At 75.9% G+C, this 40,485-nt stretch carries 26 protein-coding genes (1 of these 26 running past the window's edge); 14 read left to right on the top strand and 12 right to left on the bottom strand.

The window, feature by feature from the left end; genetic code table 11:
- Positions 1–99 precede the first annotated feature (99 nt).
- Together ACIBEA_RS01065 and ACIBEA_RS01060 are read right to left on the bottom strand one after the other, a co-directional pair.
- Complete coding sequence (locus ACIBEA_RS01065; protein WP_399256547.1) at positions 100–1,389, bottom strand: hypothetical protein; 1,290 nt, start codon at positions 1,387–1,389, stop codon at positions 100–102.
- 119 nt (positions 1,390–1,508) lie between these two features.
- Complete coding sequence (locus tag ACIBEA_RS01060; protein ID WP_399256545.1) at positions 1,509–2,402, bottom strand: LysR family transcriptional regulator; 894 nt, start codon at positions 2,400–2,402, stop codon at positions 1,509–1,511.
- A gap of 641 nt (positions 2,403–3,043) precedes the next feature.
- On the opposite strand from ACIBEA_RS01060, the gene ACIBEA_RS01055 reads away from it, so the two are divergent.
- Genes ACIBEA_RS01055 through ACIBEA_RS01015 form a run of 9 tightly spaced genes read left to right on the top strand, consistent with a single transcriptional unit; the run spans position 3,044 to position 22,785 of the window.
- Entirely contained in the window at positions 3,044–10,000 is a 6,957-nt protein-coding gene (locus ACIBEA_RS01055) for an SDR family NAD(P)-dependent oxidoreductase (RefSeq protein ID WP_399256543.1), read from the top strand.
- Positions 9,993–14,717: a beta-ketoacyl synthase N-terminal-like domain-containing protein gene (locus tag ACIBEA_RS01050; protein ID WP_399256541.1), complete on the top strand. Its 4,725-nt coding sequence runs from the start codon at positions 9,993–9,995 to the stop codon at positions 14,715–14,717. Before ACIBEA_RS01055 ends, ACIBEA_RS01050 begins: the two co-directional genes overlap by 8 nt.
- The gene (locus ACIBEA_RS01045; RefSeq protein WP_399256539.1) at positions 14,707–15,102 is read left to right on the top strand and encodes an acyl carrier protein; all 396 of its coding nucleotides are present in this window, start codon (positions 14,707–14,709) and stop codon (positions 15,100–15,102) included. The genes ACIBEA_RS01050 and ACIBEA_RS01045 overlap by 11 nt, the downstream gene beginning before the upstream one ends.
- A gap of 7 nt (positions 15,103–15,109) precedes the next feature.
- Positions 15,110–15,928 (top strand): alpha/beta fold hydrolase, encoded by an 819-nt coding sequence (locus ACIBEA_RS01040; RefSeq protein ID WP_399256537.1) that lies wholly within the window; start codon positions 15,110–15,112, stop codon positions 15,926–15,928.
- Positions 15,925–17,190: a glycosyltransferase gene (locus tag ACIBEA_RS01035; protein ID WP_399256535.1), complete on the top strand. Its 1,266-nt coding sequence runs from the start codon at positions 15,925–15,927 to the stop codon at positions 17,188–17,190. Before ACIBEA_RS01040 ends, ACIBEA_RS01035 begins: the two co-directional genes overlap by 4 nt.
- Complete coding sequence (locus ACIBEA_RS01030; RefSeq protein ID WP_399256533.1) at positions 17,187–19,175, top strand: class I SAM-dependent methyltransferase; 1,989 nt, start codon at positions 17,187–17,189, stop codon at positions 19,173–19,175. The genes ACIBEA_RS01035 and ACIBEA_RS01030 overlap by 4 nt, the downstream gene beginning before the upstream one ends.
- Positions 19,172–20,092, top strand: a complete 921-nt coding sequence (locus tag ACIBEA_RS01025) for a galactokinase (RefSeq protein WP_399256531.1) — start codon at positions 19,172–19,174, stop codon at positions 20,090–20,092. The genes ACIBEA_RS01030 and ACIBEA_RS01025 overlap by 4 nt, the downstream gene beginning before the upstream one ends.
- Before the next feature lie 50 nt (positions 20,093–20,142).
- Positions 20,143–21,426 carry an alkaline phosphatase family protein gene (locus ACIBEA_RS01020; RefSeq protein WP_399256530.1) on the top strand — a complete coding sequence of 428 codons (1,284 nt, stop codon included), beginning with the start codon at positions 20,143–20,145 and terminating at the stop codon, positions 21,424–21,426.
- A gap of 9 nt (positions 21,427–21,435) precedes the next feature.
- Positions 21,436–22,785, top strand: coding sequence for an MFS transporter (locus ACIBEA_RS01015; RefSeq protein ID WP_399256528.1), 1,350 nt, complete (start codon positions 21,436–21,438; stop codon positions 22,783–22,785).
- Here the strand turns inward: ACIBEA_RS01015 and ACIBEA_RS01010 are convergent.
- Positions 22,770–23,549: a hypothetical protein gene (locus tag ACIBEA_RS01010; protein ID WP_399256526.1), complete on the bottom strand. Its 780-nt coding sequence runs from the start codon at positions 23,547–23,549 to the stop codon at positions 22,770–22,772. The two genes, ACIBEA_RS01015 and ACIBEA_RS01010, sit on opposite strands and share 16 nt — an antisense overlap.
- 119 nt (positions 23,550–23,668) lie before the next feature.
- Here ACIBEA_RS01010 and ACIBEA_RS01005 point away from each other — a divergent pair, with 119 nt between their 5' ends.
- The 3 genes from ACIBEA_RS01005 to ACIBEA_RS00995 all read left to right on the top strand — a co-directional run bounded on the left by ACIBEA_RS01005 (position 23,669) and on the right by ACIBEA_RS00995 (position 25,777).
- Entirely contained in the window at positions 23,669–24,112 is a 444-nt protein-coding gene (locus ACIBEA_RS01005) for a MarR family winged helix-turn-helix transcriptional regulator (protein ID WP_399256524.1), read from the top strand.
- A gap of 73 nt (positions 24,113–24,185) precedes the next feature.
- Positions 24,186–24,761, top strand: a complete 576-nt coding sequence (locus tag ACIBEA_RS01000) for a hydrolase (protein WP_399256522.1) — start codon at positions 24,186–24,188, stop codon at positions 24,759–24,761.
- Between the two features lie 65 nt (positions 24,762–24,826).
- Entirely contained in the window at positions 24,827–25,777 is a 951-nt protein-coding gene (locus ACIBEA_RS00995; RefSeq protein ID WP_399256520.1) for an SDR family oxidoreductase, read from the top strand.
- A 10-nt stretch (positions 25,778–25,787) separates the two neighbouring features.
- Here ACIBEA_RS00995 and ACIBEA_RS00990 read toward each other — a convergent pair whose 3' ends face one another.
- Together ACIBEA_RS00990 and ACIBEA_RS00985 are read right to left on the bottom strand one after the other, a co-directional pair.
- Entirely contained in the window at positions 25,788–26,840 is a 1,053-nt protein-coding gene (locus ACIBEA_RS00990) for an enoyl-CoA hydratase/isomerase family protein (protein ID WP_399256518.1), read from the bottom strand.
- Positions 26,841–26,967: 127 nt separating this feature from the next.
- On the bottom strand, positions 26,968–27,321 hold the full coding sequence (locus ACIBEA_RS00985; protein WP_399256516.1) for a hypothetical protein: 354 nt from the start codon (positions 27,319–27,321) through the stop codon (positions 26,968–26,970).
- A 339-nt stretch (positions 27,322–27,660) separates the two neighbouring features.
- On the opposite strand from ACIBEA_RS00985, the gene ACIBEA_RS00980 reads away from it, so the two are divergent.
- Entirely contained in the window at positions 27,661–29,214 is a 1,554-nt protein-coding gene (locus ACIBEA_RS00980; protein ID WP_399256514.1) for an alpha/beta fold hydrolase, read from the top strand.
- A gap of 247 nt (positions 29,215–29,461) precedes the next feature.
- On the opposite strand, the gene ACIBEA_RS00975 is transcribed toward ACIBEA_RS00980, so the two are convergent.
- The 3 genes from ACIBEA_RS00975 to ACIBEA_RS00965 form a co-directional block, all read right to left on the bottom strand.
- Positions 29,462–29,584 (bottom strand): ALQxL family class IV lanthipeptide, encoded by a 123-nt coding sequence (locus ACIBEA_RS00975; RefSeq protein WP_385782027.1) that lies wholly within the window; start codon positions 29,582–29,584, stop codon positions 29,462–29,464.
- Between the two features lie 73 nt (positions 29,585–29,657).
- On the bottom strand, positions 29,658–32,549 hold the full coding sequence (gene lanL, locus ACIBEA_RS00970) for a class IV lanthionine synthetase LanL (protein WP_399256512.1): 2,892 nt from the start codon (positions 32,547–32,549) through the stop codon (positions 29,658–29,660).
- Between the two features lie 51 nt (positions 32,550–32,600).
- Positions 32,601–32,792: a hypothetical protein gene (locus ACIBEA_RS00965; RefSeq protein WP_399256510.1), complete on the bottom strand. Its 192-nt coding sequence runs from the start codon at positions 32,790–32,792 to the stop codon at positions 32,601–32,603.
- A 226-nt stretch (positions 32,793–33,018) separates the two neighbouring features.
- On the opposite strand from ACIBEA_RS00965, the gene ACIBEA_RS00960 reads away from it, so the two are divergent.
- Positions 33,019–34,050, top strand: a complete 1,032-nt coding sequence (locus ACIBEA_RS00960) for a hypothetical protein (protein ID WP_399256509.1) — start codon at positions 33,019–33,021, stop codon at positions 34,048–34,050.
- A 39-nt stretch (positions 34,051–34,089) separates the two neighbouring features.
- On the opposite strand, the gene ACIBEA_RS00955 is transcribed toward ACIBEA_RS00960, so the two are convergent.
- The 4 genes from ACIBEA_RS00955 to ACIBEA_RS00940 all read right to left on the bottom strand — a co-directional run.
- A complete protein-coding gene (locus ACIBEA_RS00955) occupies positions 34,090–34,992 on the bottom strand; it encodes a hypothetical protein (protein WP_399256507.1) in 903 nt (300 codons plus the stop codon).
- Between the two features lie 119 nt (positions 34,993–35,111).
- Complete coding sequence (locus tag ACIBEA_RS00950) at positions 35,112–36,071, bottom strand: GNAT family N-acetyltransferase (protein ID WP_399256505.1); 960 nt, start codon at positions 36,069–36,071, stop codon at positions 35,112–35,114.
- A 136-nt stretch (positions 36,072–36,207) separates the two neighbouring features.
- On the bottom strand, positions 36,208–37,614 hold the full coding sequence (locus ACIBEA_RS00945; RefSeq protein ID WP_399256503.1) for an MFS transporter: 1,407 nt from the start codon (positions 37,612–37,614) through the stop codon (positions 36,208–36,210).
- Positions 37,615–37,948: 334 nt separating this feature from the next.
- Positions 37,949–40,485: the 3' end of an amino acid adenylation domain-containing protein gene (locus ACIBEA_RS00940; RefSeq protein ID WP_399256501.1), read on the bottom strand. The gene runs 8,002 nt beyond the window's last position; the window shows 2,537 of its 10,539 coding nt (coding positions 8,003–10,539); its start codon lies off the right edge, out of view — the gene reads right to left on this strand; the stop codon is at positions 37,949–37,951.

Genomic DNA, 40,485 nt, shown 5'->3' with positions numbered 1-40,485 from the left:
GCGGGCCGCCCCCCCACCCCCAACCCCCCCGCCCGGCCTGCGCCCCGCCCCCCGCCCCGCGCCGCCGGGCGCCCCCGGCCCCCGCGGCCGCGTTCCGCCTCAGAACCAGTTGACGGTGAGGGGGAAGGTGGTGGTGGCGCTGGTGGGGGTGGTGTCGGTGGCGGTGACGGTGATCCGGGTGGTTCCGCTGCTCCAGGGTTTGCCGGTGATGCGGCCGGTGGTGGTGTCGAGGGTGAGGCCGAAGGGCAGGGCGGTGGCGCTCCAGCGGATCGGGGTGCGGCCGCCGGTGGCGGTCAGTTGGAGGGTGCAGGTCTGGTTGAACTTGCAGCTCTGCGGGCCGGGGTCGGTGACCTTGAGGTCACCCGAGGTCGGGGTGGGGGTCGGCGTGGGCGTGGGAGTCGGTGTCGGCGTGGGCGTGGGCGTGGGCGTCGGCGTCGGCGTCGGCGTCGGCGTCGGCGTCGGCGTGGTGCCGCAGCCCGGGGCGGCTTCGGGCGGCAGCGGGACGCGCCAGATCTGGGGGTCGTTCTCCGAACCCACGAGCAGGGTCGAGCAGTCGGCGTAGGTCACGGTCTCGCCCTGCGACTGCGCGGGGAGCGGGACGTCTGCGAGCTTGGCCCCCGAGGAGGCGTCGTACACGGAGGCGGTGTTGGCCCCCAACGGCCCGCCGCTGCGCACTGCGTAGGACGCGCCGGAGGGTGAGAACGCGCCATCCGTGGCGAACACGGGGCCGGGCCGTACCGGGCTGAGGGTGTTCACCTGACCGGGCCGGGGCGGCAGGGGCGCCTTGTACAACTGGCCGGCGGCTCCGATGAGTTTGCTGGCGATGTACAGCTGCCCGGTGAGCGGGTCGGCCAGCAGGGACTCCGCGTCGTGCCTGCCGTCGGAGTAGGCGAAGCGGTAACTGACCGGCGTCACCTCGGCGTTCACGAGCTGGTCCGGCTCGGGGAAGCTGTGGACGGTGATCTCCGCCCGGCCGGAGAAGTTGTCCCCGATGTCACCGACGAGGAGCACGGGGGCGCCCGTCGCGTCCTTGCCGAGGGCCAGGGCCTCCCAGTCGGTGTTGGGCACGCCGGAGATGGTCAAGGTGGCCTTGAGCTGCCCGGTGGCCGTGGAACAGTCGACGGCGAAGACCTGATTGGTGTTCCCGCTGTCGTTGACGGCGTAGAGGATGCCGGGGTGCTTGCGGCTGGCGGCGAGGCCGCTCAGTTCGGTGAGTCCGCCCGGCAGGACGCACTTCTTCTCGGGCGCGGACGCAGGCGCCACGGCGGGGGCGGCGGCGGACGGGGCGGGACGGTCGGCGCCGGCCGCCCAGGCCACCGTGGGCAGGACCGTCGCGAGGGCCGCCGTCGCCAGCGCGGCCGCCCAGGGGGATGTGAGGAGTCGAGGCATGCGCTCAATGTGACGGCCCGTCATCCAGCGGACCAGGGCGGTCCGCCCACTGTTTGAGCATGGTTCGATGCCGATCGGGCATGGCCCGCCCGGTGCGCCCGGGCACGCGGCGCCCGGTGTCAGCGGGCCGGCTCCCGCACCGGCGCCTTGTGTCGCGCGTGCGCGATGAACGCCCGGGCCGCCCGGCTGAGCGGCCTCCGTGCGTGCGCGATGCCGACGGGCCGCAGCAACGGCGGCGTGAAGGACCGGACCTCGGCCCGGTGCCCGAAGGCCCGTGCCACCACGTCCCGGTACCAGATCAGGGAGCCGCGCCCGTCCGTCACGCCGGTCACCCAGGCCAGCCGCTCGTCCACCTCCAGGCAGGGCACGGGACGGACGCCGAGGCAGCTGAACATGGCCTCCATCTCGGTGCGCCGCCCCGTCCCCGGCGACGGCAGGACCATGTCCAGCCCGTCGAGCGCCCGGAACGGCAGCGGATCGGGGAGCCGGGAGCCCGGCGGGGAGATCAGGACCACCTCGCGCTCCTGGATGTGGTGGGTCGTCAGCTCCTTGTCCACCGGCAGGTCGACCAGGGCCAGCTCGGCCCGCCCTTCGAGGATTTCCCGGGTCAACACCTCGCGGCTGTCGTACTGCTGGAGCCGCACGTCGATGCCCGGGTGCCGTTCGGTGAAGGCGGGGACCAGGTCGGCGGCCAGGTCCAGGGCCAGCGTGGGGGTGGCGACGACCACGAGGGTGGCCCGGGCGCCGCCGGTGGTGGCGGCGCCGATGTCGTCGATCGCCTCGACGGCGTCGAGCACGGTCCGGGCGAGCCGCACGACCCGGGCCCCCTCGGGGGTGAGGTCCACCCCCCGCCCCCGGCGGGCGAGCAGCTCCACCCCCAGGTCCCGTTCCATCGCCTGGACGGCCCGGGAGAGCGCGGACTGGGCGACGAAGACCGAGGCCGCGGCGCTGGTGATGGAACGGCAGTCCGCGACGGCGACCAAGTAGCGAAGCTGCGCGAGTGTGGGGGTCATGACCGGACGGTAACCGCGCGATGACCCAGGTGTAAGGGGCTGCGGGGTGAACAACTTCCCGCCCGCGCAGGGCTGTCATACCCGGTCGGCGACAAGACGTACCGCCGCGGCATGACTCGCACCGGGCCGAGCGGCCGACCCGCGCACGGCACGGCCCCGCCGCCGCGGACGAACGTGCAGGCCAGCCCGCTGACAGCGGTCGGATACGGGTCCCCCGGCGGGCTCCGGCGGGGCGGTCCGGAAATCGACGGGTGCGAAAGCCCGTCCTCCGCATGCCCGTTGACAGTGCAGGGCGCCGACCGCACGATGCATCGCGGCGTCAGGGAATTTGACCACCGTTCAAGCCCGCCGGTCCCGTGGCGGGTCGCCCGCAACCGCGCACGTCCGAAGCACGGACGCTCGAACCACGGACGCTCCAACCGCGTACGCCCGAACCGTGGACGGCACGGCCCGCCCCGCGCCCCGCCACCCCCGTGTCCCCGTCCGTGCGTCTTGGCCGTGCGTGTCGGCCGTGCGTCCCGGCCGTGCGTCCCGGCCGCCCGATGCCGAACGCACTGCCGCGCCGCGTCACGCCAGCCTCACCACGCACCGCGACATGTCACACAGCACTGATTCTGTCCCCCACCGGAAGAGGAACGCCCGTGACCCCCCAGGCCGCTCCGTCCGCCGCCACCCGTGACCTGGTGGTCGCGCTCAGCCCCTTCGAGGAGCCCAACCAGCGGATCGTGACCGCCGCCGAGCGGGCCGGGGCGCTCGGCCTCCTCGACCTCGGCCGGGATCCCGCCGCGGCCCTGCGCGCCTTCACCGAGCTGGCCCGCCTGCTGGGTCGCCCGTACGGGGTCCGGGTGCCCCACGGCTGCCCCCTCGGCCCCGCCGACCTGCCCGCCGAGGTGGACACCGTGCTGCTGGCGGACCCGCAGGCGGCGCCGGGCGACTGGGCCGGGGCCGGGCGGCGGGTCTGGGCGGAGGTCACCGGACACGGGGAGGCCGTGGCCGCGGTCGCCGCGGGGGCGGTGGCGCTCGTGGCCAGGGGGCACGAGTCGGGCGGCCGGGCCGGCGGCTCCACCACCTTCGTGCTGCTCCAGCACCTGCTCGGCGATCCGGCGATCGCGGTGCCCGTGCTGGCCTGCGGCGGGATCGGCCCGCACACCGCGGCCGCCGCCGTCGCGGGCGGGGCCGCCGGGGTGGTGCTCGACGCACAACTCGCCCTGACCACCGAGGGCGAGGCCGCACTGCCCGCCGAAGTCTGCGACGCGTTGCGGGGGATGGACGCCTCGCAGACCAGGCTCGCCGACGGCCACCGGGTCTACGCGCGACCCGACCTGCCGCTGCCCGAGGGGCCTCCCGCGCTCCTGCTCGGGGCCCGCGGCCTCGCGCGTCAGCTGCTGCCCGTCGGCCAGGACGGAGCCTTCGCCGCCCGGCTCGCGGCGCGCCACCGCACCACGGGCGGGGTGCTCCAGGCCGTCCGGGCCACCGTCCTGGAGCGGCCGGCGACGGCGGCGCGCTGCGCACCCCTGCGCCCGCGCCCCGACGGCCTCCACCTCCCCGTCGCCCAGGGGCCGATGACCCGGGTCAGCGATCAGGCGGCCTTCGCCGAGGCCGTGGCGGACGGGGGCGGGGTGCCGTACCTGGCGCTCGCGGTGATGGCGGGCGCGGACGTGCGCCGCCTGCTGGCCGAGACCGCCGATCGGCTGGACGGTCGCCCCTGGGGGGTCGGGCTGCTCGGCTTCGCCCCGCCCGAGCTGCGCCGGGAGCAACTGGCCGCGGTGGCCGACGTACGCCCCCCGTACGCGATCGTCGCCGGCGGCAGTCCGGCGCAGGCCGCTCCGCTGGAGGCGGCGGGGATCTCCACCCACCTGCACGTGCCCTCGCCCGCGCTGCTGGAGCGCTACCTCGCCGAGGGCGCCCGGCGCTTCGTCTTCGAGGGGCTGGAGTGCGGCGGGCACGTGGGCCCGCGGGCCTCCTTCCCGCTGTGGGAGGAGCAGCTGGAGCTGCTGCTCGCGGACGGCGAACCGGGCTCCCTGGACGTGCTGTTCGCGGGCGGGATCCATGACGCCCGGTCCGCGGCGATGGCGGCCGCCGCGGCGGCGCCGCTCGTGGAGCGCGGTGCCCGGTTCGGGGTGCTGATGGGCACGGCGTACCTGTTCACCGAGGAGGCCGTCGCGGCGGGCGCGGTCCTGCCCGGATTCCAGCGGGCCGCCCTGGAGTGCACGGACACCGTCCTGCTGCACACCGCGCCGGGACACGCCACGCGCTGCGCGCCCACCCCGTACGCCGGGGCCTTCGCGAGCACCCGGCGGCGACTGGAGCGGGAGGGCGCCGAGCCGCGCCGGGTGTGGGAGGAGCTGGAGCGGCTCAACCTCGGCCGGCTGCGGATCGCCAGCAAGGGTCTGGGGCGCCCGGTGGGCGGGGCGGCTCCGGAGCCGGTCGGCGAGGAACAGCAGTGGGCCGAGGGGCTGTTCATGCTCGGCCAGGCGGCGACCCTGCGCAGCGGCACCACGACGGTGGCCGCACTGCACCGCGAAGTGACCACGGGCGCATCGGAGTTGCTGGAGGAGCGGGCCCGGCAGTTCGCGCGGGCCGCGGAGCCGGGCGGGGACGGCGGGGCGGCCGATCCGCTGGACGTCGCGATCGTGGGAATGGCCTGCGCCTATCCGGGCGCACCCGACCTCGACGCCTACTGGGCCCAGGTCCTCGCCGGGACGGACGCGGTGACGGAGGTCCCGGCCGGGCGGTGGGACCCGGAGCTGTACTACGACGCGGACCCCGCCCGGGCCGGGGAGCGCACGCCGTCCCGCTGGGGCGGGTTCCTCCCGGCGCTGCCCTTCGACGCGCTCGCGCACGGCATCGCGCCCGCCTCCCTGTCCGGGATCGAGCCGGTGCAGCTGCTGGCCCTGGAGATCTCCGCGCGGGCCCTGGCGGACGCGGGTTACGGCGCGGGACGCGCCTTCGACCGGGCGCGCACCTCGGTGGTCTTCGGCGCGGAGGCCGGTACGGAGCTGGCGGGGGCCTACGGGCTGCGCGCCCTGCACCCCGCCTACCTGGGAGCGCTGCCGCCCGAGCTGGACGAGCAGCTGCCGCGGCTGACGGAGGACTCCTTCCCCGGCGTCCTCGCCAATGTGATCGCGGGGCGGGTCGCGAACCGGCTCGACCTCGGTGGCGCGAACTGCACGGTCGACGCCGCCTGTGCCTCCTCGCTCGCCGCCCTCGACCTCGCTTGCCGTCAACTGCGCGACAGGGACAGCGACATGGTGCTGTGCGGCGGTGCGGACGTGCACAACGGGATCAACGACTACCTGATGTTCGCCTCCGTGCGGGCGCTGTCCCCCGGCGGGCGCTGCCGGCCCTTCGACGCGGGCGCCGACGGGATCGCGCTCGGCGAGGGCGTCGGCGCGCTGGTGCTCAAACGGCTCGCGGACGCGGAGCGGGACGGTGACCGGGTGTACGCCGTGATCAAATCGGTGGGCGCGTCCAGCGACGGCCGCTCCCTCGGCCTGACCGCGCCCCGCCCGGAGGGGCAGCGCCGGGCCCTGGAGCGGGCGTACGCGCGGGCCGGCGTCACTCCGGCCGAGGTGGGGCTCGTGGAGGCGCACGGCACCGGCACGGTGGTGGGCGACAGTACCGAACTGACCGTGCTCGGCGAGGTGTTCACCGAGGCGGGAGCGCAGGCCGGCGGGTGCACGCTGGGATCGGTCAAATCGCAGATAGGGCACACCAAGTGCGCGGCGGGGCTGGCCGGGCTGATCAAGGCCGCCTGGGCGGTGCACACGGGCGTGCGGCCGCCGACCGCGCTCCTGGACACGCCGAACCCGGCCTGGCAGGGCGCGTCGAGCCCGTTCCGCTTCGACACCGAGGCCCGGCCGTGGCCGGTGCCGGTGGGGCGGCGGTTCGCGGGGGTCAGCGCCTTCGGCTTCGGGGGGACCAACTACCACGCGGTGCTGGCCGGTTACGCGGGGGCGCGGGAGCCGCGGCACGCGGTGGCGGCCTGGCCCGTGGAGCTGTTCTGCTTCCGGGGCACGGACCGCCGGGCCGCCGGGCGGGCGATGGCCCGGCTCGCCGCCCGGCTGGAGGAGAACGAGGGCGCCGGGCGGCCGTGGGCGCTGCGGGACCTGGCGGCGGAGGCGGGGCGCGGCTCCGGTCCGGTGCGGGTGGCCGTGCTCGCGAGCGGGCCGCGGGAGCTGGCGGACCGGCTGGAGCGGGCGCGCGCCTTCACCACGGGCGAGGGGGTGTACATCCGGCCGGAGGGGGCCGACCCCGGGCGGGTCGCCTTCCTCTTCCCGGGCCAGGGCAGTCAGCGGCCCGGCATGCTGGGCGACCTCTTCGTGGCGTTCCCGGCGCTGCGCGCTCTGCTGGACCGGGCTCCCACGGCGGTGGCGTCGGCGATGTTCCCGCCGACCGCCTTCACCGGGCCGGAGCGTACGGGCCTGCGGGACGCGGTGACCGACACCCGGATCGCGCAGCCCGCCCTCGGGCTGGCCGGGGCGGCGGCGCACCTGCTGCTCGCGGAGCTCGGCGTACGGCCCGACTGCGTGGCGGGCCACTCGTACGGCGAGCTGACCGCCCTGTGGGCGGCCGGCGCCTACGACATGGACGGCCTGCTGCGGCTCAGTGCGCGCCGGGCCGGGGCGATCCTCGACGCGGCCGGGGCGGATCCCGGGGCGATGGCCGCCGTGACGGGCGGACCCGAGGAGGTCCGGGGGATCGCGGAGCGGGCGGGCTGCGTGGTGGCCAACCACAACGCGCCCCGCCAGTGCGTGGTGTCGGGCCCGACGGACGCGGTGGCCACGGCGGTGCGGGAGCTGCGGGCCGCGGGGCTCTCGGCCCAACCGCTGCCGGTGGCCTGCGCCTTCCACAGCCCGGTGGTCGCCGGGGCCGCGGACGCCCTCGCCGCCGAACTGGCCGCCGTGGAGGTGCTCGACCCCGCCGTGCCGGTCTGGTCGAACGCCACCGCGCGCCCGTATCCGGCGGGGGCCGACGCCGTGCGGGAGGGGCTGTCCCGTCAAGTGGCCGCTCCGGTGCGGTTCGTGGAGCAGATCGAGGCGATGTACGCGGCGGGCGTGCGGACCTTCGTGGAGGCCGGGCCCGGGCGGGTGCTGAGCGCGCTGGTGGAGAAGATCCTCGGTTCCGAACGACCCTGCACGGTGGTCCCGTTGGAGGTGCCCGGCGAGCACGGCCTGGTCCGGCTGGTCACCGCGCTGGCGGAACTCGTCGCCGCGGGCGTGCCGGTGGCGCCGGACGCGCTGTGGCGGGGGCGGACCGCCGCCCTGCCGGAGCGGGCTCCGCGCCGGCCGGGCTGGCTGGTGGACGGCCACCTGGTCCGCACGGTCGACGGCGAACCGGTGGCGGGCGGCCTGCGGCCGGCGCGCCGGGTGACTGCTCCCGCGGCGGTCGAGGTGCCCGGGCCGGCGGGGAGCGACGCCGGCGCCCGGGAAGCGGCGGTACTGGCGTACCTGGACGGCACCCGGGAACTGGTCGCGGCCCAACGGGACGTCCTGCTCGGCTTCCTGGGTGCGAGTGCGAGTGCGGTGGTGGCCACGGGTGCGGTGGTCCCGGTGGCCCCGGTGGCCCCGGCCGCCACCACCGCATCGGATGCCGTGCCGGTGGCCGAGGCGGACCCGGCCGCCCCCACCGTCGTGACGGCCGCCGGGGTGATGGAGGTGGTCCTCGACATCGTCCACCGGCGGACCGGCTACCCGCTGGACATGCTGGACCCGGAGCTCGACCTGGAGGCGGACCTGTCCGTGGACTCCATCAAGCGCGTCGAGATCATCGGCGCCCTGGCCGACCGGATCGGACTCCCCCGCACCGCCGACGGCTCGGCGGAGTCCGCGGTGGAGGAGCTCGCCCGGATCAAGACCCTGCGCGGCATCGTGGAATGGATCACGACCCGCCGGGCCGCGGACCCCGACCGGGCACCGACCGGGGAGAGCGACCCCGCCCGGGGCACGCCGCGGGAGCCGGCGACACGGACGGAGGACCGGCCGCCGGAGCCCGTACGGGACCGGGTCCGCGTGCGACGGATGACGCCGGCCGTAGTGCCCGCCGAGCCGACCCGGCCCGCGGTCGACGACCTGACCGGACAGCGGTACGCCGTCGTCGGGGACGGCCAGGGCGTGGCCCTGGCACTGACCGCCCTCCTGCGCGCCCGCGGCGCGGAGGTCCACGGCCTGCCCGACCGCCCGGAGGCACCGGCCCCGGTGACCCCGACGGGTGCGCCGGACGGGCCGGACCGGCCGGATGGGGCGGATGGGGCGGGCGGTTCGGGCGGCTTCGACGGGGTGGTGGATCTCAGTGCGCTGCGGGGCGGGGCCGAGCCGGTGCTGCCCGGGAGGTTCGCGGCGATTCGGCGGGCGCTGATCGGCGGGGTGCCGCGGCTGCTGTTGGTCAGCGGGGGCGGGGGGAGCTTCGGGCACCGGGCGGGCGGCGGCGCCGATCCGACCGCCGGGGCGGGGCTGCACGGCTTCGCGCGCAGTGCGGCCCTGGAGTACCCGGGGGTGCTGCTGCGCGCGGTGGACGTCGACCCGAAGGACCGTCCCGACCGGCTCGCGGCCCGGCTGCTCGCCGAACTCGATTCGCCCGGCGGTCCGGTGTCCGTGGGGTACGGCACCGACGGGACCCGGGTGTGCCTGCGTGCGGTCCCGGCGGACCTCGACCCCGACCCCGATCCCGACCCCGACCTCACCCCCGATCCCGCCCGGCCGCCGCTGGGCCCGGACTGCGTGGTGCTGCTGACCGGCGGCGCCCGCGGGATCACGGCGCGCGCGGCCCTCGCGCTGGCCCGTACCACCGGCTGCCACGTCGAGCTGCTCGGGCGCAGCGCCGAACCGGGGCCCGAGGAGGCCGCGTTCGCCCAGGCGCACGACCGGGTCGCGCTCCGCGCGGCGCTGATCTCCGCGGGGCTGCGCAGGCCCGCCGAGATCGAGGCGGCCGCCTCGCGCATCCTCGCCGAGCGCGAGGTCCGCGCCACGCTGCGCGCCCTCGACGGGTCCGCCGCCTCGGTGCGCTACCACCGTGCGGACGTCACCGACGAGAGCGCGGTACGGGCCGTCGTGGCCGACGTACGCGCCCGGCACGGCCGGCTCGACGGCATCGTCCACGGCGCCGGCAGGCTGCGCGACGCGCTGCTGGCCGACAAGGAACCGGACGCCTTCGCCGAGGTGTTCACGACGAAGGTGGCCGGGGCCCGGCACCTGGCGGCCGCGGCCGCCGAGCACGGCCCGACCCCGCCCCCCTCGTTCCTCGTCCTGTTCGCCAGTGTCGCCGGCGCCTTCGGCAGCCGCGGCCAGTGCGACTACGCCGCCGCGAACGACGCCCTGGACGGCTTCGCCCACGCCTGGGCGGACACCTTCCCCGGCCGGGTGCTGGCGATCGACTGGGGGCCCTGGGCCGCCGAATCGGGCGGCATGGTCACGCCCGAGCTGGAGCGCGACTACGCCCGGCGCGGCATCCCGCTGATCGGCCCCGAGGAGGGGACGCGGGCCTTCCTCGCCGAGGTCGCGCGCCTCACGGGGCCCGCCGGGCGGGCGGACGCGGAGCGGGACGCGCAGGTGGTCCTGATGGCCGACGCGGAGCCGGGCGGGGTGGACGGCCGTGACTGAGCCGCGCCGCGGACCCCGCCCGACGGACGCCGCGATCGTCGGCATGGGCGCCGTCTTCCCCGGGTCCGCCGACCTGTCCGCCTACCGCCGCAACCTGTTCGCCGGTACGGACGCCATCGGCGACGTGCCCCCGGACCGCTGGGATCCGGAGGTCTACTACGACCCGTCGGGTGCCGAGGGGCCCGCGGTCGGCGACCGGTTCTACTGCCGCCGCGGCGGCTTCGTGGACGGGCTGGCGACCTTCGACCCGACCCGGTTCGGCATCATGCCCGCCACCGTCGAGGGCGCCGAGCCCGACCAGTTGCTCGCCCTGCACGCGACGGCCGAGGCGATCGCGGACGCGGGCGGGGACGACCGGCTGCCCGCCGACCGGTCCCGGATCGGGATGGTGCTCGGGCGCGGCGGCTTCATGGGGGTCGCCACCGCTCGGCTCGACCAACGCGTGCGCACCGCCCATCAGTTGGCGCAGACGCTGCGCGAGCTGGCGCCCGACCTCGGCGAGCGGCGGATCGCCGAGGTGCGCGCCGCCTTCCAGGACGCCCTGGGCCCGGAGCGCCCGGACGCCTCCATCGGGCTCGTCCCGAGCTTCACCGCGGCCCGGACGGCGAACCGGCTGGACTTCCGCGGACCCGCCTACACCCTGGACGCCGCCTGCGCCTCCTCGCTGCTGGCGGTGGACCAGGCCGTGGCGCTGCTGGCGGGCGGGCGGTGCGATCTGGTGGTCGCGGGCGCCGCCCACCACTGCCACATCGCCACGCTGTGGAGCGTGTTCACCCAGCTGCGCGCGCTCAGCCCGAGCGAACGGATCCGCCCCTTCGACCGCCGGGCCGACGGCACCCTGCTGTCGGAGGGCACCGGGGTGGTCCTGCTCAAGCGGCTCGCGGACGCGGAGCGGGACGGCGACCGGATCTACGCCGTGGTCCGCGGCACCGGGGTGGCCGGGGACGGCCGGGCCGCGAGCCTGATGAGCCCGCTGGTCGAGGGGCAGGTACGGGCGTTGGAGCGGGCCTGGCGGGAGGCCGGCCTGGACCCGCTGGCCGCCGACGCGCTCGGCCTGCTGGAGGCGCACGGCACCGGCACCCCGGTGGGGGACGCGGCGGAACTCGACACCCTGGCGCGGGTGTTCGGGCCTCCCGCGGCCGGGCTGCGGCCGGTCGGGCTCGGCTCGGTGAAGTCGATGCTCGGGCACACGATGCAGTCCTCGGGCATGGCGGGCCTGATCAAGGCGGCGCTCGCGGTGCACGAGGGAGTGCTGCCACCGACCCTGCACCTGGAGGAGCCGCACGAGGCCCTCGCGCGCACCCGGATGCGCCCGGTGACGGCGGCCGAGCCGTGGGAGCGGGGCACGGCGCCCCGGCGGGCGGGCGTGAACGCCTTCGGCTTCGGCGGGATCAACGCGCACGTGGTGCTGGAGGAGGCCCCGGGGGCGGGTGCCACCCGGCGCGCGGTTCCCGGGCGCCGGTTCCTGCCGCTCGGCACGAGACCCGGCGGAGGCGGCTCAGGGGGCACCTCGAACCCCGGCGCGCGGGAGGGCGTACTCCTGCTGGGCGCGAGCACCCCGGAGCGGCTGGCGGAACTCCTCGCGACGGCGACCCGCGACGGCGGGGCCCCGGACGGGGACCAAGGCGCGGGCGCGGGCCCGTACGCAGGCCCGTACGCGGGCGCGGGATCGGGCGCGGGATCGGGCACGGAGCAGGGGGGTCCGTACCGCCTCGCCGTGCTCGGACCGACCCCGCAGCGGCTCGCGCTGGCCGCGAAGGTGCTGGCGCGGGGTCGGGCCTGGCGCGGTCGCGGCGACGTGTGGTTCACCTCCGAGCCGCTGCTGGCCGGGTCCCGCGACGGCGCGCCCCGCGGCCGGGTGGCCTTCCTCTTCCCCGGCCTGGAACCGGAGTTCACGCCCGTCCTCGACGACGTGGCGGACCGGTTCGCGCTGGAGCGGCCCCGGCTCGGCCGGGGCGGCGAACTGATCGAACGGGCCCTCGATGCCATCGCCACCGGCCGCTTCTTCGCCCGCGTACTGCCGGAACTGGGCATCGAGGCCGACGTGTTGGCGGGCCACAGTCTGGGCGAATGGGCGGCGATGGTGGCCGCCGGGATGTATCCGCAGCAGGCCGTGGACGGCTTCCTCGGCTCACTGCGCCCTGGCTCGCTCACCGTCCCCGACCTCGTGTACGCCGCCCTCGGCTGCGGGGCGCAGCGGGCCGGGGCGGCCCTGCACGGTGCGGACCGGGTGGTGGTCAGTCACGACAACTGCCCGCACCAGTCGGTGATCTGCGGAGACCCCGCGCAGGTCGCCGCGGTGCTGGAGCGACTGGCCCGGGAGGGGGTGCTCGGTCAGCAGCTGCCGTTCCGGTCCGGGTTCCACACCCCGATGTGGGAGCCGTACCTCGGGCAGGTGCGCGCCGCCTTCGACCGGCTCCCGTTGACACCGGCCACCGTGCCGGTGTGGTCCGCGACCACCGGGGCGCCCTTCCCTCAGGCGCCGGGCGAGGTGCGCGAGTTGGTGGTGCGGCACCTCCTGGAGCCGGTCGACTTCCGGACCCTGACCCTGCGGCTGTACGAGGAGGCGGGGGTGCGGGCCTTCGTGGCCATGGGCCCCGGCAGCCTGCCGGGTTTCGTCGAGGACACCCTGCGCGACCGGCCCCATCTGGCGGTCGCGACCTCGGCCCCGCGGCTGACGGGCACGGCGGCGCTGCGCCGCACGGCCGCCGCGCTCTGGGCGGAGGGAGCGGCCCCGCGCTGGGAGCGGCTCGCCGGGCCTGCGGCGGAGCCACCGGGGGCACGGGTCTCCCGGCCCGCTCCCCCACCGGCCACCGCGCGGGCGGCCCGGCCCGCGGTGCCGCTCGACCTCGGTTCGCCGCTGGTCCGGCTCGGCGGCGCGGCCCGCGGGCTGCTGGCCCCGGCGGCGGCCGGCGCGGGGACCGCTCGCGCGGCGGACCCGACCCCGCCCGGGCCCGCGCGCCCCTCGGCGGATGCGACACCCGCCCCGGCCGTGCTGTCCGCCCTGGACGCGGTCCTCGACGAGGCCCGCGCGGCCGCCCGGTCGGTCACCGAGGCCTGGCGGCCGCCGACGCCCGAGCCGCAGCCGCAGCCGCAGCCGCAGGCGGCCGCCTCCCTCACACTCTCCCTGGAGACGCTGCCGTACGTCCGGGACCACTGCGTCTACGAGCAGCCCGCCGGCTGGCCCGTGGACTCCGACCGCTTCCCCGTCGTCCCCATGACCACCATGCTGGAGCTTGCGGCCGACGCGGCCCTGCGCACGGCGCCCGCCGGCAGCGTGGTGCTCGGCTACGAGGACGTGCGGGCCCTGCGCTGGCTGGCCGTCGAGCCCGCCGTCCGGATCGAGGTCGGCGTGCGGTCGGACGGGCCCGGCCGGGTCCGCGTCACCCTCGGCGACGGCGCCGTGCTGACCGTGCTGCTCGGCACGCGGTACGACGGACCGCCCGCCCCGCGGGAGCCCGGCGGGCCCCGGCCGCTCACCGACGAGCAGCCGGCCCCGGTGAGCGCGCGGGCGCTCTACCGCGACCGGTGGATGTTCCACGGCCCCGGGTTCGCCGGGGTGCACGAGGTGGGCGCGGTGGCCGCGGACGGCATCCGGGGCGTGCTGCGCGCGCTCCCCGCCCCCGGTGCGCTGCTCGACGCCGCCGGACAGCTCTTCGGCCACTGGATGCAACTGCGCCTCCCGGTGGACCGGTTGGTCTTTCCCGCCACCATCGAGCGGATCCGCTTCTACGGCCCCCCGCCCGCCCCCGGCACCCTCGTCGAGGCGGTCGCCCGGGTCCGTGAGGTCCGCGACCTGACCGTGCTCGGCGACGTCGAGCTGCGGTGCCCGCCCGCCGACCCCGGGGGCGGCGGCCGGGCCGGGGGCGCGACCCGCGGCGCCCTGTGGGCCCGGATCGAGGGGTGGACGTACCGCCGCTTCGCCGCCGACGAGCGGGTGTGGCCGATGAAGTTCACCCCGGAGGTGTGCGGGATCGGCGAACCCCAGCCCGGCGGCTGGTGCGCGGCCCGGCGCCGCTGGACCGACCCCGCCTCGCAGGAGCTGGTCATGCGCCGCTACCTCGGCGCGGCCGAACGCGCCGTCTACGAGGGGCTCGCGCCGCGCGCCCGCGCCCCCTGGCTGCTGGGGCGGATCGCCGCCAAGGACGCGCTGCGCCGGCTCCTGTGGGACGGCGGGGCGGGTCCCGTGTTCCCGGTCGAGGTGCCCGTCGGCAACGACGCGCACGGCCGGCCGGTGCCCGGCGGCCCGCTCGCCGCCGGGGTACACCTCTCGCTCGCGCACAAGGACCGCCTCGCCGTCGCCCTCGCGCACCCCACCGGCCCCGTCGGCATCGACGTGGAGACGGTGAGCACCGACCCCGCCGCCCTGCTCCGGATCGCGTTCGGGCCCGACGAGGAGGTGCTGGCACGGCAGTTGGCGGAGCGGGACGGCGCCGGTGCGGCGACCGCGCTCACCGCGCTGTGGTGCGCCAAGGAGGCCGCGGCCAAGGCGGCGGGCACCGGGCTGGGCGGCCGACCGCGCGCGTGGCGGGTGACCTCGCTGGAGCCCGAGGGACTGCGGGTGCTGGCCCCGGACGGGCGCGCCCGGCTCGTCCGGACCGCGGTGCTGCCCGCCCCCGGCGGTCCGCCCCTCGATCACATCGTGGCGTGGACCACGCCCCCGACCGGAACCCCCCGTCCCCCCGCCCACCCAACGGAGTTCAGCCATGACATCTGACGCCCCCGTCCCCGGCCACGCCCTCCCTCCCGCTCCCGGCCGCGCACCCGGCGCGGGCCGTGTCCACGCCCGGATCCTCGCCGAGATCACCGGCATGCTCGTGGAGATCGTCGGCGACGAGTTCCTGCTGGCGGAAGAGGTCTCGATGGGCACCACCTTGAACGACGACCTGGCCCTGGAGAGCATCGAGTTCGTCGCCCTCGCCGAGCAGCTCCACGAGCGCTACGGCGCCGACGTCGACCTGATGGGCTTCCTCGCCGAGAAGGACATGGAGGCCATCCTCGCCATGTCCCTGGGCGACCTCGTCACGCACATCGGGCGCGTCACGGACCGCTCGGCCGCCGGGTCCGGCGGGGCCGCCGCGCACACCGTCACGGCCGGCTGAGGCCGCCGTGGCACACGTCCTCGCCGATGCCGTCGACTTCCACGTCCAGCGACTGCCCGCCGCGGGCGCCGACGACCCGGACCGGCCCGTGGTCGTCTTCCTGCACGGGCTGGTCGTCGACAACCTCTCCTCCTTCTACTGCCCGCTCGCCGTGCCCGTCGCCCGCTCCGGCCACGAGGTGGTCCTCTACGACCTGCGCGGCCACGGCCGCACCGGGCGGCCGACCTCGGGGTACGACAGCGGTACGGCCGTGCGCGACCTGGTCGCCCTGCTCGGCGCCCTCGGTCTGGCGCACCGATCCGTCCACCTGGTCGGCAACAGTTACGGCGGCACGCTGGCCGTGCACGCCGCGCTCGCCAGGCCCGACCTCGTCGCGGGTCTCACCCTGCTCGAACCGCCGCTGAGCGGCGCCTGGGTGGAGAACATGGTGGACACGCTGTCGGCCGCCGCGCTGAGCCTGGAGGACAGCGAAGTGCCCGCCCAGCTGCGGGCGCTGCGGCTGCGCAAGGCGGCCGCCCTCACCTCGATCGCCGATGAACTCCTCAACCGCACCACGTTGATCGACGACGTCGCGGCGGGGCGGGTGTTCACCCCGGCCGACTACGCGCGACTGCGCTGCCCGGTGCTCGCGGTCTGCGGCGAGCATTCCGAACTGGTCCCGGGCGTCATGGAGTTGGCCGAGCACGCGACGGGCCCCTGCTGCGTCGAGATCCTGCCGGGCCTCGGGCACGACGTGCTCAAGGAGAGCAGCGGGGCCCTGCGCAAGTCCGTACTCGCCCACCTCGACGAGGTCGCGGCGCTCCGGACGGGAGCCCTGGTCCGATGAGGGTGCTCTTCGTGGTTCCGCCGCTGGCGGGGCACGTCAATCCGACGGCCGCCGTCGGCGCCGAGCTCGCTGCCCGCGGGCACGAGGTCGCCTGGACGGGTCCGGGCGCGGCGCTGGCCGCCCTGTTGCCCGATCGTGCCCGCATCCTGCCCGCCGGGGACGCGGTCCCGTCCGGGTCGGGCTCCGCGGGCGGTGGCGGGTACGCCGATCTGCACGAGCGCTGGCGCGACCTGCGCGGGGTCGGCGCGCTGCGCTTCCTCTGGGAGGAGGCCCTGGTGCCGTTGGCCCGGGCGATGGCGCCGGGGGTGGCGCGGGCGGTCCGCGGCTTCCGCCCGGACCTGCTGGTCGCCGACCAACAAGCGCTGGCCGGACCGGTGGTGGCGCACCGGCTGGGCGTTCCCTGGGTCACCTCGGCCAGTACGTCGGCCGAGTTCGCCCGCCCCTTCGAGGGGTTCCCGCGGGTCGGCGAGTGGGTGGCGCAGCAGATCGCGGGCCTGCTGGCCGAGCTGGGGGCCGGCCCAGGGACGGGCGGGGGTGCCCCCGGCGGCGACGGGTCGACCGGCTGGGACCCGCGCTTCTCCGACCGGCTCGTCCTGGTCTTCTCCACACCGGAACTCGTCGGTGCGCAGGACGGTTTCCCCGCGCACTACGCCTTCGTCGGACCGGCCTTCGGGGCGCGTCCGGCCGGGCCCGACTTCCCCTGGCGGCGACTGGACCCGGACCGGCGGCGCGTCCTGGTGTCCCTCGGGACGCTCAACGGCGCAGCGGGCGCCCGGTTCTACGCCGCCGTGCTGGGCGCGGCCGAGCGGCTGGGCGGCTCGGTGCAGCTGGTCCTGGCCGCGCCCGCCGACCTGGTGGGACGACTGCCCGGGCAGGCGCGCCCACAAGCTCTGGACGAGGCGCTGCCGTTCGACACCGTGCTGCTCCAGGAGCGGGTCCCGCAGCTGGAGTTGCTGCCGCACCTGGACGCGGTGGTCTGCCACGCGGGTCACAACACCGTCTGCGAGGCCCTCGCGCACGGACTGCCCCTGGTGGTCGCGCCGATCCGGGACGACCAGCCGATCGTGGCCCGCCAGGTCACCGACGCGGGCGCCGGGGTGCGGGTGCGGTTCGGCCGGGCCCGGGCCGAGGAAGTGCGCGACGCCCTGACGGCCGTGCTGGACGAACCCGGCCCGCGCCGGGCCGCCCGGCGCATCCAGGCCTCCTTCGCCGCGGCGGGCGGAGCCGCCGCCGCGGCCGACCGGTTGGAGAAGACGCTGTGAACGACGCTGCGAAGCGCGCCATGAAGCCGATCGTCACGCCCCGCTCCGCGGCCCGCTCGGCGGACCGCGCGGCGGCCGCCGTGCCATGGGTCGGCGCCCTGCTGATCGCCGCCCTCGGCGCGGGCACCGTGCGCGCCCGCCGCCGGCTCGGATCGATCCCCGTCCTGGCCGGAGGCCCGGCCGCGGTAGGGGTTCCGCGGCCCGCCGGATGGCGGCTGTTCACGGCGCTCGGGGTCGAGCCCGACTCCGCCACCTTCCTCAGCGCCTGCGCCCACGCCGAGCGGGAGGGGCTGCGCGTCCTGGACCTGCTCCCGGGCGACCTGGGCGCCGAATCCGCCCTGGGCCTCCTGCGGCTGGTGGACCCGGCCGGGTACCGGGGCGACCGGCTCGCGCGGGGGCGCGGGGCCGGCTACGCCGTCCTGGTCGCCGAGGAGGTGCTCGCCCGGGCCGGGCTCGACCTGGACCCGGCGGCGGGTGCCGACCCGGCACGGCTGATCACCCTCGTCCGCACACTCAAGGAGTACGCCCCGGACGCCACCTCGATGGCGGTCGCCCCGGGCCTGTCCTGCGGTCCGGGGCCACGGCGGGCCGGCGCCGCCGAGCTGCGCGCCCACGGGCTGGCGCCGGGACCGCTGGCCGCGGCGCAGTGCGCCGGGCTGGCCCTGCTCGCCTGGGCGTCGCTGCGCCGGGGCCCGTGGGGCAAGGTGGCGGCGGGGCTGTACTGGCTCCAGCCCTACGCCGTCCTGGGCGGCCCGGCCGGACCCCTGCGGCCCGCTTCGCTGGCCCGGGACACCGCCGCCCGGCCACTGCGCTCGCTCGACGCCGCCCTGCGCACCGCCATCGCCGCCGCGGCCACCACGCGCACCACGGCCTCCAGCGAGGCCGACGGGGGCCGGGACGGCGAGCACCGCGACCGCAGCGACCGCAGCGACCGCTACGGGCGCGAACTGGCCGCCGGGACCGACCGGTTCCTCGAAGCGCGCCGCGCCGACTGCCCCTGGTGCGGATCGGGGCGGCTCGCCGTCCGGGTCACGGTGCCCGACCTGCTCCAGGGCAAGCCGGGCCGGTTCGTCCTGGAGCAGTGCGGGGACTGCGGTCACGTCTTCCAGAATCCCCGACTGACTCCGGAAGGGCTGGAGTTCTACTACCGGGACTTCTACGACGGCCGGGGCGGCGAGGGCGCGGGCACGGTCTTCGGCAGCATGGGAGGCACCTACCGGGACCGCGCCGACCTGCTGCGCCCGCACGTCGGGGCGGCCGGTCCCGGCTCCTGGCTCGACGTCGGCACCGGGCACGGCCACTTCTGCAACGCGGCGCGGTCGCTCTGGCCGCGGACCCGGTTCGACGGCCTGGACATGGGCGACGGGGTCCGCGAGGCGGAGCGCCGCGGCTGGGTGGACGTCGGATTCCAGGGCCAGTTCCCGGAGTTCGCGGCGAAGCTGGCGGGCCAGTACGAGGTGGTCAGCATGTACCACTACCTGGAGCACACCCGGGACCCCTTCGCCGAGCTCGACGCGGCCCGCGCCGTGCTCGCCCCCGGCGGGCACCTGGCCATCGAACTGCCGGACCCCACCTCCCGGATGGCGCGGCTGCTCGGCCCGGCCTGGCTGCCCTGGTTCCAGCCCCAGCACCAGCACCTGATCCCGGCGGCGAACCTGCGCGGGGCACTGGCCGAGCGGGGGTTCACCGTGCTGGCCGAGGAGCACGGGCCGGCGCACCAGGGCAACGACTTCCTGGGCGCGGTGGCGCTCACGGTGACCCGGCTCGCCCCGGATCCCGACAGCCCCTGGTCGCCCGCCGTCCCGCGGGTCCGGCGGGCCCTGCGCCACGTGGTCCGGGCGGCCGCACTGCCCTGCTTCGCGGGCGCGGCGGTGCTCGACGCGGTCCGCAGCGCCGCCGCCCGGCGCGGCGACGGCGGCAACGCCTATCGGATGCTGGCGCGCAAGGACCACGCCGCGGCCGGAGCCCCGGGAGTCGGGCGATGACCGGCGTGGCGGGTGGGCCGGACCTGGCCCGGAGCGCCACCGCCGACCCGCTGTTCCGCCTCGTCGCCTACGCCCTGGAGGCGGCGCACGGCAGGCCGCCCACCGCCGTGTGGAGCGCCCCGCACGCCTTCCGTCTCGGTGCGTCCGGACTGGTCGCGGCGGCCGGGTGGCCGGTGGCCGCCGCGGCGGCGCCCCGCGAGGACGGCGTCGTACGGCTCAGCTCGCTGAGCCATCCCGCGCACGGCTGCGATCTGCCACTGGCCCTGTCGGGGCCACCGGCCACCGCCCCGGCCTGGGCCGAGCGGCCTTACGCCCTGCTGCGGGCCCTGGCCCTCGCGGGGTACGGGCGCGGCGGGACCGACCTGCACGTGCAGGGCTCGCTCACCGCGGCCGCCGGCCTGGCCGTCGCGGAACCGGCGGACTGCGCGGTCGCACTGGCCGTGGCCGACGCGCACCTGCGGGCCGACCCGACCGCGCGGCCGCCGCGGGCGGGCCTCGGCCGGCTGCTGGCGCGGGCGCTGCCGGACGGGGACGACGCGCTGCGCCGGGCCGTGCTCTTCGCCCGGCCGGGCCACGCCCTGCGGACCGCCGCCGGGCCGGACGCGGGCGGGCCCCCGCGCCACGTCCTCTTCGACCCCGCCGGGTCGGGGACCCGGCTGGTGCTGGTCGCCCTGCGCGGGGCGCCCGCCGATCGGGCGGCGGACCGGGACCGGGCCGCGGCCGGCGCGCGGCGGGCCGGGGCCCTGGACGTCTGGCAGCCGGGCGCCCGCCCGGGGCGGGCGGTGCTGCTGCGGCTGCCCGAGGAGCGCGTGGCGCACGTACGGGCGGCGGTGGCGGCGGAGTTCCGCGCGCGCGACCGGCCCGTGCCGCGGTTCCTGAACATCGCCGTGGCCGGTGCGGCCCGGCGCGAGGAATGACCGGAGCACGAGAGTCACCCGTCACCACCCCTCACGAAGGAGACCCGTCCATGCCCGTACCCCTGCCCGAGACCGTTCCCACGTCCAGACCCGCACCGGGCGGCGCGCCCCGACCCGGGGCCCGGACCGCGCGGGCCCGCTGGTCCGCGCTCGGCGCGGCGTGCGGCGCGCTCGCCCTGCTCGGAGCGTTCACCGTGGCCAACTCGCAGGCCGCCGAGGCGGGTTCCGCCGCCGCTGCCGCGCTCCCCGGCTACGACCACGTGGTGGTCGTCGTCTTCGAGAACAAGCAGTACGGCGACATCATCGGCAACTCCGGCGCGCCCTACATCAACCAGCTGGCGAACGGCGGCGCGAGCCTGACCGGCATGAAGGCGCTGACGCACCCCAGCCAACCGAACTACTTCAACCTCTTCTCCGGGGCCACCCAGGGCATCACCGGCGACAGCTGCTACACCGCGCAGTCGATGACCGCGGCCAACCTGGGCCAGGAGGTCATCGCGGCGGGGAAGACCTTCGCGACGTACAACGAGGACCTGCCCACCGAGGGGTCCACCACCTGTTCGAGCGGGAAGTACGCGCAGAAGCACAACCCGTGGTTCGCGTTCAAGAACGTACCGCTGAACACCGGAAAGACCTGGGCCCAGTTCCCCCAGGGGAACTACGGCGCGCTGCCGCGGCTGTCGTTCGTCGTGCCCAACCTGTGCAACGACATGCACGACTGCGCGGTCGGTACGGGCGACACCTGGACGAAGAACGGGCTGGACGGCTACGCACAGTGGGCCAAGGCCAACAACAGCCTCCTGGTGCTGACCTGGGACGAGGACAACTACCTCGGCTCGAACCAGATCGCGACCGTCTTCTACGGCGCCCAGGTGAAGACGGGCCGGTACGCCACCGCCTACAGCCACCACCACCTCCTGCGCACCCTGGAGGACCTTGCGGGGAGCACCACCCACGCGGGGAACGCCGCCAACGTCCAGCCGATCAGCGAGGTCTTCGCGGCGGGCACCGATCCCACGCCGACGGCGACCCCGACTCCCACGCCCACGCCGACCCCCACCCCCACCTCGGGTGACCTCAAGGTCACCGACCCCGGCCCGCAGAGCTGCAAGTTCAACCAGACCTGCACCCTCCAACTGACCGCCACCGGCGGCCGCACCCCCATCCGCTGGAGCGCCACCGCCCTGCCCTTCGGCCTCACCCTCGACACCACCACCGGCCGCATCACCGGCAAACCCTGGAGCAGCGGAACCACCCAGATCACCGTCACCGCCACCGACACCACCCCCACCAGCGCCACCACCACCTTCCCCCTCACCGTCAACTGGTTCTAGGGAGACCCCGTGTACCTGTCGACCGGCCGCGCGGCGGACGCCGCCCGGGGCCTCCCCGCACCCGTGGCGGCCCGGCGGCGGCGCGTGCCCGCCACCGTCCTCGCGCTCGGCCTGGTCAGCATGATCACGGACGTCTCCGCGGAGATGGTCACCGCCGTCCTGCCGCTGTACCTGGTGGCCGGGCTCGGCATGTCCCCGCTGGCCTTCGGCGCCCTGGACGGCCTGAACCAGGGCGCCACCGCCCTGTTCCGGCTGGCCGGGGGCCGGATCGCCGACCGTACCCGGCGCCGCAAGCTCGTCGCGGGCGCCGGGTACGCCCTCTCCGCGCTGTGCAAGGCGGCCCTGCTCGCCGTCACCACCCCGTGGCAGGTGGCGGCGGTACTGGCCGCCGACCGCACGGGCAAGGGGGTGCGCACGGCTCCGCGCGACGCGCTGATCTCGCTGTCCTGTCCGCCGGGGGAACAGGGCCGGGCCTTCGGCGTGCACCGGGCGATGGACACCGCGGGGGCGCTGCTGGGGCCGCTGGTGGCCTTCGGGGTGCTGTGGCTGGCCGCGGACGGCTACGGGGCCGTCTTCACCGTCAGTTTCTGCGCCGCCGCGCTGGGCGTCGTCCTGCTCGCGCTGTTCGTGCGCGAGAGCCCGGATCCGGCGCCGCGGCTCCCCTCCGGCGCTCCACCGGCCGCGCTGCGGAGCCTGTTGCGGATCCCGGGGCTGCGCCGCCTGTGCGCCGCGGCCGCCCTGCTCGGCCTGTTCACGGTCGGCGACGCCTTCGTGTACCTGCTGCTCCAGCGCGGCCTCGAACTCCCCTACACCTCCTTTCCGTTGCTCGCGGCGGGCACCGCGGGCGCCTTCCTGCTCGGCGCGCTGCCGATGGGGCGGCTGGCCGACCGGGTCGGGCGCCACCGGGTCTTCCTCGGCGGGCACGCGCTGCTGGCGGGGGCCTGCCTGCTCCTGCTCGTGCCCGCTCCGGCGGGGTCACCGGTCGCCGTGGCAGCGCTCGTCGCGGGGGTGCTCGTACTGGTCGGCCTGTTCTACGCGGCGACCGACGGCGTGCTCATGGCCGCCGCCGGTCCCCTCCTGCCGGAGGAGGCCCGCACCACCGGGCTCGCGGCGCTCCAGACCGTACAGGCCCTGGCGCGCTTCGCCGGATCCCTGCTCTTCGGCGGGGCCTGGACCCTCTGGGGACCCGACCCCGCCGTCGGCGCGGCGGCCGCCGCCCTCCTGCTGTCCCTGGTCGCGCTCGGCACCCTCCCGGCGCTCCACCGGGCCCGCTCAGGGCCCGGCGCGACGCCCGGCTCCGGCTCCGGCTCCGGCTCCGGCTCCGGCTCCGGCTCCGGCTCCGGTCAGCGTCCGACGTAGAGCCGGGAGTGGTACCACCCCTCGCTCTCCTTGCCCGTAGGGTCCTCGCCGAGCGCGATGACGGTCTCGACCGCGCGCCGCTGCTCGCCCTCGTCCGTGAAGCGACGCTGCGGGTAGGTGCCGTCGCTGCGCTCGACGGTCAGCCCGTGCTCCTCCAGCCGGGCGACAACGCCCCCGAAGTCGCAGGTGCGCAGCACGAAGGCGGCCACGGGCACCGGGTGGCCGACCGCGGAGAGGAGCCGGCCGAAGGTCCGCTCGGTGAGGAAGGCGACCCCGCCGGTGACGGTGATCAGGCCGACCCCGCCGGCGGCCCGGCTCAGCTCCTCGTCCGGCTCGCCCGTCTCCAGGTCCTCGCAGTAGCCCTCGTCGAGGAGCCCGACGGCGAGCGCGTACGCCACGGCGGGCCGCGACACGTCGATCCCGATGGACCCGGCGGCTTCGGGCAGCCGTCGGGCGGCGTAGAACTCCCGGTCCCACTCGATGAGTTCGCCCGTGCTGAGCTCGGCCGCCTTGGTGGAGGTGTAGCGCTGGTAGAGCTCGTCGAGGGTCACGTCGTGGTTGACCAGTGCCGCGTTGATCCCGTAGGAGCAACAGATGTCGAGCATCACCCGCCCTTCCGGCGGCAGTTCACCGATCAGTTCTCGAAAGACCCGTTGCCCGTGGTGGGGCGCGCGGTAGTCGTACGGGCCCAGTTGGGCGAAGTACCCGCGCGGGTCCGGCAGTCCGTAGACCTCGTCGAAGCTCGTCATGTCCGATGCCGTCATGGCCGAAGGTCTATCCGGCGTACGCCGGGCGCGGAAAGACAGCCGTTCCGGCCACCTGCCCGGCATGAGATCGACAGGCAAACTTGTCAGTTTACCTGTCGATCACCTACGGTTGCGGCATGGCCGACGAACAGCGGGAGCTGCGGGAACTGCGGGAGACCGCCGAGGACCTCCAGCTCGCCGTGCGCATGGTGGTGCGCCAGATGCGGGTCGCGACCTCCGAGGGGTTGTCGTTGTCGCAGGTGGCGGTGCTCAAGCAGCTCGACCGCTGCGGCCCCGCGACCGCCGCCGAGCTGGCCCGGGCCGAACGGATCCGACCGCAGTCGATGATCGCCACGGTCCAGGCGCTGCGCGCGGCCGGCTACGTCGAGCGCAGCGCCGACCCCACCGACGGACGGCGGCAGATCATCGCGCTGACCGAGAGCGGCCGTGACACCGTCCGCGAGCGCAGGGAGGCCGGGTACGAACGCCTCGCCGAACTGCTGGCCGAGCGCCTCAGCGAACCCGAGCGGGCGACCCTGCGCGAGGCGATCGGCCTGCTCAAACGGCTCGCGGAAGGCTGAGCGCCGTCGGCCACCCACCGATCCCCGACCGATCCCCGAACGATCCCCGACCACGAGAAGGAACCGAGACCTCATGAGCGACCTGTTGCTGGACGCGCACACCGCCCTCGTCCTGATCGACCTCCAGCAGGGCATCCTGGCCCTGCCGACCGCACGCCCCTCCGACGAGGTCCTCGCCAGGTCCGTCGAACTCGCCCGGGCCTTCCGCGCCGAGCGGCTCCCGGTGGTCCTGGTCAACGTCGCCTGGTCCGCCGACGGCGGTGATCTGCCGGTCGCCGCGACCGACCGCCCCGGCCCGCTCGCCGCCCCGCCCGCCGCCTTCAGCGAGATCGCCCCCGCGCTCGCCGCCGAGGGCGACATCCGCATCACCAAGCGCCACTGGGGCGCCTTCACCGGCACCGAGCTGGACCTCCAACTGCGCCGTCGCGGGATCAGCCGGATCGTCCTCGCGGGCATCTCCACCAGCATCGGTGTCGAATCCACGGCCCGCGCGGCCTGGGAGAACAGCTACGACGTGGTCTTCGCCGAGGACGCCACCACCGACACGGACGCGGACTCGCACGCGCATTCCTTCGGCAAGATCTTCCCGCGCCTGGGCCGGGTCAGCTCCACCGCCGAGATCATCGAGGCCCTCGGCACCGGCGCCTGAGGCCGCGTACCCGCCGCGCACCCGAGCCGCCCGCCCGACGCGACGCGGCGCCGTAGGCTCCCGGCATGACGGAATCACTGGCTTCACCGCCCGGGCCGCACCCGCCCGGGGCGCTGGCGGGAAGGGTCGCCCTCGTCGCGGGGGCGACCCGGGGCGCGGGTCGTGGCATCGCCGTGGAACTGGGTGCGCGCGGCGCCACCGTGTACATGACGGGGCGCAGCACCCGGGGCAGGCGCTCGGAGTACGACCGGCCCGAGACCATCGAGGAGACCGCCGAGCTGGTCACGGCGGCCGGTGGGAAGGGCATCGCGATCGTCGCGGACCACCTGGTGCCGGAGCAGGTCGAGGCGGTGGTCGGCCGGATCGACGCCGAGCAGGGTCGGCTGGACCTGCTCGTCAACGACATCTGGGGCGCGGAGCGGCTCTTCGAGTGGGAGAGCCCGGTGTGGGAGCACGACCTGGACAAGGGGCTGCGGCTGCTGCGGCTCGCGGTCGAGACCCACGCCGTCACCAGCCACTTCGCGGTGCCGTTGCTACTGCGCGAGCCGGGCGGGCTGGTGGTGGAGATGACGGACGGCACCGCGGAGTACAACGCGAGCCGCTACCGGGTCTCCTTCTTCTACGACCTGGCCAAGTCGTCCGTGCTGCGGATGGCGTTCGCGCTCGGGCACGAGCTGGGGCCGCGCGGGGCGAGCGCGGTGGCGCTCACCCCGGGCTGGATGCGCTCGGAGATCATGCTCGACGCCTTCGAGGTGACGGAGGCGACCTGGCGGGACGCCCTGGTGAAGCAACCCCACTTCGCGATCTCGGAGACCCCGTCGTACGTGGGCCGGGCGGTGGCGGCACTGGCCGGCGACCCCGAGCGGGCGCGCTGGAACGGACAGTCGCTCTCCAGCGGACAGTTGGCCGGGGTGTACGGCTTCACGGACCTCGACGGGAGCCGCCCCGACGCCTGGCGGTACATGGTCGAGGTGCAGGACCCGGGGCGCCCGGCCGACGTCACCGGCTACCGCTGATCGGTACGGCTCACTCGGCGTCGAGGCGCAGTTCACGGTCGGCGCCGAGCGGGGCGAAGTACCGCTCCACCTCCGCGTCGGACACCCCGGCCAGCTCGGCCGGGGACCAGCGGGGCGTGCGGTCCTTGTCGACGACCTGGGCGCGGATGCCCTCCACCAGGTCGGGCGAGCGCAGGGCGACGCAGGACACCCGGAACTCCTGCTCCAGCACCCGCTCCAACGAGCCGAGGGCGCGGGCCCGGCGGACGGCCGCCAGGGTGACCTTGAGCGCGGTCGGGGACTTGGCCAGGATCGTCTCGGCGGTCTGCTTGGCCTGCGGGTCGCCGTGCCCGGCCAGCCGGTCGACGATCGCCAGGACCGTGTCGGCGGCGTAGCAGCGGTCGATCCACTCCCGCTGCCCCGCCAGTTCGCCCTCCGGGGCGGGGACGGCGTACCGGGGCAGTACGTCGGCCACGGGTGCGTCGGCGAGGTCCGCGGCCAGTTCCGGCAACAGGCGGGCGGGAACGAAGTGGTCGGCGAGCCCACACAGCAGGGCGTCGGCCGCGCCGACCGCCGCGCCGGTGAGGGCGAGGTGGGTGCCCAGTTCCCCCGGGGCCCGGGCCAACAGGTGGGTACCGCCGACGTCGGGGACGAAGCCGATGCCGGTCTCGGGCATGGCCACGCGGGAGCGTTCGGTGACGATCCGGACGCTGCCGTGGGCGGAGATCCCGACGCCGCCGCCCATCACGATGCCGTCCATCAGGGCGACGTACGGCTTGGGGTAGCGGGCGATCCGGGCGTTGAGCCGGTACTCGTCGCGCCAGAAGTCCACCGAGGCCGTGCCGCCCGCACGGGCGTCGGCGTGGATCGCCCGGATGTCGCCGCCCGCGCACAGGCCGCGCTCCCCCGCCCCGACGACGAGCACCTGGGTGACCTGAGGGTCGTGCTCCCAGGCGGTGAGCGCGGCGGAGATCCGCAGCACCATGGGGCGGGTGAGGGAGTTGAGGGCTCCGGGTCGGTTGAGGGTGATCCGGCCGGTGCGGCCCTCGGTGGTCACCAGGACCGTGTCGTCCCCGTCGCTCATCGGCGTTCCTTCCCTCATGATCCGAATCGACATTATGTCCGGAGTCGGGGGCGGGAGGCGGAGGCGGTCGGCCGGACCCGTTCCCGCCGCGGAGCCGTGGGCCGCCGCGACGGGTACGGGGATCGGGTCAGCTCGGGCCGTGGAACCACACCGAGCGGACCTTCAGCTGCTCGGTGGCCGGCTTGCCGTGGGCGCGCAGCTTCCACTCCGGGCCCGTGCAGTTGGCGCCCTTGAAGACCGTCACCGGCTCGTCCGTGGCGTTGTGCGGCGTGTGGCCCGGTTCGACCCACTCGCTGCCGACGTAGGGCAGGTTGACGCACGTATCACTGCTCGGGTCGTGCAGGGCGACGGTCAGCACCTGTCCATGGTCATCGGTGAAGGTGTAGCTGAACTGGCCGGTCGCGGCGAAGGCGGAGCCGGGGACGGCGAGGGCGAGCACCAGCCCGGCCAGGCCCGCGGTGACGGCACTGCGAAGCTTCACGGAAGGTCTCCTCAAGATCGGCGAGGGGTTCGAGGCGGACCGTACGCGGCGCCCCGGCAGCGAATCGGTTCTTCCTGCGCCGACCGCCCCGGGTTCCACCGGGACGGGTGAAACCGCACGGCGACGACGGGTGGCGCGCCGTCCCGGGCGGCCCGAGCTGGTAGTCCGGGGAGCACCACCCCCTGGTCACCCCACCAACCACCGCCGGATTCCGGCCGATTGTCCTGATGCGAGCTCGTCCGCACGGCGGATACGGACCGACGCTCCGGGATGATTCGCCCACTCGGCCCGTACGCGAAGGTGGCAGGGAACCGACTCCTCCGAAAGGAACGGCTCCTCGTGCGCACGAACCGCATCGCGCCCCTGCTCGCCGCCGCCGGACTCCTCGCCACCACCGTCCCGCTCCTGTCCGCGACCGGGGCCGCCGCGGCCGACCACCGGCCCGCGCCCCCCTCGTGGCACCGCTGCGCCGCCGACCGTCCGGCCTCCTTCGAGTGCGCGACCATCAAGGTCCCGCTCGACTACGCACGCCCCCGCGGCCCCTCGCTCGACCTCGCGATCTCCCGGGTCCGCAGCGAGAAGCCCGCCGAGCGGCGCGGCGTCCTGCTGCTCAACCCCGGCGGACCGGGCGATCCCGGGCTCGACCTGCCCCTGGGGATCCTCGACGTGCTGCCCCGGGAGGTGCGCGACCAGTACGACCTGATCGGCTTCGACCCGCGCGGCGTCGGCGCCAGCAGTCCGGTCGGTTGCGGGCTGAGCGACGCCGAGCAGGTCGTCGACCGGCCGTACCATCCGGAGACCTTCGCCACCGACGTCGCCTGGGCGCGTACGGTCGCCGACAAGTGCCGGGAGAAGGCGGGGGCGGTGCTGCCGTACCTCACCACCCGCAACACCGCCCGCGACATGGACGCGATCCGCTCGGCCCTGGGCGAGCGGAAGATCTCCTACCTGGGCTACTCGTACGGGACCTACCTCGGCGCGGTGTACACGCAGCTCTTCCCGGCCCGCACCGACCGCTTCGTCCTCGACAGCGGGGTGGACCCGCACCGCGTGTGGCGGGACGCGATCCGGACCTGGGCGACCGAGGCGGAGCCCGCGTTCGCCCGGTGGACCCGGTGGACCGCCGAGCGCGACGCCGAGTACCACCTGGGCGCCTCGCCGGCCGCGGTCTCGCGGACCTTCTGGGACCTGGTGGCGCGGGCCGACCGCGACCCCATCGAATTCCACGGCGAGAAGCTGACCGGCGACACGATCCGGTCCGCCCGCGCGCTGTTCTTCTCCCCGGCCCGAGCCGCTCCCCTGGTCGCCGCGGTCAAGGCGGCGGCCGACGGGACACCGCCGCCCGCGTCCGTCCCCTCCCTGCGGGACGCGCTCGCCGGCGCGCGGTCGGCGGCGGGCGAGCCGGCCTCCGACAACGGCATCGCCGTCTTCTGGTCGGTGATCTGCGGGGACACCGACAGCTGGCCGCGCGACCCCGAGCAGTACCGGCGCGACGCGGTCCGGGACAAGGCCGCGTACCCGCTGTACGGCGACTTCGCGTCCAACATCAAGCCCTGCGCCTTCTGGCAGCGGCCCCGGGAGGCGGTGACCCCGATGCGGACCCGGGCGAACGTGCTGACCGTGCAGAACGAATGGGACTCCCAGACCCCGCTGGTCAGCGGCCAAGGGCTGCACCGGGCGTTGAAGGGCTCGCGGATGGCGCTGGCGCTGGGCGGCGAGGGCCACGGCGTGTACCTGGCCGATCCCGACTCCTGCGTGACCGCGACCGTGACCGGCTACCTGGCCACGGGCCGGCTCCCGGCCCAGGACGTCAGCTGCCGGGCCACCACGCCGCCGCCGGGCGGGCGAGGGGCCGCGCCGCTCCCCCTGCTGCCGGCACCGGACCGCTTCTGACCCCGGGCGGGGTGGGACCCGTACGCGAGGCGGTGGTGCGTCGGGCGCCGTCGGCCGCGTCGGGTCCCGCCCCGTGCCGGATCCACACGTCGGGCTCGACGTGGACCGCGTACCCGTGCGCGGCGTCGCAGCACAACGCAACGCAGCGCAGCGCAGCGGGACAAGTGCCGAGGAGGGGACCAGCCCCCCCGGGCCGGTCCCCTCCTTGTGCGCGGGCTCGGGGCCCGGCCTTCAGTCGTTACCGACTTCAGCAGCCGCTGAAGTGGATGCGGCAGCCGGTGATGAGCGCCGCCGCGTGCTCCTCGCCCAGGTCCTCGGTGGCCAGGTCGGCGGGGAGGACCTGCAGGGCGTCGATGTCGTGCTCCATCATGATGGGCTCCTTCTGTGGGGAGGTGTACCGGTCCGTGCGGACCGGCTACCGGTGGCCGGCGGCCACCGGAAGTTCAGAGGTGGGTGCGCGCACCCTCGGGCAGCCAGGCGCGCGGCCCGCCGGAGCGCATCCGCAGCAGCAGCGAGAGGCTCCCGGCCAATCCGGTGGCGTACTCGGCGAGTACGCCCCTGCGGTTGTCGTCGGGCACCAGCAGCCGGCCGTCGCGCAGGACCGCTTGCGCCGCCAGGTGCTCGACCAGCAGTTCCGCGCCCGCCCGGTGCTCTTCGTCGCCCGTCAGCTCGGCGGCGTCCAGCAGGAACTCGGCGTTGCCCGCCAGCCCGTGGCACGCGGCGGGCGAGTCCCCGAACCGCCCGGCCCGTACGGCGAGGGCCGCGCCCTCGACCAGGCCCCGGGTGACGTCGTCGGTCCCGCCGGTCGCCGACCAGAGCCGGACCAGGAAGGTGCCGACTCCGGAGGAGCCGTTGCACCAGTGTCGGGCGAGGTCCGGCGAACCGGCGAGGTGCCGGGCCCGGTCCACCGGCCACATCGTGCCCGCCGGCCCCTTGCGGGCGGCGGTCGTCACGGTGGTCCCCGCCTCGACGGCCGCCTTCAGGAAGCGGTCCTCACCGGTGGCTTCGGCGGCGAGCAGCAGGAAGGTGGCGACTCCGGCGACGCCGTGGGCGAAGCCGTAGTGCCAGGCTCCCGCCAGCCCGGAGTCGAAGTCCTCCGGCACCGGCCAGAAGATGCCCTCGGGGGTGTGCCGGGCCGCCGTCAGGAGTCCCTCGGCGACCTGGGCGGTCCGCTCCAGGAAGCGCGGGTCGCCGGTGGTGCGCCAGAAGTGCAGCTGGGCCAGGCCGGATCCGGCGGCGCCGTGGCAGACGTCGGGATTGGGCCACTCGACGGGCAGCTTGAGGGCGAGCGCGGACGCCCGCCCGGCCAGGGCCGGGTCGTCCAGCGCCCCCGCGGCGTCGAGCAGCGCCCAGGCGGTGCCGGAGCGGCCGAAGTGCAGTCCGGGCAGGATCCAGGGCAGGGCCTCCTGCCGGTCGGCCGTCCACAGCGCGGCGGTGCGCAGCCCCTCGCGCAGGGTCTCCCGGGTGAGTGCGCCCGGCCCGTCCGGCGCACCGGAGAAGTGGTCGTCCCAGCCGTTCAGGGCCCGGGCGAGTACGGCCACCCCACCGGCCGAACCGTGTTGCACGGCCACCGGGTCGCAGGTCACGCCGAAGGTGTCGGACGGCCAGAGCCGGTCGGCGTCCTGCGTGCCGGCGGTGGCCAGGAGGTGGGCCACGCCGTCGCGCACCAGGCGGGCACGGACGTCCTCGACGGGGGTGCCGGTACGGGTGCCGGTACGGGTGCGGATCGACTCGCCGGCCGGGTGCGCGGCGGGACGGTCCGCCGCGCCGAAGGAACGGGCCGCCTCCAGCGTCCAGCGCTCGGCGGGCTCGTCCCGCATCAGCCCGAGGACCAGCGGGGCGAAGCGGCGCACCGCGCTCTGGTCCCGGGCGAGCAACTCGACGAGGTGCGCGAGGCGTTCCTCGTCGGGCCGGGCGGCCGACGCGGGCCGGTCCGCCGCGAACAGCGGGTCGGCTCCGCTCAGTGCGTGCAGGACGGTCGCGCCCAGGGCGTACAGGTCGACGGCGGGGCCCATCGCGGGCGCCACCTGGGGGGCGGCGCGCAGTTCGGGGGCGGTGTAGCCGGGGGTGGCCCCCAGGACCCAGCGCTCGCCCTCGCGGGCCGCCATCTCCAGGTCGATCAGCAGGAGCCGGCCGTCCGGGGTGACCATGACGTTGTTCGGGTTGAAGTCGTGCAGGGTGACGCCCAGTTCGTGGGCGGCGGCGACCAGTTCGATCAGCTGCCGGACCAGCGAGTCGGCCGTGGCGTCGTCCGGGCAGGCCGCGCCGGTCCGGACGAGGCGCTCGGCGACCGTACGGCGCAGGGTGGCGCCGGGGACGGTCCGCGCCGCCAGGAACACGCTGCCCTGCTGCTCGAACACCTCGGCCAGCCGCGGGACCCGGTCCGGGAAGACCTTGCCGAACCGCTCCAGCAGGGTCGCCTCCCGGCGCAGCAGGTCCCGTACGTCGAGCCCCTCCAGACCGGCGGCCACATGGGGCCGGGCCTGCTTGACGACGACCTGCGCACCGGTCTCGGTGTCCTCGGCCCGGTACACGCCGCCCTTGTTGGAGTGTTGGATGGCGCCGCGCACCAGGTACCGGCCGCCGAGCAGGACCGGCTTGGCGGTGGCGGTGCTGCGGACGGGGGCCGCCGCACGCTCCGGGAAGGGATCGCCCGCCCAAGCGGGCGGGCTGAACCAGGCGTTGCGCTCGTCGGCCACCTTGCGCCCGTCGGGGTCGGTGAGGAGGGTGGCGAAGCAGCCGTCGGCGGTGAGTTCCTGGACTCCGGCGAAGACCCCGAAGCGGTAGGAGACCTGACTGTCCGGCAGGTATCGGCGGTCGGAGAGGACCGCGGGCCCGGGCAACCCCAGGGTGGCCCGGTGGAGTTCCTCGGCGAGCACGCGGAACTGGTCGTCGTCCGAGGGGTACACGGTGATGAACTTGCCGCCCCCGCCCCGGGCGAAGCGCCCCGAGACCAGGGCCGCGACCCGGGCCGGCGTCCCGGCGAACTTGAAGGCGGCGCGGTGGGCCACCAGCACCTCGGCGGCGCGGGCCAGGGCCAGCGGCGCGGCGAGCGGGGTGGCCGAGACGTGCAGCTTCCACCCCTGGGTGCGCCGGACCGGGGCGCCCGGCATCACGTGGCACCAGAACTCACCCGGGGTCACCGCCCAGTCGACCGTCTCCGTGCCCTCGCCGTCGGACCCCGCCGAGCCGCCGTCACCCCGCCGCGCCCGCGGCGCCGACCGGGCGATCACGGCGCGCACCAGGTCGGGCAGGAGCGCGAGGTCCGCCGGACTCTCGGCCCCCTCTCGGGGCCCGTGTCCGGACCGGGAGGGGGTCACAGGCAGGGATGACACGTTCTGGGGCCTTTCACTTCGGGTCGGACGGGAAGGGGATGCCAACTGCCCCTAGTGCTGCGGCGCGATGTAGCCGTCGCCCCAACTCGTGTCCAGGGGCTCGGCCGCGAGCGTGTTCACCGCCGCCGATCCGTACCGGTGCCCCGCGGCGCCGGGTCCGAGCCCGTCCCCCACGGTGAGCGCGGACGCACCGCACGCCAGCAGGACCGTGAGGGCGAGGAAGCAACGGCTGGCTGCGGGCATGGTGCGACTCCTGAGTCGGGAGGTGGTTGCATGGATCGCGAACACCACCGGTGGGGGATTCGCCATGCGATGTCCGCCTGAGGGGGTTTGTGTGGCGGACACCCGAATCTCCTCACGCCACGCCCCGTGGGTCCAGCGCTCCGACCTGGCAATACCCTGCAGGGCACGGAAGTAGCAGGGCCGCATAGGGGGTACGAGCATCGATACCGGGACAGAATTGACCGACTTGCCGCGACTGGACGCGGCTGCCGTGGCCGTTTTCGAACACGTCCTGGCTCGGGGGGCCCTCCCGCGGTACCCGCTCGACGTCCCCTCTGACCTCGGCCTCAGCACGGAGGAGGCCGAGCGGGCGTGCCACACGCTGCTGCGGCTGCGGCTCCTGCGCACGGTCCCGGGAAGCCCCGACGAGCTGATGGCGGTCAGTCCGGACGCCGCCGCGGCGGAGGCGGTCGGTCCGCTGGAGGCCCGGCTCGCGCGCAGCGCCGCGCACGCCCAGTCCGTCCGGGACGACCTGCGTTCCCTTATGCCGCGCTACCGGGCCACCCGGCACGAACAGGGCCGCCGCGAGGGCATCGACTCGCTGCCCGACCTGGCCGCCGTTTCGGCCCTGCTCGCCCAGCACTCGGCGCGGTGCCGGGAGGAGGTCTTCACCATCCAGCCGGGCGGCGGGCGGCCGCCGCACCGGCTGGGAGACGCCATCGAGCGGGACCTGGCGATGCTCGACCGGGGCGTGCGCATGCGCACCCTCTACCAGCATCCGGCCCGCTCCAACCTGGCCACCCAGGGGTACGTGGAGACGCTCACCGCGGCCGGCGCGGAGTACCGCACCGCCGCGGAACTCCCCGACCGGGCGATCGTGTTCGACCGCAGCGTGGCGTTCCTGCCCCGGCGCTCGGACGGCGGGAGCGGCGAGGGGGCCGTGTTGGTCCGGGACCCCGACGTGGTGGCGTACCTGTGCCGGGTCTTCGAGCAGCACTGGTCCGCCGCGGACCCCTTCCTGGGCAGCAGCGGAGCCGCGTACAAGGAGGTCGGCCACAGCCTGCGGCGGACCCTGGTGCGGCTGCTGGTGGAGGGCGCCAAGGACGAGGTGATCGCGCGGCGGATGGGCATGTCGCTGCGCACCTGCCGCCGCCACATCGCGGAGCTGCTGGAGGAACTGGGCGCCGAGAGCCGCTTCCAGGGCGGCGCGCTGGCCGAACGGGCGGGCCTGGCCGCGCCGGACGAGCCCGCTCAGGAGGCCCTCGGCCCGGACGCCTGACCTGCCGCGCGGGCCGCGGTCCGGCCGGCGCCGGCGGTGCTACTTCGCCGACAGCACGATCCGGACCAGGTACGGCAGTACCTCGTTCACCCGGGCGTCGTGGTCCAGCAGCACCGCGACCGGGCTGTGGCCCTCGGAGTGCAGGGCGTCCAGCGGGCGGGACCACTGGGCGCAGGGGGCCGGGCCGGGGGCGTCGCTCTCGCGCTCCCGGCCGACGGCGGGGAAGGCCCGCGGGACCGGGCGGCCGGCCTCGTGGGCCCGGCGGCGCGACAGCGCGCGCTCCACCGCGCCGCGGGCCGCCTCGGCCAGGGTCGCGCCCGTGGCGATGACGGTCTCGCACTCGCCCTCGCGGCCGTCGCCCCCGGGGCGCGGGGCGAGCGCGACGGCGCAGGCGGGCAGGGAGAGCAGTTCGGTCAGGTCGTGCGCGACGGGCTCCCCCTCGGCGTGCACGTCGCGCAGCAGCGCCCGGGGCACCTCGACTCCCCCGCCGCCCAGGCGCAACCGGGGCACCCGGGTCCCGGGTGCTTCCAGGCGGCGCGCGAGGAGGGCCGCGCAGTGCTGGGCGAGACCCTCTTCGAGCGCGCCCACCCAGGTCAGGCCCGCCGCGACGCCCACCGGGGAGCCGGACCCGGCGACGCGCACCCTGCGCAGCCCGCCCGTGGCCAGATCGAGGCCCCAGGCCGTGGGTTCCGCGGACCCGGCGGGGCCGGCGGCCGCCGGGTGCGTCGCCGCGCGGGCGGCGAGGTGGCCCAGTACCGCCTCGATGTCCGTGGTGGCGGCGTCGACCACGCCGGGCAACAGTTCCGGAGCCCGCTCCAGCACCGTGCGCGCGCCGACCGCCGGGCCGCCGGCCCGGGACAGGAAGGCGGCCCGGGCCTCGGCTTCGGTCACGGCGGCGGCATGGGCCGCGGGCCGGTCGGCGGTCAACTCTTCGGTGCTCATCTTCGGTCGTCCCTCTCCACGGCGTTCTTCACGGGGCCCATGGAAGCGAGGGAGGATATTCACCGGATAGACGCACGATCTCGGCCACCCGCTCGCACGGCGGTGGCCGGGCCCGCGTCTCAGTGCGCGGACAGCACCAGACGGCGGGCGTCGTTGCGGTAGCCCACCCGCTCGAAGGCCGCGGCCATCGGCACGTTGGTCAGGTCGGTGTCGGCGCGCACCTTCTCCGGAGCGGTCTCGACCACCAGGATCCGGGTGATCTCGGCGAGGATCTCGTCGGCGTACCCGCGACCCCGGTGTTCGGGGACCACGCCCAGGTATCCGACCACCGGAAAGGCGTGGTTGCGGGAGGGGAGGCCGAAGCCGACGGGCTCGCCCTCGGGCGTACGGGCGACCCGCCACCAGGAGCGGTCCCCCGGCATGGTGTCGCGGTAGAACTCGACGTCCCCACGGGCCTGGGCCTCCGCGCCCATGCTCTCGGCCTCCTTGGTGGAGTCCGTGTCCAGACTGTCCGTCAGGACCCGACGGAACAGGTCGACGAAGACCTCGTCGTCGGGCTCGGCGGCGAAGACCAGGCGCCCGCGGGGCTCCGGAAGACCGAACTGCGGCGTCCATTCGTAGCGCAGCCGCTCCAGCGACACCGGGAGCCCCGCGCGGCGGGCCGCTTCCCGCCGCCAGGTCACGGCCTCGACCACATCGGGCCGTTCGCGCCAGTCACCGGGGAGAGAGAGGTGGTAGTCGGGCGCGGCGTCCGCACCGGAGGCGGCGTAGGCCGCGTGCCCGGCCGCGAGCAACTCGGCCGCCAGTGAGGTGTGTTCGGTGGCGGACCCGGTCGACCGGTCGACGAAGAGGCCGTCCAGGGCGTTCGGCAGGGCGTCGTCCGGGCCGCCCCACCACACCGCGAGGGCGAGCGGTGCGCCGCCCGCACCGTCTTCGGCCACCCAGGTCCACTCGGGGCGGTACTCCCCCGCGGTGAGCCGGGTCGTGTACGTGTCGGCGGTCATCCCGCCCGCCGCGTCCGTGACGATGAGCGGGAGGAGGCGGTCGAGGTCGGACGCGTGGGTGGGGCGGAAGATCACAGTGACTCCGGATCGGTGGGAGGGAGATCGGTGGAGGAGGATCGATGAGGGAGGATCGATGGAGCAAGACCGGTGACCCCCGAGCCTAGGCCGATGGGGCCGTCAGGACGGGGCGGAGGGTGCGGTGCGCAGGCGCTCAGGGGCGGGCCGGAGGGCCCGTGGCCACCGGGGGCCCGACCCCGTCCGGCGCGCCGTCCGGTTCCGCGGGTGACGGGCCCCGCGCGGCTGACGCCGCCCCGGTGGGCGCCGCCCCCTCGTCCGGTGGCGCCGGCAGGGCGGTGATGGTGTGGCGTCGCCCGATCAGGGCGGTGACGGCCAGGATCAGTCCGGTACAGCAGAGGAGCAGGGCGCTGCCGCGGTCGCGGGTCGAGCCGAGCAGCCGGCCCAGGGTGGCGGCGAGCGGCCCGCCGGGGTCCACCAACGGGCCGAACACCTGCGAGGCGAGCGGTCCGGCCACCAAGTAGCCCAGCAAGATGCCGCCTTGGGTGAACATGCGGCGCAGGGCGAAGACCCGCCCCTGGGCCTCGGCAGCCACCGCGGACTGCCAGAGCACCTGCGCACAGCTACTGACCACCGGTAGGCCGAGGAAGAAGGTGAAGGCTGCCGCCGCCAACGGGACCGGGCGCGGGAAGAACCCGGCCTGGAGCACCGCGAGGCCGCTCACGAGGGTGGCCGCCGTGACCCAGGCCAACGGGCGGCGCGGGGTTCCCCAGATGGACATGGCGATGCTGCTGATCGCGAGGCCGAGCCCGCCGGCGGTGCTGACCATGGCCACCGCGGCGTTCTGGTCCGCCTCGGGGGTGGCCGCCAGGACCAGGGGGAGCAGCAGGGCGGTGGCGGTGGCCTCGGCCGCGTTGAGGACCGTGACCAGGCGGAGCAGGTACTTCAATCCGGGTTGACTGGTGAGCAGCCGACGCCCTTCGGTCAACTCCGCACGCCAGCCCGGGCCTTGCTCGCTCGGGCCGGCGCGTTTCGGTGCGCCTGGCGGTTCGGGGAAGCGTGCGACCAACAGGGTGAGCACGCCCAGTGCGAACGAGATGACGTCGACCACCAGGACGGCACGGAGCCCGCCCGCGCCGAGGAGTACGGCGGCGAGCATCGGACCCAACAACTGAGCTCCGGCCAGGGCGGTTTGGGTCATCGCGCTGGCCCGGCCGCGTTGTTCGGGCCGGACCATGCCGGTGACGGCGGCGGCGAGCGCCGGCCATTGGAAGGCCGCACAACAGGATTCGACGACGATGACCGCGTACACCTGCCAGACGGCGAGGTGCCCGGTCGCCTGGGCGGCGAACAGGGCCACCGCTCCGAGCATGGCCACCGCGTCGGCGCAGAGCAGCACGATGCGGCGCCGGTGCCGGTCCACCAGTACCCCGGCGACCGGGGCGGCCAGCATCCCCGGGGCGAAGGCGAGCAACAACCCGGTGGCGAACTGGGTGACGGAGCCGGTCTGTTGATAGATCCACAGGCCGAGGGCGAAGCCGGAGATGCTGGATCCGAGTGCGGTGACCAGGCGGCCCGCCCAGACGAGCGCGAAGGTGGTCATGGCAGGCCCACCAGGGGCGGGGCGAGGGACAGGGTCAGGGTCAGGGGCACGGGTGAGCTCCGTTCGGAGGCCGCGGCGGGACGGGACGTCATGGGGCCGGGCGGGGGCGGTACAGAGGACCGGGCGGGGGAAGTCGCGTCCGGGCAGGACAAAGCAGGGCATGGCGAAGTGGGACGGGGCCTGGCGGGACGACCCGGGGCCGGGCAGGGCGCCGGGCGGCATGCGGTCGGGCGCGGCGCGGCGGGGCGGGGCGGGGTGGCGCACCCGGCGCCGGTGCTCGGGACACCGGACACCGGACACCGGACACCGGACGCGTCACCCTCGGGGCGGCCGGTCAGCGCAGGTGGGCGGCGAGGACCGGGCCGATCTGGGCGAGTGCCTCGGGGGTGGTGAAGCGGCTGTGCGGGATGTCCAGCGGGTGGTTCTCCACCGGGCCGTCCACGTGCGCGTCCCACAGCTCGGCCAGCGGGGTGCCATCGGCGCCCCGGCCCGGCAGGGCTTCGAAGAAGAGCACGGGACCCCGGTAGCGGCCCGGCTGCTCGCCCTGGGCCAGCGCGATGTTGTTGGCCGTCACCCGCACCAGCCGACCCAGCGCCGCCGGGTCCAGGCCGCCCAGCACGCTGCCGCGCTCCCGCAGCAGCTCCAGCACGGCCGTGGCGCCGGGCAGACCGTCGCCCAGGGCCTCCTCACCGTCCGCCGGGGCGGTGGTGGCGAGAGCATCCAGCTCGTCGAGGTCGAGTCCGTCCAGCGCGAGGGAGAGGATCTCCTTGGCGCTGGGGCGGCCGGCGTGCCGGAAGCGGCCCGTCGGGTGCGAGTCGAGCATCGCCAGCAGCGCGACCTCCTCGCCCGCCTCCTGCAGTTGGCGTGCCAGCTCGTGCGCGACCGTGCCGCCGAAGGACCAGCCGAGCAGGTGGTACGGGCCCACCGGCTGGACCTCGCGGATCAGGCGCAGGTAGTCGGCCGCCATCTCCGGTACGGAGCCGGGCAGTTCGCACGTACCGTCGAGACCGCGGGCCTGGAGGGCGAAGAGCGGCCGGTCGCGGTCCAGGTGGCGGGCCAGGCCCGAGTAGCACCAGCCGAGGCCGCCGCCGGGGTGCACGGCGAAGAGCGGGGCGCGGGTGCCGCCGGAGCGCAGCGCCAGCATCTGCCCCAGGCCGTCGGAGGATCCGGCGCCGCCGTCGGCGCCGATCCGCTCGGCCAGCAGGGCCACGGTGGGGGTCTCGAAGAGGGCCCGCAGGCCGATCTCGACACCGAGTTCCTCACGGACCCGGGCGGTGAGTCGGGCGGCGAGCAGGGAGTGGCCGCCGAGGTCGAAGAAGTTGTCGTCGATGCCGACGTGGTCGACGGCGAGGGTGGTGGCGAAGAGGCCGCAGAGGACTTCCTCTTGCGGGGTGCGCGGAGCCCTGGTGGTGGTGTTGGTGGTCGTGGTGGGGGCGGGCAGGGCGCGGCGGTCGAGCTTGCCGTTGGGAGTGAGCGGAAGCGTGTCCAGCAGGACCACGGCGGAGGGCACCAGGTAAGCGGGCAGGTGCGCGGCGGCGTACGCGCGCAGCTCCGCCGCGTCCGGCACCGCACCCGAATCGGTGGCGGGGACGGCGGTGGGGACGAGGTAGGCGACCAGGCGCTGATCGCCCGGGTTGTCCTCGCGCAGCAGCACCGCCGCCTGCGCGATGTCCCCGCGGCCCGTGAAGTGGGCCTCGATCTCCGCCGGTTCGATCCGGAAACCGCGCAGCTTGATCTGGTCGTCGGTACGGCCCAGGAACTCCAGCCGCCCCTCGCCCCGCTCGTCGGCCTGCCAACGCCCCAGGTCACCCGTGCGGTACATCCGCCCGCCCGGCTCACCGAAGGGGTCCGGCAGGAACCGCTCCGCCGTCAACCCCGGACGCCCCAGATAGCCGCGGGTCACCAGGTCGCCGGCGATGAAGAGCTCGCCGCCGACCCCGACCGGAAGCGCCCGGAAGGACTCGTCCAGCACGTACATCCGGGTGTTCCAGATCGGCCGCCCGATGGTGATCACGCCGGAGGGCGCGGTGTCACCGGGCTCGATGCGGAACTCGGTGCAGCCGACCGTGGTCTCGGTCGGACCGTACTCGTTGATCACGGTGGCGCCGGGGTGGTGGCGCCGCCACTCGTCCAGCACCTCTCCCATCAGCGATTCCCCGCCGAGCACGAGCTGCTCGCTGGGCGAGAAGCGCTCGGGCAGTGCGGTCAGCAGGGCCAGGTGGCTCGGCGTGGCCTTGACGAAGGTCGGGCGCTCCCACTCCCCCGCCGTGGCCGCGCGCTCGTCCAGCTCGATGAGCTGTACGGCGCCCCCGCTGGTCAGCGGGGCGAACAGGCCGGTCACGGTGAGGTCGAAGGAGACCGGCGAGTGGACCAGGGCCCGGCCGGCGACGCCGGCGTACGCCTCACGGGCCCAGGCGAGGTAGGCGTCCAGGGAGTGGTGCTCGACCACGACGCCCTTGGGGCGTCCGGTGGAGCCCGAGGTGTAGATCACGTAGGCCGGGTTGCGCAGCGACAGCGGAGCGGACCGGTCGTCGTCCGTGAGGTCGTGCGCGGGCAGGGCGGCCAGCGCGGCGGCCGTGTCCGGCGCGTCGAGCAGCAGCAGCGGGTGCTCGGTGACGGGCAGTTGTCCGGCCGCCCCGACGGTGGTGAGGACGCACAGCGGCCGGGCGTCGGCCAGGGTGTAGGCGATCCGCTCGCCGGGGTGGGTGAGGTCGATCGGCAGGTACGCCGCCCCGGACTTGAGCACCGCCAGTACGGAGACCAGGGTCTCCACCGAGCGCGGCACGGCCAGCGCGACCAGGCGCTCCGGGCCCGCCCCCCGGGCCACGAGGTGGCGGGCCAGGCGGTTGGCGGCGGTGTCGAGCTGGGCGT

This window comes from Streptomyces sp. NPDC051555 (assembly GCF_044454405.1).
In the GTDB taxonomy this organism is placed as follows: domain Bacteria; phylum Actinomycetota; class Actinomycetes; order Streptomycetales; family Streptomycetaceae; genus Streptomyces.
The sequence above is the reverse complement of the archived record's forward strand: the minus strand, read 5'-3'. Positions and strand labels throughout refer to the sequence as shown.

Coding starts and splice junctions, on each gene's coding strand:
- ACIBEA_RS01065 (WP_399256547.1), bottom strand. CDS start 1,389: ATGCCTCGACTCCTCACATCCCCCTGGGCGGCCGCGCTGGCGACGGCG.
- ACIBEA_RS01060 (WP_399256545.1), bottom strand. CDS start 2,402: ATGACCCCCACACTCGCGCAGCTTCGCTACTTGGTCGCCGTCGCGGAC.
- ACIBEA_RS01045 (WP_399256539.1), top strand. CDS start 14,707: ATGACATCTGACGCCCCCGTCCCCGGCCACGCCCTCCCTCCCGCTCCC.
- ACIBEA_RS01035 (WP_399256535.1), top strand. CDS start 15,925: ATGAGGGTGCTCTTCGTGGTTCCGCCGCTGGCGGGGCACGTCAATCCG.
- ACIBEA_RS01025 (WP_399256531.1), top strand. CDS start 19,172: ATGACCGGCGTGGCGGGTGGGCCGGACCTGGCCCGGAGCGCCACCGCC.
- ACIBEA_RS01020 (WP_399256530.1), top strand. CDS start 20,143: ATGCCCGTACCCCTGCCCGAGACCGTTCCCACGTCCAGACCCGCACCG.
- ACIBEA_RS01010 (WP_399256526.1), bottom strand. CDS start 23,549: ATGACGGCATCGGACATGACGAGCTTCGACGAGGTCTACGGACTGCCG.
- ACIBEA_RS01005 (WP_399256524.1), top strand. CDS start 23,669: ATGGCCGACGAACAGCGGGAGCTGCGGGAACTGCGGGAGACCGCCGAG.
- ACIBEA_RS01000 (WP_399256522.1), top strand. CDS start 24,186: ATGAGCGACCTGTTGCTGGACGCGCACACCGCCCTCGTCCTGATCGAC.
- ACIBEA_RS00995 (WP_399256520.1), top strand. CDS start 24,827: ATGACGGAATCACTGGCTTCACCGCCCGGGCCGCACCCGCCCGGGGCG.
- ACIBEA_RS00990 (WP_399256518.1), bottom strand. CDS start 26,840: ATGAGCGACGGGGACGACACGGTCCTGGTGACCACCGAGGGCCGCACC.
- ACIBEA_RS00975 (WP_385782027.1), bottom strand. CDS start 29,584: ATGATGGAGCACGACATCGACGCCCTGCAGGTCCTCCCCGCCGACCTG.
- ACIBEA_RS00965 (WP_399256510.1), bottom strand. CDS start 32,792: ATGCCCGCAGCCAGCCGTTGCTTCCTCGCCCTCACGGTCCTGCTGGCG.
- ACIBEA_RS00955 (WP_399256507.1), bottom strand. CDS start 34,992: ATGAGCACCGAAGAGTTGACCGCCGACCGGCCCGCGGCCCATGCCGCC.
- ACIBEA_RS00945 (WP_399256503.1), bottom strand. CDS start 37,614: ATGACCACCTTCGCGCTCGTCTGGGCGGGCCGCCTGGTCACCGCACTC.